We start from the raw sequence: 49,588 nt of genomic DNA on the forward strand, positions 1-49,588 counted from the left end.
GACCAGCGAGGCGATGAGCCCAGCATATCGCGCATGCGCTGGCGGTTTCCGACTCGGCAAGGTGAGGCCCAGCAGGATGGCAAGTAGCGCCAGCGCCGCGGCACTGATGCCGTAGAAGGCGCGCCAGCCGAAGGCGTCGGCGACGAGGCTGGCAATCGGACGCGACAACAGGATGCCGATCATCAGCCCGCTCATGACGTCGCCGATGACGCGCCCGTCCTGTCCCGCCGGCGCCATCGAGGCCGCCACCGGCACCAGCACCTGGATGCAGGAACAGGCGGCGCCGAGCACGAACAGCACGGCGAGCAGCGAGTTGGCGGACGGCGCGAACGAAGCGACCGCTGCAGCGAGCACGGCCGCAGCGAGCATGCGCAGCACCAGCGCGCGATTCTCGGTGAGATCCGACAACGGCACCAGGAAGAAAAGCCCGGCGGCGTAGCCGAGCAGGGTCGCCATCGAGACCAGGCCGCTCTCCGATGCTTTAGCGCCCAGCGACGGTCCGATCAGCCCGACCAGCGTCTGCGGCGCGAACAGATTGGTGACGATGATGCCGACCGAGGCGGCGAACAGCAGCGTCTGGGGCGGGGTGATGGTGCTGCCGCCGGTATGTGGCGGCCGTTCGATAAACTCGGCCGTAGCGATCCGCGCATTATCTGTGCCGTTCATGGGGGTGGCCTCGCTGTGCGCATGTTTCGCGGGGACTTTATTGGCAACGATCATAATGCTACAATTGAAACGATCTGATAATCATTATGCGGATTGCGCATGAACATCCATGACCTCGAGGCCTTCGTCGCCGTTGTCGAAACCGGCTCCATCGTCGGCGCCTCGGCGAGGCTCAACCTCACGCAGCCCGGCGTGACGCGCCGGGTTCAGAATCTGGAGGAGCGGCTGGCGACGCCTCTGCTCGACCGCCAGTCGAAGCCGCTCAAACCCACCGCGTCCGGCCGTGAGGCCTATGAACATGGCCGCCGCGTGCTGCGCTCGCTCGAAGACCTGAAGGCGGGCGTCTCGCCGGGCGGCGAGGTGAGGGGCGAGTTCCGCCTCGGCATCATGCCATATCTGTCGACCAGCGCGCTGTCCGAGCCGCTCGACAGTCTTCGCTCGGCCTTCCCGCAACTGACGCTGAAGATCACCTCAAGCCTGTCGCCGCGCCTTGTGGAGCAGGTGCTGCACAGCGAGATCGACGCTGTCGCCGTCTGCCTCGCAGAGGGCGTCGCGCCGCCGCCCGAACTTGTCGGGGAGGATCTCGGCGTCCAGGCGGTGCTGCTGGTGGCCTCGCCAAGCCTCGGCGTGCCGAGGCCCGCCGAGCTCAACGATCTAGCGCGCTACCCATGGGTGCTCAACGAAACCGGCTGCGGCTTCCGCGCCTTCATCCGCCATCGCTTCGAGGCGGCGCGGCTGCCCTTCCAGGTCGGCGTCGAGGCGCAGGGCGCCGACCTCAGGATGTCCTTGGTGGCGCGCGGCCACGGCATCGGCGTCGTCACGCCGGGCGCGCTGTCGGGCAGCCAATGGCGCGACGCAGTCGAGGTGGTCGACTGCCCCGGCTTCAAGCCGCAGGTCCGCTGCTGGCTGCTGCACCGCCCCCCGGCCGGCAGGCTGGCGCGTCCGATCGCGGTCTTCCGCGACGCGCTGGCTGAAGCGCTGAAGGGCCCGATGCCGCTGATGTCGTAGAAGCCAGGCGCCCCCCTTCCCCCCTGACCCTAGAAAAGCGATTTCAACATCTTGGCAAAACGAACTGTCAGAGACTGCAAGAGGGAGGGGGCTGCACCGTCCGTCGAGTTCGCGATCTCCGGGTCTTGCGCCCGGGGCAGGGAGGCGAGCCACGAATCCCAAAACTTCTGCTGCATGGAGACGAACACGGGCATCACATCATAACCTTCGTCAAATATATTGACTAAGTCGCTCTTCTTGGGGCGCTCCCCCGTTTTCACTTTGCAGACCACCAATCCACGACTCATCCCTGTCACGGTGCCTTCAGGGAAAACATTGGCGCTCGCGCCATAACAAAAGGGCAGTATTCCTTCCACTTCGAGCTGCTTGCGGATTTGGCACAGGGCTTCGAAATAGTCGTCTTCCTCGGCAGCGATGACTTTGTTGCGATAGCTGCAGGTGAGCTTGCACCGGGTCCCCACATTGTGCGGTGTGAACACCGCCTGCTCGTCACCTCCCGTGCCTCCTCCGATTAGGAACACGGTGTATTGTTCATCCATTGTCATTCCCCCGATCTCTTGACACCTTAGTTGTGATTGTTTCTGAATACAACCGAAAATTGCATATGATCGCCCGAGTTGCTGCTGCTGGCCCTGCTTCGTCCTTGACCCGCCCCCCGCCCACGCTATCTTCGCGCCATGCCGAACACCGCTCCCTCCGCCGCCGCGCCGCTCATCGTCATCGACCTGCAGACCGGCATGTTCGACGGCCGTTTCGACCCGCCGATCCATGACGCCGACGCCATCGCCGAGCGCACGCGCGTGCTGATCGGCTGGGCGCGCAGGTCCGGCCGCAAGGTGGCTTTCATCCGCCATGACGGGCCGGCAGGCGATCCGCTGGCGCCGGGCGCCTCTGGCTGGCCGGTCTGGCCGCTGCTCGGCCAGGCGGCCGACGAGCCGACCTTCGGCAAGAAAATCGGCAACGCCTTCTCCAATCCCGAACTCGCCGAATGGGTGGCGGGGCAGGGTGCGAAGGACGTCGTGCTCGTCGGAGCCCAGACCGATTTCTGCGTCGCCGCTACCGTCAAGGGCGCCTTGGCCGAGGGCCTGGGCGTCACAGTGGTCTCCGACGCGCATTCGACGCTGGATTCGATCGAGGAGAAGGCGCCCGACATCATCGCCCGCCACAATGACGCCTTTGCCGGCCAGGGCGCGCGCTTGACGACGACGGCGGAGCTGGTTGCGGGCAACAACTGAAGGCCGCATTCCTTCGCGCCCCGCTCTCACACATGTCAGTGAAGCCTCGACCTGAGGACCCCCAACCCAAGGAGGCTATCTTGCCCACCCTCGCTCTCCCCGCCGAAGGAGGCTGCCGCTGCGGCCGCGTGCGCCTGAAAATCTCGGCAAAGCCTCTGCTCACCATGGCCTGCCATTGCACCGGCTGCCAGCGCATGTCGTCCAGCGCCTATTCGCTGAGCGCGGCGATCCCGTCGGAAGGTTTCGAGGTGACGAAAGGCAAGCCGGTGATCGGCGGCCTGCATGGCGCGTCGAAACACTATTTCTGCGGCTGCTGCATGACCTGGATGTTCACCCGGCCGGAAGGGATGGACTGGTTCGTCAACCTGCGCCCGACCATGCTCGACGACCCTGCATGGTTCACGCCCTTCATCGAGACCTGGACGGCCGAGAAGCTGCCCTGGGCGGCGACGCCTGCCGTGCACAGCTACGAAGCGCTGCCCGCCTTCGAGGAATATGAGGGGCTGGTCGCCGAATACGCCGGAGCGCAGAAGTAAAACGGCGACCCTGGGCAAGGTCGCCGTCGGCATTCTGGTCATGGTCGACGCGTCCGTTGGGGGCGCATTGTTGGGGATGTGCTTGGGCGTCCGCGTCGACCACGGCGGCCTCATACCGCAGACCTCACCATGGCACATTTGCCGCCCGCTGAAACTTCCGCGAAAGCGGTATATAGCAGGCGTTGTATTTGCCATCTCCCACAACGGGAGAAGGCAAGGGCGAAACACTTTCTATGCCATGCCGCATTGACCTTGGCATGCCAAGCGACGACCACTGATGCGTTCACTTTCAATGGGATGCATCTTGAACCAGACTCATTTCCTCAACGCCAGGCTCGCCGACGGCACGGTCGCCGATCTCACCGTCGAGGGCGGCCGCTTCAGCGCTGTGGCGCCTGCAGCGAACACGACGCCGCCGACGGACGGCGCCGTCGACCTCGCCGGAAAGCTCGTCCTGCCGGCCTTCGTCGAGGGCCACATCCATCTCGACACCTCTTTCTACGGCGACGCCTGGCGCCCGCACATTCCCTGCACCGACGGTTTCGACGTGCGCGAGCGGGTGGCCTTCCAGATGCGCAACCTCGAGCAGGCAGCACCCATGGCGGAGCGCGCGAAGAACCAGCTCGAGCTCTGTATCGGCCATGGCAGCCTCGCCATGCGCAGCCACGTCATGGTCGATGCCGCGGTCGGGCTGAAGCATGTCGAGACGATCCTCGCCGTGCGGGAGAAATACCGCGACCTGATCGACATTCAGCTCGTTGCCTTCCCGCAGAGCGGCATCCTGTCCTCGCCAGGCACGGCCGGACTGCTCGACGAAGCGCTGAAGCTCGGCTGTGACCTGATCGGCGGGCTCGATCCGGCAAGCTTCGACCGCGATGTGAAGGCCCATCTCGACGTGGTCTTCGGGCTTGCCGAAAAGCGCGGCGCCGGCATCGATATCCACCTGCATGACCGCGGCACGCTCGGCCTGTTCGAGATCGAGGAGATCGTCGCCCGCACCACGGCATCGGGCATGCCGGGGAAAGTCGCCGTCAGCCATGCCTACGCGCTGGGCGACATCTCCGCGGAAGCGCTCGCCAGGGCCGGCGAGAGGATCGCCGCCGCTGGCGTCGCCATCATGACCAACGCCCCCGGCGACCATGCCTTTCCGCCGGTGGCGGCGCTGCGCAAGGCGGGCGTCACGGTCTTCGCCGGCTCAGACAACATCCGGGATTCCTGGTGGCCCTACGGCGATGGCGACATGCTGAACCGCGCCAACATGATCGGCTATCGCTCCGGCTTCTACGAGGATTGGGAGCTGGAAGCCGCCTATGACGTCGTGAGCCATGCCGGCGCCAAGGCGCTCGGGCTCGAAGGCTACGGCATCGCCGTCGGCGCCAAAGCCGACTTTGTCGCGCTCAGGGCCGAGCATATCCCCGAAGCAGTGGTGGCAGTGCCGAAGGACCGCAAAGTCTATCGCGCGGGCAGGGAAGTGGCGCGGGGCGGGAAGGTGTTGGCGTAGCGAAACTAGGCGCGCGCCTGTCCCTCTGGCCGTATGCCGATCCCGCAAATCAGTTTGCACGCATATGTTTCAGGCTGCTCCGGCTTCGTGAGGCAATTCACCGTTCGCGCGCAATCCACCGGTTACAGACGCATTGCAAAAGCGGCGCCGGGTGAAGAGGCGGCACCGGCTTTCCGCTGCTGATTTATGGGGGCTTCATGTTCAAGAACCTTAACCGGATCCGCGCCGCCTTCGCCGAGGCTGCCAAGCGCCGCCGCACGACGCGCGAGCTCAACGAGCTGCCGCCGGAGATTCGCAAGGATATCGGCTGGCCGCAGGCCACCCAGGACGCCGAGATTCGGTTGCCGTTCTGACGCGTGCCAAAGGCGCCGCACCGGGTCGACCGCTTCTCGAGAACTTCGCGCCCACGGCCCCGGCGGCCGCGCAAGGCGGTCCGTCCGGCGCCAGACGGCGGCGCCTTCAGCCTATATTTCCGCAACGACCGTGCCGGACACCGGATCCGTCACGCCGAGATCGCCGCCCAGGTCTTCGAGCATATCGCGGAACGTGTCGAGAACGCCAATCATCATCGGGCGCGCCGCGGCAAGGCTGTCCATGTCGTTCCATTCGCCGAGCATGCAGAATGTGCGCTCGCCGGTCTTGATCAGGGCGCCCTTGCGAAAGCCCTTGGCGTTCAAGTCGACCTTCTTGTGCGCGTCGATGAAGGCCTGCTCCTTGCCGGGCTTGGTGCGAAAGCGGACTACGTTGTAGGCGGTCATGGCATCCTCCGTTCGATGAGACATCAGCCGGCCGGCTTGTAGGCGCCGGCGGCCTTGTTGGCGGCCGCGATCACGGCCTTCATGTCGAGCTCCTCTAGGACGACGAGATCGCTCACCGAGCCGCTCGCGCGCACCGCGAGCGCCATCCCCATTCCGGCAATCTGGTCCGGCACCTCGCCATTGACGATGACGTCATAGAGGCCGCGCGTGAACATCAGGCTGTTCATCCTGCCGCCCACGCTTTCAAACAGCGCCGCGATTGCAGCTTCCCGGTTCGATCCTTGCATCAGCCCCTTGGCGGCATGGGGTTCGTAACTCGCCAGTATGGTAACCTTCATGGGATCCTCCTCCAGATGCCATGTCTCGGGCTGGCCGTTCCTTTGGCCAGCGCGGACTTCCTTCCCTGACATTTGACGTGGTCTGCGGACCGCCCCCGGGGCAACGCGCCAATCGGGCGGTTCGGCTGAAGCATGGCTTCAACTTCGATTAATATGCGCTTTTTCTAATATGACGGCAATCGTCGATGTTCCGGGCCTCGCCCCGGCCGGTTGTCAGCGCAGCCACCACAGGCCGCCGATCACCAACGCGATCGCCAGCGCCACGCCTGCCAGCATCACATAAGAGCCTATCATCATCTCGCGGATGATCTTCTTGATGCTGGCGCGGTCATTAAGGTTGGGGAAGGGCTCGTTCGGCAGCGGGACCCCGAGGAAATCGCAGAGCGGTCCCCAGCCGTCGGTGACCTTGAAGACCAGCAGCCTTTCCGGCGACACCGCCGCCTTAACCTCGTCGATGTAGGCGTTGTAGCGCGCTACTGCCTTGTCGCGGTCGTTCATCACGCCCTTCAGCGTGCGGCCCCAGACCAGCTTGCGCGACATGTCGCCGAACTTGCGTCCGAAGGGCGTCAGCCATTCCAGCACCTTGAACTGCCAGACATTTTCGGTGAAGTAGATCGTGTCGATGGTGCTGTCGTACCAGGCTTCGGCGCCGCGCGGATGCAGCGTCAGAAGCACCTTGGCGCGGGGGTAGGCGGCCATCAATTCCTTCCATACGCAACAGCCTGGATTGTCGACGGTCGCCCGGTAATTCGCGAAGACCTGGTTCCAGTCGTGCTGGCTGCCCGGCTGGCTGTTTGCCACCCTGCGCCAAAAATCCAGATGGCCCTTGTTTGCCTTGTTGATGATGACTTCCTGCATGTGGTAGCTCGCAAAACCGAGCCGGTTCAGTGCGGCGAAAGTCGACCACGTGCCAGTGCGGCCGAAGCCGGCCCCGATGACCTCAAGCGTCATTTGTGCTCCCCATTGGTCCGGATTGATTTTCTCGTGGTTTCCCGGATCCTTGGTTTGATCGTGCGCCCGTCCGCCCGGTCGCGCAATGTTTTTCCATTAGCTTTCGTTGAAATTTCTGGGCCAAATGCCACGTGGACGATGCGCCATGGCCGTTTTGTGTATTCACGCGGGCGATGCGGCCTGATAATAGGTCAACCAAGCTGACCTAAATAGAAGCACTTCGGGAGGTGCGCCTTGACCCTGATGAACCTTCTGGCCTCGCGTTCCTCGCGCATGAAGGCCTCCGAGATCCGCGAGCTGCTGAAGCTGCTCGACCAGCCCGACATCATCTCCTTCGCCGGCGGCATCCCGGATCCGTCGCTGTTTCCCGCGCAGGCCATCGGCGACGCCTACCAGGCGGTGCTGGGAGGCAAGGAGGCGGGGGTCGCGCTGCAATACCAGGTCAGCGAAGGCTACCTGCCGCTGCGCAAATGGCTGGCTGCCTATATGGGCAAGCTCGGCGTTCAATGCGACGAGGGCAATATCTTCATCACCTCCGGCTCGCAGCAGGCGCTCGACTATCTCGGCAAGCTGTTCCTGTCGCCGGGAGATACGGCTCTGGTCACCTGGCCGACCTATCTCGGCGCGTTGCAGGCCTTCAACGCCTACGAACCGCGCTACGACCGGCTGAACCCCGCCGGCGGCAACATGACGCCGGAGGCCTACCGCGCCGCCGCGGCGGCAAACGGCGGCAAGGTAAAGTTCGCCTATCTGGTGCCGGATTTCGCCAACCCGACGGGCAACACGCTGGACGTCAAGCAGCGCGAGGCGGTGCTCGACCTCGCGGGCGAGCTCGACATCGCCGTCATCGAGGACGCCGCCTATCGCGCGCTGCGCTATGACGGCGTGGGCGTGCCGCCGATCCTGGCGCTCGACTGCGCCCGCTCCGGCGGCATCGACAACGCTCGCACGCTCTATTGCGGTTCCTTCTCGAAGATACTGTCGCCCGGCATGCGCGTCGGCTGGGTCTGCGCGTCGCGCCATGTCGTGGAAAAGCTGGTGCTGATGAAGCAGGCCTCCGACCTGCACAGCCCCTCGATCAACCAGATGGTCATGCACCGCGTCGCCGACACCATCTTCGACGCCCAGGTGGAAAAGCTGATCGGCGCCTACCGCAAGCGGCGCGACGCGCTGCTCGGCGCGCTCGAGGCCAATATGCCCGACGACATTTCCTGGAGCCGTCCGGAAGGCGGCATGTTCGTCTGGCTGACGCTGCCGGAAAGCGTCGACGCCACCGAGCTTCTGGCGCGTTCGGTCAAGGAGGCGCGCGTCGCCTTCGTGCCCGGCAACGCCTTCTATGCCGACGGCACCGGCCGCAACACGCTGCGCATGTCGTTCACGCTTGCCGACGACCGCGCGGTGAACGAAGGCGTGCCGCGGCTGGCAAAGCTGCTGCGGGGTTAGGCCTTCAATCACCGCCGTCTCGCGCAGGCGTGATCGGTAGTGCGCAGGCGTGATTGTCCGCGCGGCCCATTCCTCGGCTAGGGTCGCGGCCGATCCAACACCCCCTGGATCGACCCGACCGTGGGGTCCCACCTCCATGGTTCCGAACGAAAGAGCCCCGACGGCCTCCCCCGGCGGGGCTTTTTCATTATCCTGACGCCTCAGTGCGCCGGCTTGCCCTTTTTCGGGCCGGTTTTGCGCTACGCTGCATCGTTCAGGGAGGATCAAATGACCTTGCGCTTCGGCTTCACCATGTTCGCTCTCGTGGCCTTCGCCGGCCATGCGGCCGCCTTCGAGATTTCCAGCCCGTCGGTTTCGAACGGCAAATGGGATGCGAAATATCTCGGCGACAAGGCCGGCTGCGGCGGACAGAACGTCTCGATCGCGCTCGACTGGAAGAACCCGCCGGCCGGCACCAAGAGCTACGCGCTGACCATGTTCGACACGGACGCCAATGGCGGCAAGGGTTTCTGGCACTGGCTGGCCTGGAACATCCCGGCCAGCGCCAAAGGGCTGCATGCAGGCGCAAGCTCCGGCAAAGGCCTGCCGAAGGGCACGGTGCAAGGCAAGGGGAGCGTCGGGCGCGCCGGCTATTTCGGCCCATGCCCGCCGCCCGGCAGCGGCCAGCATCACTATGTCTTCACGCTCTACGCGCTGGGCGAAAAGACCCTGCGCGCGCCGGCCAATCCTTTGCCCGATATGGTCTCGGTCGCCGCCAAAAGCTCCGCGCTGGGCGAGGCGAGCGTGACCTATACGTATGGGCGGTAGCGGAACGCTGGAGACAGCCAATCTCCCCGCAAGGAGGCTTGGAGATCACACATCTTCTGTGACTGATCGGCCGAAGGCTTGATTGCCACGTGGTTCCCCCAATCCGTCGCTGCTTCGCAGCGCCACCTTTCCCCCCGGAGGGAAAGGAAGGGAGCGTTGCCGGATGAGCGTTGACGGCGAAAGGCTTGGCGCCTTTCCTCTACCCCGTCGATCGGGGGAGAGGTGGCTCGGCGAAGCCGAGACGGAGTGGGGGTCGACCGGCACTACATTAGACAATGCATGCGCCAAGCTGCCATGCACGCTGTCGCCAAAACCTGTCGCTTGGAGATGTGTGCATCCCCTGGCGCAAGGAGGGAGATCGGCAGCGTCAACGCTTCACTCCGCCGCTTCGAGCTTATCCTGCGTCTTGGTCTCGAAGTCGCTGGCGTCGTGGCGCTCGCGAAGCTGGAAGGCCGGATCACCTGACACGCGGTTGACCATGCGGCCGCGGCTTACCGCCGGCCTGGCGTCGATTGCGTCGGCCCAGCGCTGCACGTTCTTGTATTCGTGCACCGACAGGAACTGCGCGGCGTCGTTATAGCTGCGGCCCTTGGCGAGGCCGCCATACCACGGCCACACCGCAATATCGGCGATCGTATAGTCGGGCCCAGCGAGATATTCGCTCTCCGCCAGCCTACGGTCGAGCACATCCATCTGCCGCTTGGTCTCCATGGCGAAACGGTCGATGGCGTATTCGATCTTGTGCGGCGCATAGGCATAGAAATGGCCGAAGCCGCCGCCGAGATAGGGCGCGGAACCCATCTGCCAGAACAGCCACGAGAAGGTTTCCGCGCGCGCCGCGCGCTCGGTCGGCAGGAACGCGCCGAATTTTTCGGCGAGATAGGTGAGGATCGAGCCGGACTCGAACACGCGCACCGGCTTCGGCTCGCTGTGGTCCATGAGCGCCGGGATCTTCGAGTTCGGGTTGACCTTGACGAATCCGCTTCCGAACTGGTCGCCGTCGCCGATCTTGATCAGCCAGGCATCGTATTCCGCGCCCTTGTGGCCTAGCGCCAGAAGCTCCTCCAGCATGATCGTAACCTTCTGGCCGTTGGGCGTGGCCAGCGAGTAGAGCTGCAGCGGATGCTTGCCGACCGGCAGTTCCTTGTCGTGGGTGGGGCCTGCGATCGGCCGGTTGATCGAAGCGAACTGGCCGCCATTGGGCTTGTTCCAGGTCCAGACTTTCGGCGGGATATATTGGTCCATCTTGGAAGCCTTGTGCATCGTGAAGGGGCGGCAATCTGCCACGGAATGCCGTTAGACTTAGGTGCCGTTTCGCGCGCGTCAAAGAAAAAAGTTCAATCTTCGTTGAACTAGCGCTTGTGCCAGCATCTTTCCCTTCTCGCCACAAGGGGAAGAAGGGGAAATCCGCCCTTGCGCCACGCTCCTTCGGCCATACTTATAGAAAAAGACCCGCAATGCAGGATGGATCGATGACTATCGAGAAAATTTCGCGCTCCGTCGTTGCCGTGCGCGCCACGGTTCCGGACGACGCTTTCACCGCCAACGCGCTGGGCACGCGCCGCGAGGGCAGCGGCGTGGTGATCCGCGACAACGGGCTGGTGCTCACGATAGGCTACCTCATCACCGAGGCCGAGGAAGTGTGGCTGACCGATCAGGACGGCCGCGTGGTGGCCGCGCACGCGCTGGCCTACGATCAGGAGACCGGCTTCGGCCTGGTGCAGGCGCTGTCGCCGCTCAATCTGCCGGCTGTTCAGTTCGGCGATGCCAGGAAGGCCAATATCGGCGACGCCGTGACGCTTGCCGACGGCATTGGCCAGCAGGTCGACGCCCACATCGTCACCAAGCAGGAATTCGCCGGCTATTGGGAATATCTGATCGACGAGGCGATCTTCATCGCGCCCGCGCATCCGTCCTGGGGCGGGGCCGCGCTGTTCGATCGCGACGGCAAGCTGCTCGGCATCGGCTCGCTGCGCCTGCAGATGAGCCGCGCCGGCGAGGTTGCCGACATCAACATGGTGGTGCCCATCGATCTTCTGACGCCGATCCTCGACGATCTGATCAAGCGCGGTCAGGCGGCGAAAGCGCCGCGCCCGTGGCTCGGCGCCTTCTCGGCCGAGTCGAACGGCATGGTGGTGGTGATGAGCGTCGCCGAAGGCGGCCCGGCAGCCAAAGCGGGGCTGCGCCAGGGCGACATCATCTCCGATGTGCGCGACGGCGAGGTCGACGGCCTGGCTGATTTCTACAGAAAACTCTGGCAGAATCCGGCCGGCGCGGAAATTCCGCTGCGCGTCGTGCGCGACGGCCGGGAGACCTGGCTGCGCGTTAAGTCGGCAGATCGCAATTCCTTCCTGAAGAAGCCGCAGCTGCAGTAACTCCGGATGCATTCAAGGCTGCTGAAGACCTTTCTCGCGGTCGCGCGGACGGGCAATGTCACGCGCGTCGCGCAGGAGGTCAATCTCGCGCAGTCGAGCGTCAGCGACCAGATCCAGGCGCTGGAAACCGAGCTTGGCGCCAGCCTCTTCATCCGCTCGCGGCAGGGGCTCACCCTGACGCCGGCGGGCGAGGCGCTGAAACCCTATGCCGAGAACCTGCTGGCCCTCGCCGATGAGGCGCGCTCCGCCGTCGATGCCACCAGGGCAGGGACGCCCGGCAGCCTGTCGATCGGCGCGCTGGAGACGATCGCCTCGGCAAGGCTGGCTCCATGGCTGGCCGGGTTCCGCGCGGATCACGCCGGCATCGAGATCAAGCTCCGGATCGCCGGCAGCGGCGACTTGCTGCGCCGGTTGGGTGAGGGCGAGATCGACGTCGCCTTCTGCTTCGAGCGGCCGCCTGCACTCGATACCGGCGCATCCGACCAGCGCCTTGCCAGGCGCGTGGTGGCGGTCGAGCCGCTGGCGCTGATCGCGCCGCCCGGCGACAACCATGTGGATGTCGATCTGGCGACGCTGGCCGAGAAGCATTTCGTCGCCACCGAGACCGGCTGCGTCTACCGCGCCATGGTCGACAAGGCGTTCGGCGAAGCGGGGCTTGGCAAGCCAAGGTTGGCCGCTGAAGCGGGCAGCATCGACGCGATTGCCGGACTGGTGGCAGCCGGCGCCGGCTTTGGCCTCGTGCCGCGGCTGGCGGTCGCCGCCGCGATCGAGCGCGGCGAGGTGGCCGAGCTTGCCTGGCCCGGCTCCGTCCGCTCGGCCGACATCGTGATGGTCTGGCGCCGCCGGCGCGTCCAGCCGCCGGCGCTGAAGGCTTTCCTCACCGCTCTAGCCGAGGGTTTTGCACCGGTCACACCAGCCGGTGCCCGCCCTCGACATGCAGCGTCTCTCCCGTCGTGAAGCGGTTGCCGATCAGGAACCGGATGGCATCGGCAATGTCTTCGGGCCGTCCGACCCGGCCCGCCGGCAGACGCCTCGCCATCGCGGCTAGCGTCTCGTTCTTCGCATCGCCCGCGACCAACTCCCAGATCGGCGTGTCCACCCAGCCCGGCGAGACGGCGTTGACGCGGATCGGCGCGAGTTCCACGGCCAATGCTCGCACCAGCCCCTCCAGCGCCGCGTTGACGGCGGCGACCACCGAGCCGCGCGCCGCCGGCCGATAGGCGGCAATGCCGGAAACGAAGGTGAGCGAGCCTGTCGGCGGCAGCTTCGGCGCCCCATGCTTTGCGAGCAGCAGCGGCCCGTAGAACTTGCTCTCCACCACTCGCTGCGCGGCTTTCAGCTCGATTTCCGGCAACAGCCGGTAGGCGCCTTCGATCGCGGCCGCGGTGCTGACGATATGATCGAGCCGCCCGATGCGCTCGAACAGCGCCGCGACCTCATCCTCGCGGCTGATGTCGACCACCGCCGTTTCGAGCGTTCCCGGCCGGCCGAGCCCATCCCGCGCCGCGCTCAACTTCGCTTCGCTGCGCCCGGCGATGATGACGTGCGCGCCTTCCTCGAGACAACGCCTGGCGAGCGCCAGCCCCATGCCCGAACTGCCGCCGACGATCAGGATCTTTTCCATGTCCATGCCTTTCCTGTGCATGGACGGTCATGTGGCAGGCCAACCCGCGAAGCGGAAACGGAAGAAACCGATAGCGGTATCGGAAGGCCCGATGATGGATCAGCCGCCCAGCCTTCGCCGGCAAAGTCAGGCGGCCTTGTGGAACTCCATGTCAAAGCGCAGCGGATGGCCGAGCGCCTTGAACGCCTCCTCGAGCGAGTCGAGCCGTGAATTGTGGTCGAGCCGGAACAGCCGATCGACATGCTCCCGTTGGCATTTCAGCTCGCGCATCAGATCGGCCCGACTCCAGCCCTTTTCCCTCAAGACCATATAGAGAGCCGATTTCAGGAAGACGAGCGCCGGGACTTCCACAAACCATCCCTTGCCCTTGGTTTCCTTGAGCGGGAAGGGGATATCATCCCCATGCGCAATTCGGGCGGCGATGGCTTCCTCGATGGCATTGCGTCCATTGCGGCAGGCTTCCTCTTTTGTGCCGCCATACGAGACCACCTCGTCGAATTGAGGCGCCGTAACCAGCCAGGTATCGTTGTCATCGGGCGTGAGAGCGACTTCATACCACATACACAGTCTCCTCTATTTCAGGCCCAGATCCTTCTTGATCTTCTCGACCAGACGCATTCCAAGCTCCTTGCCGCCGCCATGCATCGGCAGCTGCGAGACCTTGTCTTTAAAACGAACAGTCAGGTGACCGCTCCCACCGCGGTGGGTTTCAAAGGTACATCCCTGCTTGGCGAGCCAGCGCCGGAATTCGCTTGCGTTTATAAAAGATAGCGTCTGTGGAAGTCAACAGAAGTGTGGAGTTTTTCAAGCCATATCGGAAATCCCTCGGACCAGGCTATCTAAAGCTTTGCTGACAGAAACTGGCACCAGCTCTCGCCACAATCGCCGAGGAATCGTCCACACTGCTTGCGGGCGAGAAACGAGGTGATGATGGCCCCGATCAAGGTCGATCCGGACAAGGTTCGGGAATTCCCCGACGCCGACAGTTTCTATGCCTGGCTTACCGACAACCACGCCTCTGAAAGCGAGGTCTGGATCAAGATCCACAAGGTCGGCTCGGGGCTCGCCTCGATCACGCCGAAGGAAGCGATCGACGTCGTGCTCTGCTTCGGTTGGATCGACGCGGTGCGCAAGTCGCTCGATGGCAACAGCTATCTGCAGCGCTACACGCCGCGCGGCAGGAAGAGCATCTGGAGCAAGATCAACATCGACAATGTCGCGCGGCTGATCGAGGAGGGTCGCATGACAAGGCACGGCCTGCGCGAGGTCGAGGCCGCCAAGGCCGACGGGCGTTGGGACCGTGCCTATGCCGGCTCCAGGGAGATGACCATTCCGCCCGACCTGCAGGCCGCGATCGATGCCGAGCCGAAGGCGAAAGCGATGCTGGAGACGCTCTCGGCGCAGAACCGCTTCGCGCTCGCCTTCCGCACCCGCAACATGAAGACCGAGGCGGGGCGCAAGAAGAAGATCGCCGATCTGGTCACGATGCTGAAGCGCGGCGAGACCCCCCACCCGCAGAAGAAGAAATAACCAAAAACGCCGCCCTGGAGGGCGGCGTTTTCGGGAAGCGATGATCCGGAACCCTGCGGTCCGGGATCATCCGGTCATGAAGGCGTTCGCAATTCCAGGAAAAGTGTGAAGCGGTCTTCTGTCCGGAATTGCATGGAACCAGAGCAGCGCTTACGCGGCCTTCTTCGCGACGGGCTTCTTCGCCGCATGCTTCCTCACGTGATGCTTCTTGGCATGATGCCTGCGATGCTTCGCCACGTGATGCTTCTTGACGTGATGGCGACGATGCTTCCTGAGCTTCTTGTGCGGGCCGTTGGAGGTCGGCTTTGCGGCCGGAGCCGTGGTCGTGGTGGTCGTCGTGGTTGCAGCCGTCGTGGTCGCGGCGGCGTTGGCTTCGGTGGTGCCGAGCGCCGGCACCGCGAGGGCGAGCGCGGCGGTCAGGCCGAGTGCGGAAAGAAGGGACTTTTTCATGATCGGCATTCCTTTGTTCAAGGGTTCAAGATCGATGTCTTTTGTCGCGCGCCGCAATCGTCGGCTGCTCCGGTGCCTTTATGACAGCTGGTTTTTTCGCGAGTTTTTCCGGACTGTTGAATCTTGTTTCTGGATTGTGTCTCTCTGGATTTTGTCCGGCGACGCCTTTGCTGCCATGGGTCTACAGATGCGGCCGCATGGAAACCGGTGAGTTGCGGCCTTGCGGATGCTATTCATTCGTGCCCGGTGCACCCCGCTGGTTCAGGGCCACTCATGAGCCGTGAAGCATGACGATTGCGAAATTTCGCTCTAACCAAACGGCGCGCTCGATGCGATCTTGCAGGGGGTGACAGGAACCAAGGGATCTGCGCCAATGACCGACGGCAAGGAACACTCCGGCAGGCTGGCGCTCGTCACCGGCGCAAACCGTGGCATCGGCCTCGAAACGGCCCGGCAGCTGGCGCAACTCGGCTTTACCGTGCTGATGGGTGTGCGCGCCCTCGCCAAGGGCCAGGAGGCAGCCATGACGATCGGCGGCAAGGTCGAGGCAATCGCGCTCGATGTCGCAGTCTATGATGCCGCCGCGCACGCCGCGGCAGAGGTCGAGCGCCGCTTTGGCCGGCTCGATGTTCTGGTCAACAATGCCGCGATCCACTACGACCCGTCGGCGCGGGCGCTCAGGCCCGACTGGACAGTGATCCGCGAGGCTTTCGAGATCAATGTGTTCGGCGCCTGGCGCGTCGCTGCCGCCTTTGCGCCGCTGCTCACCGCTTCCGGCCATGGCCGGCTCGTCAACGTTTCGTCGGAAGGCGGTTCGCTTGCTTCGATGGGCGCCGGGGCGCCGGCCTATTCGACCAGCAAGGCGACGCTCAACGCGCTGACCCGCATCCTGGCGGCCGAGTTGCGCGGCTCGGGCGTCCTCGTCAACTCGATCTGTCCCGGCTGGGTCGCGACCGACATGGGCGGACCGGGCGGCCGTCCCGTGGCGCAAGGCGCTGCCGGCATTGTCTGGGCGGCGACCTTGCCCGACGACGGCCCGACCGGCGGCTTTTTTCGCGATGGCAAACGGCTGCCGTGGTGAAGCGGGAGCTCAAGCGGCTTCCGGCGGCACTGCGGATGCTTGCGCCGAGACGCTATCGCTGCCCGGATCGCAAGGCTTTCCGAAGAATCCGAAATCGAGCCCGACTGGCGGTGGCTCCGCAAGCGCCAGCAGGCCATGCTACGAAAATAGCATTCTCGGGCCGTGAAATGTGATGTTAGGGTCGCGCATCCGGGGAGGTGGCGTGCGCGGAGGAGGACAACCGGGGCGCGACCCCGCATTTCCCAACATAACGGACGCAAGCATTGAACCATCGCGAGGCCGCCGCGTTTCCTGTGGTTGGCCACCAGGGAGGAACCACCAGTGAAAGCATTCTGTCTCGTCTCGGCCGCGCTGCTCGCGGCATCCGCAATGCCGGCGGCGGCCGGCCAGATTTCCGACGGCAAGGTCAAGATCGGTATCTTGAACGACCAGTCGGGCGTCTATGCCGATTTCGGCGGCAAGTGGTCGGTCGAGGCCGCCAAGATGGCGGTCGAGGATTTCGGAGGCAAGGTGCAGGGCGCGCCGATCGAGGTCGTCAGCGCCGACCACCAGAACAAGCCCGACATAGCCTCCAACATCGCGCGCCAGTGGTACGACACCGAGCAGGTCGACGCGATCATGGAGCTCACGACATCCTCCGTGGCTTTGGCCGTGCAGGGGCTTTCCAAGGAAAAGAAGAAGATCGACATCGTCACGGGCGCTGCCGCCACCGACCTCACCGGCAAGCAGTGCTCGCCCTATGGCTTCCACTGGGCCTATGACACGCATTCGCAGGCCGTCGGCACGGGCGGCGAGCTGGTCAAGCAGGGCGGCGACAGCTGGTACTTCATTACCGTCGACTACGCCTTCGGTTATTCGCTGAAGGACCAGACTGCCAAGCTAGTCGAGGCGAGCGGCGGCAAGGTGCTGGGGGAGGTGCGCTATCCGCTGGGCTCAACCGATTATTCCTCCTTCCTTTTGCAGGCGCAGTCCTCCGGCGCCAAGATCGTCGGGCTCGCCAATGCCGGCCTCGACACGTCGAACTCGATCAAGCAGGCGGCCGAATTCGGCATCGTCGCTGGCGGCCAGCGGCTGGCGGCACTTCTCTTCACGCTCGCCGAAGTGCACGGCCTGGGCCTGCAGGCGGCGCAGGGCGTGGTGCTGACCGAAGGGTTCTACTGGGACCGCGACGACAAGAGCCGCGAGTTCGCACAGCGCTTCTTCAAGCGCACCGGTCGCATGCCGAACATGATCCAGGCCGGCACCTATTCGGCTGTGACGCAGTATCTGAAGGCCATCGACAAGGCCGGCACCGACGAGACCGAAGCGGTGGCCAAGCAACTGCACGAGATGCCGGTCAACGACGTCTTCACCGCCAACGGCAAGGTGCAGGCCGATGGCTCGATGGTGCACGACATGTACCTCTACCAGGTCAAGAAGCCGGAAGAGTCGAAAAAGGATTGGGACTACTACACCTACCTAGCGACCATCCCGGGCGACAAGGCGTTCATGAAGGCCGAGGACAGCGGCTGCCCGCTCGTCACCAAGTGACGCTAGATACCGCCACCGCTGTCCGGCCGGACAGCACGCATGAGACTCCGCGGGTGGTGCTGTCCGCCCGCGGCCTCAGGCGCGACTTCGCCGGTTTCGTCGCGGTCAAGGATGTTGACCTCGACGTCCATCACGCCAAGATACATGCCCTCATCGGCCCGAACGGTGCCGGCAAGACCACCATCTTCAACCTGCTGACCAAGTTCCTGCAACCGACCAGCGGCAGGATCGAACTGCTTGGCACCGATATCACCCGCACGCCGCCGGCAAAAGTGGCGCGCATGGGACTCGTCCGCTCGTTCCAGATATCGGCGATCTTTCCGCATCTTTCCGTGCTCGACAATGTGCGCGTGGCGCTGCAGCGTCCGGGCGGGCTGGGCTACCAGTTCTGGCGTCAGGTCTCGGCGCTGGACCAACTGACCCCCAGGGCGCGCGAGCTGCTCGCCATCGTCGGATTGGAAGATGCCGCGCATCGTCTGGCCGGCGATCTCTCCTATGGTCGCAAGCGCGTGCTGGAGATCGCCACCACGCTGGCGCTCGACCCCAAGGTGCTCCTGCTCGACGAGCCGATGGCCGGCATGGGGCATGAGGATGTCGGCATGATTTCCGGCATCATCCGCGCGCTGGCAAGGGACCGCGCCGTGCTGATGGTCGAGCACAACCTCACCGTCGTCGCCGACCTTTGCGATTGGATCACCGTCATGCAGCGCGGCCAGGTGCTGGCGGCCGGCGACTATGCCACAGTCAGCCAGGACGAGCGCGTGCGCGTCGCCTATATGGGAACCGAGCATGAAGAGGGCAGGGCATGAGCGAGCCGCTGCTTGCCGTGCGCGATCTTCACGCCTGGTACGGCGAGGGCCATGCGCTGCACGGCGTCAACCTCGATGTCATGCGCGGCGAGACGGTGACTCTGCTTGGCCGCAACGGCGTCGGCAAGACGACGACGTTGCGCGCCATCATGGGTCTGATCCGCAAACGCACCGGCTCCGTCACCTTCAACGGCAAGGAACTGATCGGCCTGCCGCTGCACCGCGTCGCCCATCAGGGCATCGGCTTCGTGCCGGAGGAACGCGGCATCTTCGCGACGCTCACAGTGGACGAGAACCTGATCCTGCCGCCGGTCGTGGCCAAGGGCGGCATGAGCGTGGAAGAGATCTTCGAGCTCTTCCCCAACCTCAAGGAACGGCGCAACAGCCAGGGCACGAAGCTTTCCGGCGGCGAACAGCAGATGCTGGCCATCGCCCGCATCCTGCGCACCGGGGTCGAAATGCTTCTGCTCGACGAGCCGACGGAAGGTCTGGCGCCGGTCATCGTCCAGCGCATCGGCGAGTTGCTGGCGACCTTGAAGATGCGCGGCATGACCATCCTCCTGGTCGAGCAGAATTTCCGCTTCGCCGCCCGCATCGCGGACCGTTTCTACCTGATGGACCACGGCAAGGTGGTGGACGGCTTCCCGGTCGCCGCGCTTTCCGCGCATAGCGACAGGCTGCACGAGGTGCTGGGGGTATGATCGCGTCATGACGATGATCTTCGGCATCCCGATCCAGGCCTTGCTCGGCCAACTGCTGGTAGGCCTGATCAACGGCTCCTTCTACGCCATGCTCAGCCTTGGGCTGGCCGTCATCTTCGGCCTGCTGCGCATCATCAATTTCGCCCACGGCGCGCTCTATATGCTTGGCGCCTTCATCGGCTATTTGCTGCTGGTGCATCTGGGCATCGGCTACTGGCCGGCCCTGGTCCTGGTACCGCTAGTCGTCGGCACGTTCGGCATAGCGGTCGAGCGCCTTGCCTTGTCGCGGCTCTATCGGCTCGACCCGCTTTATGGCCTGCTCTTCACCTTCGGCCTCGCCTTGGTGATCGAAGGCGTCTTCCGCTACTATTACGGCGTCTCCGGCAATCCCTATGCCGTGCCGGCGCTGCTTGCCGGCGGCACCAATCTCGGCTTCATGTTCCTGCCCAACTACCGCGGCTGGGTGGTTGTCGCCTCGCTCATTGTCTGCATCGGCACCTGGCTCCTGATCGAAAAGACCAGGCTGGGCTCCTATCTGCGCGCCGCGACCGAAAACCCGGAGCTGGTCCAGGCCTTCGGCGTCAACGTGCCGTTGCTGCTCACGCTCACCTATGGGCTCGGCGCAGCGCTTGCCGGCCTCGCCGGCATTCTTGCCGCGCCGGTCTACCAGGTCAGCCCGCTGATGGGGTCGGACCTGATCATCGTCGTCTTCGCCGTGGTGGTGGTCGGCGGCATGGGTTCGATCCTGGGCGCCATCGTCACCGGCTACATGCTCGGCGTCGCCGAAGGCCTGACCAAGGTTTTCTATCCCGAGGCATCGAACCTGGTCGTCTTCGTCATCATGGCGGTCGTGCTTTTGCTCAGGCCAGCCGGCCTGTTCGGAAGGGACGCCTGAGATGAGCGAGGCAGCCCTTCATCGGCAACGCGCCGCTGCATCGCTCAGGCTGGAGCGGGCGCTGATAGCACTGGCCATCATGGCGCTGATCGCCGCGCCTTTCGTCGTCTATCCGATCTTCGTCATGAAGATGCTGTGCTTCGCGCTCTTCGCCTGCGCCTTCAACCTTTTGCTCGGCTATACCGGCCTGCTTTCCTTCGGCCATGCCGCCTTCTTCGGCGGCGCGGCCTATTTCTGCGCCTACGCGGTGAAGGCCTGGGGCTGGCCGCCCGAAGCCGCCATCCTGCTTGGCACCGCGGGAGCGGCTTGCATGGGCCTCGTCATGGGCTTCCTCGCCATCCGTCGGCAGGGCATCTATTTCTCGATGATCACGCTGGCGCTGGCGCAGATGTTCTATTTCTTCTGCGTCCAGGCGCCCTTCACCGAGGGCGAGGACGGCATCCAGGGCGTTGCGCGCGGCCATCTCTTCGGCGTTGTCGATCTCGGCGTCACCATGAACATGTATTTCTTCGTGCTCGGCGTCTTCCTCATCGGCGTCTTCGCCGTCTGGCGCATCGTCAATTCGCCCTTCGGCATGATCCTGCGCTCCATTCGCGAGAACGAGAACCGCGCCATTTCGCTGGGCTATTCCGTCGGCCGCTACAAGCTCGCCGCCTTCGTCATGTCGGCCGCGCTCGCCGGTCTTGCCGGAGCCACCAAGGCGATCGTCTTCCAGTTCGCAACGCTGACCGATGTCACTTGGCAGATGTCGGGCGAGGTGATCCTGATGACGCTGCTCGGCGGCATCGGCACCATGGCCGGCCCAGCGGTCGGGGCGGGGCTTGTCGTCGCGCTCGAAAACACGCTGGCCACCTCCGGCTTCCCGGTGACCATCGCCACCGGCCTGATCTTCATGGTCTGCGTGCTGATTTTTAGACGCGGGATTGTCGGCGAAATCTACGCGAAATGGCTGAGGCGGGCGGAGGCCGGCAGCAACAATTGATGCCTTCGCCGCCGGCGCGACCTCTTGTCAGGCCGCGCGCTTTGGCACGACCGCAAAGGGGCTGAGCCCCAGCCAGGTCTGCATCTGCCTGCCGATGGCGAGGTCCCCGGTCAGGACGACCTTGGGGCCGGCCTTCTCCACAGTCAGCACCCCCATCCAGATCGCCGTCATCGTGTGAAGGTCGGTCGAGACGTAGAGGTCGACCTCGAAGCCCGGATCGTACCAGCAAAGGTCGACTTCTCCGTGCTTTTCGACGATCAGCCACCATGAGCGTTTCGAAGCCGGCAGGTCCTGGTATAGGAATTGGATCACGGTGCGTCCCTCGGGCAGCGGCGTGGGGTTCAGGTTGCGCCGCATGTCCCACATCAGGAGTGAGGGATCGAGATTCTTCAACGACAGTCTCGACTCCACCCATTTCTGTCCCCAGAAGCCCATCGCTTCCACCACCGGACGCAAGTCTCGCCCGGCTTCGGTCAGCCGGTAATCGAAGATGCCCTTCTCGCCTGGGGCCTCCTTGCGCTCCACGACCCCGGCCAGTTCGAGTTCCTTGAGCCGTTGCGACAGAAGGGTCGGCGACATCTTGGGCACGCCGCGGCGCAGGTCGTTGAAGCGGGTCGAGCCGGCAACCAGCTCGCGCATCAGCACCATCGTCCAGCGTGTGCACAGCACTTAGGCGGCCATCGATAGCGGGCAGAACTGCTTGTATCCGTGCTGGGCCATGATCCGTGTCCTCCCTCGAAATCGGGCGGAACATTAGACCTTCATGAATGAAGCGGCGAGTACAGAAACTGTACCGGGCCGGTACAGATCGCGGACTGGTTGGCGAGCGGCCTGCCATGCGAGCCCCTTGGCCGACGCACGGGATGCACCTGTGCGCTGCAACCAGGAGACCAACCATGACCGCTTATCTTATCGCAGACATCAAGGTGAAAGACCCGAAATGGATACCGGCCTATGCGGCTTCGGTACACGATCTCGTGCACAAGCATGGCGGCAAATATCTGGCGCGCAGCGGCAATGTGAAGACGCTCGAGGGCAAGCCGCTCGATACGACGCTGATCGCCCTGATGGCCTTCCCTTCGGAGGCGGCGGCTCGCGCCTTCACCGACGATCCGGCCTACGCGCCCTTCGCTTCGGCTCGCCAAGGCGGCAGCGAAAGTCGCTTCCAGCTGATCGACAACACCGATCTGGCCGGGACGATTTCGTATCTGGCCAAGGGATGATCGGCGGTCGTCGCTCCGAATCCGGGGCTACCAAGCACAAGCAGACCCCGCGCTTGCCTGTCGCGCCGCCGTATCGTCGGCGGCCGGTGAGCCGAGCTTTCTCAGGAAGAACGCAATGAACATGACACCAAGTATTTGCGCCAGGCTTCTCGTTACCGTGGCCGCGCTGTCGGCCTGCACAGCTCTTGCGCAAGCGCATCAGGGCGCGGCCGCATCCTCCGCCGATAGCCCGCTGGCCGACAAGGTACGGGCAGCCAACAGCCGGTTTCTCGACGTGAAGGCTGCGACGGCGGAAGGCTATGCGCCCATTCCATGCGCCAGCGGCATCACCGGCGGCGCGATGGGCATCCACTACGTCAACGGCGACTATCTGAAGGACGACAAGGTCGACATCGCGCGCCCCGAAGCGGTGATGTATGAGCCGATGGCCGACGGCACGCTGAAGCTGGTGGCGGTGGAATACATCACCTCGAAAGGGCCTACGGCGTTGGATGGCCAACTGTTCAACTTCAACAGCGCACCCAACCGCTACGGGCTAGGCCCCTTTTACGAACTGCATGTCTGGGCCTGGAAGGCCAACCCGACCGGCACCTTCGCCGACATGAACCCGAAAGTATCATGCGAGCACGCAACGACGGCGACCCGGTAGGTAATTGCGGCCGGGCGGCTCATGCCGCCTGGCCGCTCCAGCGGACATGCTCACCCCACCGGCACCTCCAGCCCCACCTTCACGCGGTCCATCGCCACGAAGGTCCGGAATCTCCTGACGTTGTTGTTCGCGAAGAACAGCCGCCTGGTCAGCGCCTCATAGTCGGCCATCGTCGCCACGGTGACGATAAGGATGAAGTCGGCCTCGCCCGTCACGTAGTAGCACTGCTGCACTTCCGGCACGGCAGCGAAGCCGCGCTTGGCCGCGTCGATCAGTTCGGCGCGCTCGCCCTCCACCTCGACCTCGACGAAGATGGTGATCGGGTGGCCGACCTTGGCCGGGTCGACCAGCGCGACATTGGCGCGGATGACGCCTTGCTCCTCCATGCGCTTGATGCGCCGCTGCACGGCCGGCGCCGAGAGGTTCACCTTCTCGCCGATGACGCGCTGCGGCGTGGTGTTGTCCTTCTGCAGGATGGCCAGGATGGCGCGGTCGAATGAGTCGAGGTCGGACGAAAGGGACATGCGGCGTTCCAAACGAAACAAACTTGCAATCCATGCGCCAAAACAGAGCGCCTTTCTCGCCTGGTCTGCAATAAATTTCAGTCGTGAAGACGGAGAAACCCATGTTCCTGCTCAACCGCCATCCCGACCATCGCCAGCCGCTGACCGGGGAAGACGCCGCGACGCTTGGGGTCTCCGGGGCCGCCGAAGCGGAACGCTTCCTCGCCGCGCGTGAAAACCATGCCGAGACGCCGCTGCATGCCTTGCCCGCGCTGGCGGGCGGGATCGGCATCGGTACTCTCCACGTCAAGGACGAGGGCAAGCGCCTCGGCCTCGGCAGCTTCAAGGCGCTGGGCGGCGCCTATGCCGTGATGCATCTCGTGCTGGAGGAGGCCGCCAGGCGGCTCGGCCGTGCCGTCACGGTCGAGGAACTGCACACGGCTGAGGTGAGGGCGATCGCCGCGCAAATGACCTTCGCCTGCGCCACCGACGGCAATCATGGACGCTCGGTGGCGCAGGGCGCCGGCCTTGTCGGGGCGCGCTCGGTCATCTTCGTCCATTCGGGCGTCAGCAACGAGCGCGTGGCGGCCATCGCCCGCTTCGGCGCCGAGATGGTGCGCATCGCCGGCGACTACGACCAGTCGGTCAGGGAAGCCGCCCGCGTCGCGGCCGAACGGGGCTGGACAGTCGTCTCCGACACGTCATGGCCGGGCTATGAACGCATCCCGGGGCTGGTCATGCAGGGCTACACTGTGATCGTGCGCGAGGCGCTGAAGCGTTTGCCTCAGCCGCCGACCCACGTCTTCCTGCAGGCCGGCGTCGGGGGTTTCGCGGCGGCGGTGGCCGGTCATCTCGCCATTGTGCTCGGCGAAGCGCGGCCGACGGTGACGGTGGTCGAGCCCGCGCGGGCGGCGTGCGTTTACGCCACCGCCAAGGCCGGCCGCCCGGTCATGATCGCGCACAGCCAGCCGACCGTCATGGCGATGCTCGAATGCTATGAGCCGTCGCTGGTCGCCTGGCGGGTTCTGTCGCGCATCGGCGATGCCTTCATGACCGTGGACGAGGAAGATGCCGTCGCGGTGATGAACCGCCTGGCGCGGCCTTCCGGCAATGATCCGGCGATCGTTTCCGGCGAAAGCGGCGGGGCAGGGCTCGCCGGGCTGATCCGCGCCGCCGGCGACAAGAAGATACGCTCGGCGCTTGGCCTCGATGCCCATTCACGCGTGCTGATCATCAACTCCGAAGGCGCGACGGACAAAGGCCGCTATGCCGAGCTGGTCGGCATGGCGCCCGATGAGGTTGCGCAAGCGATGCAGCCGGCATGAGCAATCTCACGATCAATGCCGACCGGCTTGATGGCGAAATACCCCCAAAAATAGTCAAGTAGGCCGTACCGGCTCTCTCCGAAACGAACATTCGGCGACATCCGATCGAAACAAACTTCAATCACTTAGCCAATGAAAGCGCCCGGAATCGCCCTTGAATCGCGCCCGCCGACAGAATTCAGTGCCTAGCAGGAAGACTAGCATGCTGCTTCTCAACCAACGTCCAGAACACAACCAGCCGTTGGTTGCCGCCGATGCCGAGGCGCTCGGTATGGCGGGAGGCGAGCGGGCCGAACGTTACCTCAAGGCGCGCCAGAACGATGCCGAAACACCGCTGCACGCCTTGCCGGCGCTGGCTGATGAACTCGGCATCGCGGCGCTTTATGTCAAGGATGAAGGCCAGCGTCTTGGCCTGGGCAGCTTCAAGGCCCTGGGCGGCGCCTACGCCGTCATGCGGCTGGTGCTGGAGGAGGCCGGCAAGTGGCTCGGCCGCGACGTCGATATCGGCGAGATAAACGACGCCAGAGTGCGCGAGATCGCCTCCGGCATGATCTTCGTCTGCGCCACCGACGGCAACCATGGTCGCTCCGTGGCGCAGGGCGCCAGCCTGGTCGGCGCGCGTTCGGTGGTCTTCGTCCATGCCGGCGTGAGCCGCGAGCGCGTCGCGGCCATCGCCCGTTTTGGCGCCGAGATCGTCGACGTCGAGGGCAGCTATGACCATGCGGTGCGCGAGGTCGCGCGTGTTGGCGCCGAGCGCGGCTGGAAGATCGTCTCCAATACGTCCTGGCTGGGCTACGAGCGCGTCCCCGGCCTGGTCATGCAAGGCTACACGGTGATCGTGCGCGAGACGCTGCGGCGCATGGCCGAGCCGCCAACGCATGTCTTCCTGCAGGCCGGCGTCGGCGGCTTCGCGGCGGCGATCGCCGGCCATATGGCGGTCATGCTCGGCCCAAGGCGCCCGAAGGCGATCGTGGTCGAGCCGCGGCGCTCGGCCTGCATCTACGCTTCGGTTGAGGCCGGACGTCCGGTGACGATCGTCCATCAGCAGCCGACCGTGATGACGATGCTCGAATGCGCTGAGCCGTCCCTCGTCGGCTGGCGCGTGCTGGCGCGTGTCGGCGATGCTTTCATGACGGTGGATGAGGAGGACGCGGTCGCGGTGATGAAGCGGCTGGCGCGCCCCTCGGGTAATGATCCGGCGATCGTCTCGGGCGAGAGCGGCGGGGCAGGCCTCGCCGGGCTCGTCCGCGCCGCGGGCGACAGTCATATGCGCACGGCGCTCGGCCTCGACAGGCATTCGCGCGTGCTCGTCATCAATTCGGAGGGCGCGACCGACCATGGCCGCTTTGCCGAGCTGGTCGGGATGGCGCCCGAAGAGGTGTTCCTGCAGACTGCTGAGAGCCGTTCCGGTTCTTTGTCTTAAGAAAGGGCTTTGGGCGACCGATGGCCAGACTCGACCTCGAAGCTCTTCACCGCGAGATGACGGCGTGGCGACATGATCTCCACGCCCATCCCGAGTTCGGCTTCGAGGAAAAGCGCACCGCCGCTTTCGTCGCCGCGAAGTTGCGTGAATTTGGGCTGGAGGTGGAGGAGGGCATCGGCGGCACCGGCGTCGTCGGCACACTGGCCCGGGGGAGCGGCAACCGGGCGATCGCCTTGCGCGCCGACATGGACGCGCTGCGCATCGCGGAGCAGGGCACGCAGGCCTGGCGCTCGCAAACGCCCGGCACCATGCATGCCTGCGGCCACGACGGCCACACCTCGATGCTGCTCGGCGCGGCCAAGCTGCTCGCCGGCGAGGGCGGCTTCGACGGAACGGTGCGCTTCATCTTCCAACCGGCCGAGGAATGGGGCAAGGGCGCGCTGGCCATGCTGGATGACGGCCTGCTCGAGCGCTTCCCTTTCGAGGAGATCTTTGGGCTGCACAACATGCCGGGCCTGCCCGTCGGCCATTTCGAGACCCGCGGCGGTCCGGTCATGTCGGCCGAGGACAATTTCGAAATCGTGCTGAAAGGCCTCGGCGGCCACGCGGCGCGGCCGCACGCCGGGCAGGAGGCGCTGGTCGCGGCCTGCGCGCTGGTCGTCAACCTGCAAACCATCGTCTCGCGGCGCCTGAGCCCCGCCGATATCGGCGTCGTCTCGGTGACGGAACTCATCACCGACGGCACCCGCAATGCGCTGCCAGGCCTGGCGCGCATCCTGGGCGACTGCCGCAGCTTCCGTCCCGAGGTGAGCGCGGCGATTGAAAAGGAGATGCGCCGCATCGCCGAGGGCACGGCGCAGGCCTATAACGTCGCCGCCGAAGTGGCTTACACGCGCGAGTTCGTGCCCTTGATCAACGACGCGGCGCTGGTCGACGAGGCACTTGCGGCGGCCCGCACGGCGCTGGCCGACGATGCTGTCCGCGTCGCGACCGACGACGGTGTCCGCATCGCGGCGGAGCCGATGACCGCCTCGGAGGATTTCGCGCGCTTCCTCGACCACGTGCCGGGATGCTTCGTCTTCATGGGCAATGGCGACACCGCGCCGCTGCACAACCCGGTGTATGACTTCAACGACGAAGCCCTGCTGCAAGGCACGCGATTTCATGCAGCGCTCGTGCGCCGGCGCTTGCCCGCCCTTTGAAGCCGAGCCGCAGTCAGCCGTGCGGGCTTTCTCCGCGTGCAATCATCAGATGGTGTTGCTGGTGGTGCATGCCGACTGTCAGGATGCCGAAGAAGCCAAGACCATGCAGCTTCGCGCGATCGGCTTCGGGGGTAAGAACGCTCAGCGTCGCGCCGTCATCGGTTTCGGCCGCCACATATCGCCAATTTCCCACGCCGTTCATCGCCGCGGCATGGGCGTTGACCATCCGGCGGATTGAATCCCGCGTCGGTCCAGACCCCGTCGCCGTGAACTTCATCCCCCCGTCGATAGGCTGTTCGGTCACAGTTGCGCCCATCATGACGGCGTTCATGTCGACAAGGTGGCTGCGCAGCGCATCGATGTCCACCTTCGACCAATCGGTCCTCGGATCCGCCGAGAGCATTGCGACGATTTCCTGAATTGCGGCAAAGGCTTCTTGCCCCGGCTGCGTCGGCACTGTCTGGCCTTTGGGCGGATGATGCATCATCTGATGATGCATCGTATGGGTGCTCTGCTGGGCTGAGGCCGCGGTGGGGACGAGGCTCGCGGCAAGGGCAAATGCGGCAAGGTCAAGCGCACGGAACATCGGGCATTCTCTCCTGTGATGCGACATGCTTGCCATGCCGGACCCGAAGGCGACATGATAGAGATCATGTCGCCTTCGCTGTTTACCTTGCTCGACGATCTTCCCGGCCGCCTGTGCGAGTTCGCCGCCGGCAGCTCGGTATTTCATTTCGGCGATCCGATCCGCAACATTCACGCGGTGCGATCAGGCATCATCCATCTGGTCCGCCATCAGGACGATGGCTCGATCTTGATTCTGCAGCGTGCCCGGCCCGCCTCGATCCTGGCCGAAGCCTCGCTCTATTCGGCGCAATATCATTGCGACGCCCGCGCTGAAACGGCGGCGGTGACATGGGCCATTCCACGCTCCACCCTGCGTGCGCGCCTTCAGCAGGATCCGGAACTGGCCGTGGTGTGGGCGCGTCATCTGGCGCGCGAGGTCCAGCAAGCGAGACTCCAGGCCGAGATTCTCTTCCTCAAGACCGTTGCGGCCCGGCTTAACGCATGGATCGCATGGCACGGCAGCCTGCCCGCAAAGGGTCAATGGTCCATCATTGCTCATGAGATCGGCGTGAGCCCCGAGGCGCTCTACCGCGAAATGGCCAGGCGGAGAGCGCCGAACGCGCCAGATTGATTGGTGCCCAGCTTCCAAGCCTTGCTTGCGGTGGGACGCTGGCGATCGCGGACAAGGCCGGTAACTCTTTCTTCTCTGCTCCCATGCAATACTTCCGGCACGGGACGACAAAGAACAAAGAATGGCGGACGACAATAAACGCAACGGCAAGTTCTGGGCGCTGGCGCTTGATCGCGCTTATCTGGGCCTTTGGGACTGGAATCTCTTGACCGGCGATTGCTACTATTCGCCGACCTGGTCGAAGATGCTGGGCTATGAGCCCGGCGAACTCGCCGACACGCCCGATCTGTGGCTGAAGCTTACCCATCCCGACGACCGCCAGCGCGCGCAGGAAAGCGGCGACCGGCATATTGCGGGCCTCGTCGATTCCATCGAGACGGAGCTGCGCCTGCGCCACAAGGACGGCCGCTGGGTCTGGGTGCTCGACCGTGGCGGCACTGTCGAGCGCGACGCCGACGGCAAGCCGCTTCGGCTGATGGGCGTGCAGACCGATATCACCCGCCAGAAAGAGGCCGAGGCTGCGCTCGAGCAGGTCAATGTCCGCTTTCGCCTCGCGCTTGCCGCTAGCGGCACCGGCATCTGGCATCACGATGTCGGCACCAGGAAAAGCTTCTGGGACGCGCGCACACGCGAAATATTCGGCCTCGTCGCCGACAGCGACGAGGTGTCGGCTGAGCTGTGGCACACTTATCTTCATCCGGACGATAAGGAAGCCACCGAGCGTGCCCACGAGATCGCGCTGGGCTCCAGCGATGTCGTGGCCTCGCAATACCGCATCATCCGGCGTGACGGCCAGGTCCGTCATCTCGAAACACTGGTGCGCTTCGTCGCCGATGCCGGCTCTGCCGGCCAGGTGCTTGGCACCGTGCGCGACATCACGGAGGAGAAGATGCGCGCCGAAGGCCTCGCCTTCGCCGCGCGTCACGACGCCCTGACCGGGCTGCTCAACCGTTCCGCCTTCGACCGGCTGCTCGCCGAGAACATCGCCATGGCCGAGCGCCTGCCGCTGGCGGTGTTTTATGTCGACCTCGACTACTTCAAGGCGCTCAACGACTATGCCGGTCATGCCGCCGGCGACCTGGCGCTGAAGAGCGTCGCGGCGGGCATCATCGCCAGCCTGCCCGCGTCGGCGCATGCGGCGCGTCTCGGCGGCGACGAATTCGCGCTGATGGTGCCGAACTGCAATGATGCTTGCGCCGAGCGCATCGCCCGCGCCGTGCTCGCTGCGGTGCGCGACGCCGATCTCGGCTCGGCGGTCACCTCGCGCAGGCTTGCCGCCAGCATCGGCATCGCCTTCGTGCGCGACCGCAACATGAGCGTGGCCGATGCGCTCGCCTGCGCCGACGACGCCTGCTACGCCGCCAAGGCCGGCGGCCGCGACCGCTTCGCCGTGTTCTCGCCCGACACGACGTCGGGCGCCGGCGGGCTCAACGCGGCGCGGCTTGCCGCCGACCTTGTCGACGCGATGGAGGATGGCCGGCTGAAGCTGTTCGGCCAGGAGATCCACCGGCTCGGCCTGCCATGGGAGCAAAGCCGCCATGTGGAGGTGCTGGCCAGGCTCGAGGCCCGCACCGGCAAGATGATCCCGCCCCGCGATTTCATGCCGGTCGCCGAACGTTTCGGCCTTGCCGCGCGGCTCGACCGCTGGATCATTCGCAATGCGCTGACGCGCCATGGCGAGGCGATGCGCGCGGGCGCCATCCTGCTCGACTTCAACCTGTCGGCGCAGACGCTTTCCGCCCCGCAGCTCTGGGATTTCGTCGACGAGGCCATCGCCGAGAGCGGTGCGCCGCCCTCGGCTGTCGGCTTCGAGATCACCGAAACCGCCGCCGTCACCAATTTCGACGCGGCGGCCGAGTTCGTGCGCAAGGCGAGGCTCCGCCATTGCCGCGTCAGCCTCGACGATTTCGGCGCTGGCATGAGCTCGTTCGAATACCTCAGGCGCTTCCCCATCGATGCCATCAAGATCGATGGTTCCTTCGTCGAGCACATCGCCGACAGCCCCTTCGATCGCGAGATCGTCTCGGCGATCACTGGCATCGCCCGCTCGATGGGCGCCGCCGTGGTGGCCGAGAAGGTCGAGGAGAAAAACGCGCTGGAGATCCTGATGGGCATGGGCGTCGCCTATGGTCAGGGCTATTTCCTGCACCGGCCCGAGCCGCTGGAGGCGATCGTAGCGCGGGCTACGGGCGGATTGACTGTGCTTGCAAGGCGGCAGATATAAATAAGCGATGGCTAAAATTCGAATCGCCTGTTTAAGCGGGCCGTAATCCGGCCCGGCTGATGATCAGCCAGACAATGGCGGCTTGCGGGCCGGAAGGAGACGATAATGAAGGCTTTTCCCCTGCTGCTGGCGGCTTCGGTCTCCTTGCTCGGCATTCTGGCGGCGCAACCGTCGCTCGCGGGCTCGGATCACGGCGCCTCCCCCGTGCCGAGCGATCAGGTGACGGCGCCGGTGCAGGACGATCAAGAGCACAGTGCCACCGGCAGCCAGGAAGATGATCAGGCCACCGCTGAGAATCAACAGGGCGACGATGCTGGCGTCGACGCCGGCTCGCACCAGGGCGACCAGGGTGACGACGCGGGCGACGATCAGGGCGATCACAACCAGGGTGGGGGCAGCGGCGAAAGTGGCGGCGATAGCGGCAGCCATGACGGCGGCGGCGACAGCGGCGGGCATGGTGGCGGCGGTGGCGGCGGTGGCGGTGGCGGGGACGACTGAGCTTCCGGGTTGCGCCAAACAAAGGGACGGCGCGGTTCATCGTTAAAAGGTGAACCGTCGTTCTATCGAACTCTTAGGACAACCGGGTTATTGCCGGTGAAACGCTCGGGACATGACGTCTTGGCTTGACTGTCCGGCGCCCGGTCCATGACGGACGGGCGCGTGCGAGACCCGGCAATGTCTTCGACGCTCAACACCGCGCTTGTGATCCTTCAGCAACGTCTGCCGCCAGCGGCCAGACCGGCCGCGAGCACCGACATCGCCTCCGGCCCGGCCGCGTTGCCGCTCACCCAGGCGGAGCCCGCGGTCGCCATGTTCAGCCTCGACAGCCTCAACATCACGGCGACGAAGGTCCGGCTGATGCAGCGCGCCGGCAAGGAATTCGGCGTCGACCAGACCGACTACGATTCCGTGTCTTCCTACGGTTCGGCGGTCAAGAACGCCGTCGAGGCGTTCAAACGGCAATCGCCGTCGGCGGTCCCCAAGATCGAAAGGCAGCTTGGCCTGGACCAGCTCGGCGTTTCGCTGGATACGCTCGTCAACGCGATCGTCCGTCCGCAAGGCGGCGACAACGACAGGCTGGACACCGCGTTGAAGCAGCATGCGGGCGGGGAGGGCGGCCAGCCGGACGAGCTTGGGCTGTACGGCCTCTGAGGCCGGTTATCCTATAAGCCACCGCAACAGGCCCGCAGAAGCCACTCCGATCACCACTGTCGGCATCATCGACAGCCGCGTCGCGGCAAGCAGGGTGATGACTAGAGCCGCGAGGTCGGCGGGATTCCTCGAGACGAAGTCCGGCGCGATCACCGAGATCAGCACGCAGCCGGGGGCGGCTTCCATCACCGCCGTGGCGCGCCGGCTGAGCGCGCGGTTCTTGAGCATCACATAGCCGCCGATACGGGTGAGATACGTCACGCCGGCCATCGCGAGGATGGCAAGAAATGTCATCGGGTCGATCATGTCTCATCTGCCAGGAACCATGCGGCCACCAGGCCGGACAGCGCACCGACCGCCACATACCAGGCGCCCGGGACGAGGAGATAGGTGAGCGCCGCTGCCGCCAGGCTGACCAGCCAGGGCCGCGCCGCGGCGAAGCCCTTCCACATGCCCCGAAGCAGCACCAGGAAGACGGCCGGGAAGGCCATCGCGAAGCCATACTTCTCGACGTCGCCAAGCACTGGCCCGAGCGCCGCGCCACAGGTCGTGAACGCGACCCAGGCGAGGTAGAAGGGCAGGGCGGCGCCCAGATAGAAGGGCAGGCTGAAGGCCGGCCGCGTGCCGGCCGCGGCGCGGCGTTGCGCATCGGCCAGGCCAACTGCCCAGCTCTCGTCGCACATCAGGAACAGCGCTGGAAAGACCCGTCGCTTCGGCAGCTGCTTGATGAACGGCGCAAGGGCCGCGCCCATCAGGAAATGCCGGCTGTTCACCAGCAAGGTGATGCCGGCGATCAACAGGATGTGCGGCGGCGAGCTCCACAGCTGGATCGCCGCGAATTCGGAACCGCCGGCGAAATTGAGGCCGGTCATCAGCGGCACCTCAAGCAGGCCTAGGCCCTTCTGCGCGGCTTGCGCGCCGAGCACCAGCGCATAGGGAATGATGCCGAGCAGAACCGGCACCGAGGCGGCAAGCCCACGTCGGAGCTCGGCGCCGCGCATGTTGGTGGCCTGACCCTCGGCGACGGCGATCTCGGAAACGCTCATGGCTATGCCTTCGGCCGGCCTGGCAGCCAACCGCCTTTCGCTCGGTTGTGGGTTGTCGGTCCCGGACCGTAGCCGAAACGCCAGGCAATCGGGTTGCGAAAATGCGCCATTTCTGCAAGAATTTGGCATTGGATAGCACGTTAGGATGAAGAATTGGAATCTTTCACCATGAAGCTCGATGAGATCGACAGACGCATCCTGCGCGCCCTGCAGCGCGATGGGCGCATGGCCAACAACGATCTGGCGAAAGAGGTCGGCCTGTCGCCTTCACCCTGCCTGAGGCGCGTGAAACTGCTGGAGGAGGCGGGCGTGATCGCCCGCTATGTCGCGGTCCTCAACCCGGCCAAGATCGGCCGCGGCCAGACCTTCTTCACCCGCATCTGGCTGAAGCAGCAGGACGAGGATACGATCGAGCATTTCGCCGCCGAGGTGGCGAAATTTCCCGAAGTGATGGAGTGCTATCTGATGCTCGGCGATTGCGACGCGCTGGTGCGCATCGTAGCGGCCGGCATCGACGACTACCGCCGCTTCCAGTCAGAGCATCTGAGCCGCATCAAGGGCGTGCAGAACGTCAAGACGGACGTGCCCAGCCAGATCATCAAGCAGACCTCGGAAATGCCGCTGTAGGATTGGCCCTTCTCCCCTTGCGGGAGAAGGGAAGTCCTCAATGATGCGCGTGGTGCTCCGCATTCCGCTTGCGCGTCGCCGCGGCCTTCTTGGCCGAAGCCGATCTGTCCGCCGCGGAGCGCCCGCCCGAGGCCTTGCCGCCCATCTTGCCGCCCTTGTGCGCCGCGGGATGGCCGGTGTGCTTGCCGCGTCCCGATCCGCCTTCCTTCTTGCCGCCGCCGTCATCCTTGTTGACGGTCGCCCAGGCGCGCCGCTCGGCTTCCTTTTCGGAAACGCCGCGCTTCTCATAACCTTCGGCGATATGGTCGGCCTTGCGTTCCTGCTTGTCGGTGTATTTCGATTTGTCGCCACGTGGCATCGTCTTGCTCCTTGTTGCGCTGAGTGAATCGGGAAGGGATTCAATCGCCCTTCTTCTTGGCGACGTCGCCAAGGTCGGACCGCTCCGGGTCCTTGTTGTTCTCGCCGGCGGCATCGCGGTTCTCGTCGGGATCGTCCTTCGGCGGCAGGTAGCCGCGCGGCTTGTTGGCCTTGGGGCCTTCCCAGCGCGGCCATTGATCGGAGGTGCCGGGGCGTCCCGGACGTGGTGTGTTGCTCATGTCTTCCTCGCTTGCGATTTTGAAATAGTGGTCAGCTCTCCGCTTTCATGGTTCGTGCGATCTCCAGCAGCTTGTCGCGGTTGTGTCCGTGCGTGCGGATCAGCTCGCGCGCCTGCTTCGGCGAGAGGTCGGTGTTCTCGGCCAGGAACCGCACGTCGGGATCGTCGCCGCCCTTGACCGGCAGCTTGCCGCCCTGTGGCGCGTTCGCCGCGCCCGGGCGGCGGGGTATGTTGTCGTCTGCCTGCGTCATTGCATGTCTCCTTCGCTTCGGCGCCGTGTCAGCCCGCGGTCTCCGACTGCCTGCGGCGTGCTTCCTTCATGCGGCGCAGCACCTCGTCGGTCCCGACGATGTCCTTGGAGCCGCCGGTGATCGCGGTGGAAACCACGGCCGGCGGATCGCTGGCCGGAAAACTGTCCTCGAGACCGGACTGCAACTGCTCTTCCAGCGTGTCCGGATCCTCCGACCGGCCTTGCGTGCGGCGCTCGTCAATCTGTTCCAGGTCCTGCTTGGCGTCGGGATGCTCGCGCGCGTTGCGCAGTGTCGAGACGACGAGCTCGACCGCGAACTCCTTCATGGCCTCGGCATCCGTAGAGGTCACGTCGGTCTCCTCGACCAGGCGCACCAGCGACTGTTCGATCTTGTCCAGCTCGCGCACGCCCTGGCAGCGGGCCAGCTTTTGCGCCAAGGCGTGGATCAGCAGGGGACCGAAGGTCGAATAGGCCTGCATGCGGGTCTCATCGACGCGTTCGGGATGAAGTGTGTGCAAGGACATTGATGCCTCCGTTGAACATCCTGCGGCGGCGGCAGCCTGTTTCGGCGGCCGCTCCAAGGTCAACTGGAGGACGGCGAAGATGTTCCATCCCGGGATCGATCTCGCGGACAATGAAATGGCGCCCGCGAACGCGGACGCCATCTTTGTTTTGAACTCAGCGCTGGCCGCCTTTCCGGCCTGCCTCCGAGGCGCGCTGACGGTCTTCGGCGAAGTTGCCGCTGCCGCCTCTGTGCTGGCCCTCGCTCCGCTGACCCATGTTGCGGTCCTCGGCCTGCTGCTGTCCGCCGCCGCGATGCTGGTCGTCGCGGTTCTTGTGGCTCTGCTGGCCGGCCTTGACGTGCTGTTCGTGGGTTCCGCCTTGATTGGGCATATCGAACTCTCCGTTGGTTCGGATTCTTCTTCGGGGTGAAATTCAAGGACGCGTTCGACATCCTTGAGTAGGGTGAACATGTGCCGGCAACCGATGTTCCGCCCGAAATATTTCGTGAATTCGCCAGACTGAAGTCCGACGAATTCGACGCAATGGGCTGGCTCGTGGAACCAGCGGGGTTTCTGGGAATTTGGTGAGCGGCCGACGAGAAAGCCCCCTCCATCGGCGGCCATGCTGGTGCCCGCCGATCGTACCCGCGTAAATTCGGCGGGCACCAAAATTCACCAACAAGAAGCCGCGCAGCCGGCCTCGGAGCGAGACGACGTTTTGACCTATATCTCTGCAAAGCCCACCCGGCAGACTGTCGAAACCCTGCCTGCCAACGACAACCTACCTGCCGCCCCTCTCGATCTCTCATTCCTCGACGTCATCAATGATGAGGCTGAGATAGCCGACATCGCCAGGCGCGCGGAGCGTCTGGGCCATGCCGCGCTCGTCGCAATGGCGATCGGTCTTGCTGCGGTGCCGTTGCTATACCTGATTCTTGCGTGAGCCGTCCCGGCAGGCGCTTGGCCGGCTCGCGCCAACGCCTGTCGGGCGCCTGCTATCTTCCGGAGAAGAATGCGTCCAGCGTGGCTGCAGTTTCGATCGGCGACTCCTCCGGAAAGAAATGACCGCCGGGCAACGCGCCGCCGCTGACGTCGTCGGCCCAGTGCCGCCACAACGCCTCAGGGCCGCCTTCCTCGACGTACCATTCAGCCAGCGCCCCATGCTCGCTCCATAGCGCCAGCAGCGGGCAGGCGATGTGCCGGCCGGTCTTCCTGTCAGCATGGTCATGCTCGCGGTCGAGGGACGCCGCCGCGCGATATTCCTCGCAAATGGCATGGATGTGCGCCGGGTCGCGCAGCGCGTCGACATAGAGTTGCCGCACCCCGGGCGGGAACGCGTCGGGCGACGATCCCCAGCCGGAAAGCGCATTGTCGACGATTGCATCGGCTGCGGCCGCGAGCATTGTCTCCGGCAGCGGCTCGGGTTGCGCCAGCAACGACCACGGCCAGTAGCCGAGCGCCAGTCTTGCGTCGGCGCGGTCCCACGCATCGGCGGTGGGAATGATGTCGAGCACAGCGAGCTTCTCGACGCGATCCGGATGATCGATCGCCAGCCGGTAGGCGACCCGTCCGCCGCGATCGTGACCGGCGACCATGAAGCGCCGGAAACCCAGCTTCTCCATCAGCGCCACCATGTCGGCGGCCATGGCGCGCTTGGCATAGGGCGCATGATCGGCGGCCGATGGCGGGCAGGAGCTTCGCCCATAGCCGCGCAAATCGGCGCAGACGACCGTGAAATCCCGCGCCAGGATTGGCGCGACCTCGCGCCACATCGCATGCGTCTGCGGAAAGCCGTGCAGCAGAAGCAGGCCGGGGCCGGTGCCGGCGCGGCGGGCGAATATCCTGGCCTCACCGGTGTCGATCTCGCGGCTGTCGAAATCGTCGAACATTGCTTGCCTCCGGGAACGGGACCGGCGCCGGCTGCCTCAGGTCCAGGCCGAATCCAGCGTCAGCGACGCTTCGAAAATCTGGTCACGCTTTTCGTCGAGCACCTTGACCGTGATCGTCAGAAGCTTGCCGCCCGTCATCTCGTCGCGGGCGACGTCATGCAGGATGCGCAATGCCTCCATGCCGGCGCGCTCACGGCTGGCGAAGAGCTGTCCCTCAGTGTCTTCCTGGCTGTGCTCGGCGTTGTAAAGGTCGAAATAGAAGCGTTGCATCGGCACGTTGATCCCAATCCGACGGTCAATTCGCGGACGCGATCATGGTTCCAAACATCTGATCCAGAGGGAGAATCGGCCATGCGCCGGCGTTGCGGCGCGGCATCGCTCGCAACCAGCATCGGCCTGCGGCGTTAGGAGAGGGGCGAATGGAGGCAGCCGGATGCTGGAATCACTCTTTCTCAATCTGGGCCAGCATGACGCCCTCTCGGACGAAGAAAAAGCTCTGCTCACATCGACCTTGTCGATCGAGAAATATGTCGGCGTGGGGGAGGATATCGTTGTCGAAGGAACCAGGCCGACCTACAGCACCCTGATCATTGACGGGCTGGCCGCCCGCTACAAGGTTCTGGAGGACGGGGGCCGCCAGTTCACCTCGCTCCAGGTCGCGGGCGATTTCGTGGACCTGCATGCGTTCCTGCTGAAAACGATGGATCACGGCATCGTCGCGCTGTCGCCATGTCATGTGGCGGCGGCCGAGCACAGCAAGCTCAAGACGATCACCGAGCAGGCGCCGCATCTTACCCGATTGCTCTGGCTGGACACGCTGGTCGACGGAGCCATCCATCGCGAATGGATCGTGGCCATGGGCCGCCGCTCCAAGCTGTCCCATCTCGCGCATCTGATATGCGAGCTGTTCGTCAGGCTTCAGGTGGTGAAGAAGACTCGCGACATGAGCTTCCATCTGCCGCTGTCGCAGGCCCAGCTCGCCGACGTGCTGGGCCTTTCCGTCGTCCACATGAACAGGGTGATCGGAACGCTGCGCCGCATGAACGTCATCAGCTGGACCAACCATATGATCACGATCCTCGACTGGGAGCGGCTGGTCACGGTCGCCGAATTCGATCCGACCTATCTCAGCATGTCGCGCGAGCCGAGATAGGCCGGCCGCTATGGAGCGGCCTCCTAGCTTCGCGGAACCTTGGAGCGCGACCACAGCTCGTCCAGCATGGTGAGCGCGGCGCTCGGCGCGGCCTCCTTCAGCAGCCCCTGCTGCGCGGCGGCCTTCTTGAAGGCGGCAAAGGCGACGGCCGGCCGGCAAATGCCCGCGATCGCGTCATCCACCAGCCGGGCTGCTTCGAGATAGGCCGGCGCTTCCTTGTTCTTCCATGTCCCGGCGAGCGCCTTCTTGGCCTCGGCCACCGTGGTGACCACCATCGTGCCGCCGCTGATGAAGCGGATGGTGAGCGGGAGGAAACGGCTCATCGGTCCTCACCATCCGAGCCATTCGCGCGTGCGCCAGGCAAGGCCGGCAAAGGGCGCCAGGGTGACCACGGCGGCGGCAAGGACGAGAACTGGGCTGTTGATAGGCAAGGTCTTCATGATGCACCACAAGATTGGGGATTGGCCTAAACGATGACGTCGCCGGTCGGTTGCATCCGGCCGGCCAGTCGGCACGACAAGCTCGAGATCACATGTTGCTCGCGGGCCGGATCGGCGGCGCCGGCCGGTGCGGCGGCCGCGGGCGGGGCCTCAGCGGCACATCGGCGAGCGAAGGGCGGATCACCCTCACGGGTGTTGGCGGCGTGGCGCCGCGCCGACGCCGCAGAGCGGCCGACAGGCTGCCGATGAAAGTTCGAACGTCCATGGGACTCCTCCTCGAGAGTCCCCCCAATGACCAAGAGTTAGCACCCTGGACCGGTCGTCCGCATTTAACTTTGATGTATGCGCGGCATCTCGGCGGGGGCGACGAACCGGGCCAACCTTTTGCGACGACATGCGTTGTCCCCCGAAAGGAGACCATCATGCCGACCAGCAGCCGAACGAAATCAGACGCCCCCCAGAAATCAGCCGCCAGGGAGAAATCAGTCACGGGGGAGAAACCGGACAGTGCAAAGACCGCGCGCAGGCAGCGCAGTGTCCAGCGCCAGGTCGATGCCACCGATCGCAGCAAGCCGAAGCCGAAAGCCTCGGGCGCCATGCAGGCCGGCGCCCGCCGCTACCCCACGCCACCTTTCCCGAAGCAGCATCATCCCAAGCCCGGCGAGGAATGGGCGATCGAGCCGGCGCCGCTCTATGACGCGCCGTTCTGGCAAGGATCAGGCAAGCTCAAGGACAAGGTCGCGCTGGTCACCGGCGGCGACTCCGGAATCGGCCGCGCGGTCGCCGTGCTGTTCGCGCGCGAAGGCGCCGATGTCGCCATCGTCTATCTCAGCGAGGACCGCGACGCCAAGGCGACGAAGCAGGCGGTCGAGGCCGAGGGCAGGCGTTGCGTCACCCTGCGCGGCGACGTCGCCAAGCGCGCCTTCTGCCGCAAGGCGGTGGCCGAGACGGTCAAAGCCTTCGGCAGGCTCGACGTGCTCGTCAACAACGCGGCCTTCCAGGTTCACTCGGCCGACTTCGCCGATCTCACCGAAAAGCATTTCGACACCACGCTGAAGACCAATCTCTACGGCTATTTCCACATGGCGCAGGAAGCCGTGCCGCACATGAAGTCGGGCTCGGCGATCATCAACACCGGTTCCGTCACCGGTATCGAAGGCTCGAAGGAACTGGTCGATTACTCGATGACCAAGGGCGGCATCCACGCCTTCACGCGCGCGCTCTCCGGCAACCTCATCGCGAAGGGCATCCGCGTCAACGCGGTGGCGCCCGGTCCGGTCTGGACCCCGCTCAACCCGTCGGAAAAGCAAGCGGAGGACGTTTCGCAGTTCGGCGCCAAGACCCCGATGAAGCGTCCCGCCCAGCCGGAGGAGATCGCGCCGGCCTATGTGTTCCTGGCCTCGCCGCAATGCTCCAGCTACATCACCGGCGAGATCCTGCCGATCATCGGGGGCTACTGATCCCATGAGCACCATGAGGAGGATCCCATGAAGAAAGCGCTTCTCATCGCGGCCATCGCGCTGGTGCCGGCGCCGCCGGCTGCGGCGCAGACGGCCAAGCCGGACCAGCAGACGCAGAACTGCCAAGCCAAGCCGAACGCCAACGACCAGCTGCAGAAACAGAAGCAAGTGGCTGATACGGATGAACTGTCGAAACAGCTCGGCAATTGCGGCGGCGTGCTGAAGCCGCCGCCGACAGGCGATCAGAACGCGACGACCCCGCCGCCGACCGGCAGCGAGATGCCGGTGATCAAACCGGGCGAGGTGCCGCCGCAGACGGGCCAGTGACCAAGGCCGATCGGACGCCGCTGCCTCGAACAGCTGCAAGGGACGCCGCTGCCTCGAACAGCTGCAAGACCTTGCATGGGAGAACGGTCATGGCAGTCGACAAGGGCAAACGTGATCTCCGCGACCGCGACCGCGAGTCCGCTGAAGACGTCTACAAGGTCGACTGTTTTGCCAACAAGATGCGGATCAGCGTGCCGCAGCTTCATGAACTGATCAGGAAGCACGGAGGCGACCGCAAGACGTTGGAACGGGAGTCGAGAAAATTTCGGGCATGATCCGGATTCGTTGCCGCGCAGGCCCAGTCGGGTTGGCACGCTTCATTCCAGGCTGGCAGATTTCGGATGAAGCTCTAGTTTCTGGCGCATGGACAAAGACCGGAATCTGGCGAAGCCGCCCTCGGCGGCCACGCGGGCCAAGCGTTACGACAAGCACGAGGCCACCACCGAATCCGCACGGTCGATAATCGAAGGCGAGGCGGCGGACAGGGCGGCAAAGACGGCTCGGCTGAGAGCGGCAAGGCTTTCGCAAACGCCGGCGGGAAGGCCTCGGGAAGCCGCGGCGGAGAAGCCCAGGGCCGCGGCGAAGACGAGCGGCAAGGACAGAAGCAGAGCGAGCGCGGCAAACCGGTGATCAAGCCTTCCGCCGCGATCGACGGACGCCTCGATAAGGATCAGTGCTTGCGCTTTTCGCTCTCGGCCGGCTTGAGGACCGGCGAGGCGTGCGCCTCGCGGATCATCTGCAGGGCCTCGTCGCGGGTGAGGCCGCATTTGCGGGCAAAATAAGCCGCCTCATGGATTTCGGCGCGGGAGGCGTCCGCGATGCCCGAACTGGCTTGTCTGTCTTTCTTCTTGGCCATCGGTTCACCGTGCCATGAATCACTTAGTCAGCTAATTATAGGCCTGTTCGTTGCTGTTTCAATTCCACTGCATTCGGGATGGGACGACATTTCGCGCCCAGGTCCTGAAGACCTTGTTGCCATGCAAAGGCGGCGATGAAGTGGAGGGGCGCGGGGTCAGGGCGGCGAGAGCTTCGCCAGAACCTCCAGCAGGCTCCACTCCGAGGTCGGTTTGCCTGCATTGGGTACGCCCGCCAGGACGGCCCCGCCGATGAGTTCCGGCTTGTCATAAGCGCTCGCCACCGCAAAAGGCACACCGCGGCTGCGCAAGGCCTCGGCTACGGGCGTGACAAGTTGGTCGCCTAAATTCACGTCGAGCAAGGCTAATGTCGGCAGTTCGTCTTCCAGCAGGCGGAGCGCGTTTGCGACTTTGGGGACTGGGCCTAAGACCCGCCATCCCAGGCGTTCGAGCATGACTTTAAGATCCATCGCGATGATGAATTCATCTTCGACGATTAGGATGGTCTTTTGCACCGGCCATCAATCTGGGCGAGCGGCCCTTTCGAGGGGGACGACTATCTCGGCTTCGAAACCCTCGGTTCGAAAATTCTGTTCCACCTTGCCACCGAGATTGTATGCGATGGCGAATTGAATGAGCTGGGTGCCGTACCCTGTCGAGGCGGGCTTGCGTACAGGCGGGCCGCCGCTCTCGCGCCAGGACAGGCGCAGCAATGGATGATCGCCTTGCTCGACCTCCCATCGAATTCGAACCGTCCCGGCCGGAGCTGACAAAGCGCCATACTTGACCGCGTTGGTTGCCAGTTCGTGCAGCAGGAGACTCAGCGACATTATCTCCTTCGAGGCCAACGTCAGGGGCGGGCTGGGCTCGACGATGATCGTCTCCGGAGCGGTTTGGAAGGGCTTCGTTGCGCGCGCCACCAGGGCATCGAGACTATCGTCACCATGATCGCTCAAGGCCAGATCATTGGCATCCGCAACGGCTTGCAGCCGGCCGAGGAACGCCGTGCGATACTCCTCTCCCGAAACGCCTTCCGCCTTGGTTTGATTGGCTAGGGCCCGCACCAGCCCGAGCACGTTCTTCAGCCGGTGCCGCAATTCTCCAAAGACCGCTTCGAATTCCGCCTCTTTTCGGCTTCTGTCCGTAATGTCGACGATCGACAGCAACATCAGGTGGCTGACGTTGTCCGGATTGAACACGGTGCGCGCTGTCAGAAGCATGATCTTCTTCCCGATGTGCGGGAAATCATGCTCCACTTTGTAATCGATCACCGCCGAGCTTTTCGGGATCACCTCTGCAAGGAGACGACGCAGCTCGGGAATGTCCCATTGACCGTTGCCCAGGTCGTACGGGTGTTGTCCGATCGTGTCGTAACGCTCGACCGCGAACGTTCTGAAGAAGGCGCGGTTGGCGCTCTGGACGGTCAGGGCCGAATCCAGCACGAGCATGGGATCGGGAACAGTGTCGACAATGCCTTGGGCCTGCACGTGACCGGTCCGCAGAATCCGGTAGAGGTCTTCCAAATCCATTGCCGAAATACCCATTAGCCCGACAAGGCTATAAGCCTGCCGCCGATCATACAACCGCGCTTCTCCAAAGCGAAGATCGCCGACGCGGGATAATGTCTCAGTTTTCCGCGCTTCGAGCCAAGCTCTTTGGCGGCGGCGCTCTTGCCGTCGTCCTGCACGTCGTCGGCGGGGCGCTTCTGGCCTTTAGGTCCAGTGGGCATTATCCAAATAGCTTCGCATATTCATCGATAGCGAGGAACGCTTTGTGCACCGCTTCCGGGTCCAAGCGTTCATCCACCACCAGATAGTGGAAATCCTTCACTACACCAATCAGGCTTTGTGCGCCGCGCATCTTGCGACGTGCCTCAAGGGCAGCGCCGCCTGTGTTGGAATATCCGTCTGTCCAAGAGATTTGGCCTTCGCCGACAATACGACCAACCGCCACCTTGCCACGCATAGGGGATTCGTCGTCCCATCCGCTCCAAGCGATCAATGCCTCATGCGCCTTCATGAAATTCCCTGCTTTGCGGTATGCATAGGGTGTCAACGCTCGGGGTTCAAACTCGATCCTGTATCGGCGAAATTGGAGTACTGGCTGCCGGGCGGGCCTCTTGTCGCGGCAACCGTCTCGGTTCGCGGAACCAGAGCGCCCGCGCCGGGTTGTGATTGGCGGGCCGCGTCAGCCGGACCTGGTGGCAAAGAGAACAGGGCTGGTTTCTCCGGCTTCTCGCCCTGGCCAACGAAAAGGCAGTCGAGCTCTTGTCCCACCCGGCCCGCTCAACAGAGGGCTTGGCAGCGATGGCAGGAAATATGCAGCCCGACAAAGCCGACACCGAACCGCGCTCGGTCCGTGTCCGAATCAGGTGAGGGAGATGCTGCGCTGGGTCGACGAAGGCTGGGTACTGCTGAAGGAAAGCGTCACCGGCTACATAGATGACAATGCGCTGAGCCATGGCGCGGCGATGGCCTTCTACGCCACCACGTCGCTGGCGCCGATCCTGTTGATCGTCGTCGCGATCGCCGGTTTCGTCATCGGCAACGATGCCGCCCAGCTGGCGCTGTCGGCTCAGATATCGGGCGTGATGGGGCCACAGAGCGCCGACCTGCTGAAGGCCACGATAGAGACCGCTTCGCATGGCTGGTCGAGCGCGCTTGCCACGCTGATCGGAGTGGTGACGCTTTTGGTGACGGCGTCGGGCGTCTTCGGCGAGATGCAGCAGTCGCTCAACGAAATCTGGAAGGTGAAGCCCAACGGGGTGTCGCTGTCGCGCCTTGTAAGGGCGAGGGCGGCCAGCCTCGGCCTCGTGGCGGCGCTCGGTTTCCTGCTGCTGGTATCGCTCGCCGCCAGCACGGCTATCGCGGCGCTGGGCGAGATCATCAACCGGAGCCTGCCGTTCGGGGAACTGATCCTCAGCGCCATCAACACGATCGTCTCCTTCGCGCTGATCGCCTTCCTCTTCGCCGCGATCTACAAGGTCCTGCCGGACCGCACGCTCAAATGGCGCGATGTCGGCGTCGGCGCGCTGGTCACCGCGCTGCTCTTCACCGTCGGCAAGTCGCTCATCGGCTGGTACATCGGCACCAGCGCCATCGCCACCTCCTACGGCGCGGCCGGAGCCCTGATGGTGGTGCTGGTCTGGGTCTACTATTCGGCGCAGATATTCCTCTTCGGCGCCGAGATCACGCGCGCCTATTCGGTGCGCCGCGGCAGCCGGCCGGACCTTGCGCCAGTCGTGGCCGCCGAGCCGGTGGCGCCCGCCACCGCCCCGCCGCCGGCGCGCGGCGCCTCGGGCATTGAAGTCGCCGCATGGATTGTCATCGCCTGCCTTGTCACTGTGCTGATGTCGCAAACCGACGCCAACAGGCCGGACCGCCCGCGGTAGAACTGACGTGCTTAGCAGGAGGTCGCCGTTCTGGAAGAAGGGGCGTACCCTTACCGGTCGTCCCAGCGCTTCTCGATTTCGTAGGAAAGCCAGCGGCAGAACATGCCGGCGATCGAGGTCGCGGCGCCGCCGAGCAGGCAGGCAATCAGCAACGGACTTTGCGATGCTCTCGACCAGCTTACGATGACGAGCAATATCACGCTGACCGTCGAGATCAGATAACCTAGGCCCTTCAGCCGGTGGAGCGACGCTTTTGTCATCGCGAGTGTTTCCGCGCTACGGCAACTCCCTGCCGGGGCTGAAGTTCCATGGTCGATGGCGAGCTCGGGAAGACAGGCCCGCAGGCTTGCCTCCCCGAATGGCGATCCAGCCTGCTCTAAACTCAGGCTGCCTCAGCAGCGACGTTGACCGCGGACTCGGCGAGCTTGGTTAGCGCGACGTCCGTTTCCTTCTCTTCGTTCAGCGTCTTGTCGAGCAAGGTGACGGCCTCGGTCAGGCCAAGTTCCTGCGCCCAGGTCCTGAGCGTGCCGTAGCGCGAAATCTCATAGTGCTCGACGGCCTGCGCCGCGGCCAGCAGTCCCGCGTCGAGCGAGGGCGAGCCCTTGTACTCGTCCATGATCTCGGCGCCTTCCTCGGTGATGCCCATGATCGCCTGGCAGGTCTTGCCCACCGGCTTCTTGTCGATCACCTCGAACACTTCCTCCAGGCGCGCGACATGTTCTTCGGTCTGCTCGCGGTGCTTTTCGAAGGCGGCCTTCAGCGCGTCGTCCTGCGCTGCCTTGGCCATCTTGGGCAGCGTTGCGAGAATCTTCTTCTCGGCGAAATAGATGTCCTTCAGCGTGTCGTGGAAAAGTTCGTTAAGCCCCTTGTTCGAGGCCGCCTTCGTTGTCGGCATATCCGCATCTCCTGGGTGGGTGGATAACCAATCCAACACAGTTTTTTCGAACTTGTTCCCGACAGAAATTTTCCGGTGAAAGCGGTCGGGGGCCTCATTTGTTGTTGACCGCCGCCCGAAGAGATCGAGAGCCGATCGAAGGCGAGCTCGATCGAAGGGGGCTGCAGACGACCCTCGCGCGGCAATCGCGACCGGCATTTCTTTGATTTCGCGCGGAACTTTTTACCCGGACACGCGCTGTTGAAAAGCAGTTGATCCCAACCCAGGCAGGGAGCATGAAAATGAATACCAAGATCCTTTGCATGAGCGCACTCGCTTTTTCACTCGCTACGGGCGCGGCGATGGCCAGCAGCGCCAAAGGAACATCGGCCTTGGACGATCCGCAGAAGATGTCGCCCTTCTTTACCGATGCGGGGATGAAGACGATGAGATCCGGCGATGAGTTCAAGAAGGCATGGCTTGCCATGAGCGAGGAAGACCGCACCTCGATCAAGAAGGACTGCGGCGACGAGGCCATCGCCAAGCAGCATGACAATTTCTGCAAGATGACCAAGGAACTCGGCGGCGCAAACTGAGCCCAGCCGGCATCGACAAAGAAACGGCGGCTGCTTCAGCCGCCGTTTTCACGTTTGGCGCATCGAATGGGTCATTGCCGCCACTTCCCCTTCATACAAACCACTGCGCCACAAGGCCCGCCGATGAAGCGGCCATTATTATCGTCGACAACCAGCCCAAGGCCCGCAGCCAGCCCTGGACCGGGAACTCCCCCATAATGTCCTTTCGGCCGGACATCAGCATCATGACGACCATCACCGGGACGGCGCATAGGCCGTTGATCACAGCGCTCCAGTAGAGCGCCTTGATCGGGTCGATCGGCGTGAACATGATGACGGTGCCAAGCGCCGTCGCGGCGGCGAGCGTGGCGTAGAACGCCACCGCCTCCTTCGGTCGGCGCCGCAGCCCAACCTTCCAGCGCAGCGCCTCGCCCACGGCGAAAGCCGCTGAGCCCGCCAGCACCGGAACCGCCAGAAGTCCGGTGCCGATGATGCCGGCCGAGAAGATGATGAAGGCGAATTTGCCGGCAGCCGGCTCGAGCGCCTTTGCCGCGTCCGTGGACGAGGCAATGTCGGTCACCCCCGCCTTGTGTAGGGTGGCGGCCGTGGTGAATACGATTGCGAGGGCGATCAAATTCGAGAAGGCCATTCCTACCAGCGTGTCGGCGCGTATCCGCTGGAACGCCCTTGACGCCTGCCACGGCGCCCACCTCAGCGGCTTGGCGGTAGGCTTCAGTTCCTCCTCCTCCACCTCCTGCGAGGCTTGCCAGAAGAACAGATAGGGCGAGATGGTCGTGCCCAGGATCGCGAGCAGCGTGGTGGCGAACGCGCCGCTCCATTCAACATGCGGAATGAACAGCCCCTTGGCCGCGTCGGCCCAGGGCACATTCGCGGCGAACATCGCAACGACATAGGCAAACAGGCTCAGTGTCGTCCATTTGAGGACCTTCACATAACGCGTGTAGTCGAGGAACACGATCGCGCAGACGCAGACCACCGCGAAGGTGATGACGTAGACCGGGCTGGGCCCGCCGACCAGCAGTTTCAACGCATCCGCCATAGCGCTGAGATCGGCGCCGATGTTGATGACGTTGGCGACGAACAGCAGCATCACGACCACGTAAAGCAGCGAGGCCGGATAATGCCGGCTGAGGTTGCCGGAGATGCCCTTGCCGGTGGTGCGTCCGATGCGAGCGGCGATCTCCTGGATCGCCGCCATCAGCGGGAAGGTGAACAGCATGGCCCAGCCGATGTTGAAGCCGAGCTGGGCGCCGGCCTGGCTGTAGGTTCCGATGCCGGACGGATCATCATCGGACGCGCCGGTGATAAAGCCCGGCCCGACCGTGCGAACGAGCCGCTGGAACGGGCCTTTTGCCAGAATGTTGCTTTGTTCTTTCTCGACCCGGGCACCGACCTCGGTCATCGCCTGCCGTTCCTTTTCAGTTTGAGGGCGCTGCCATTTCTGTCGAAGCCGCGTCGGTCGGCGCGATGTGCACGATCGTATCGAGAAGGCTGTTCATGAAATGAGCAACGACTAAAGAAGACACGGGATAATGGAGCGACGGGGAATCGGTTCCACGGCCGCCGTCACCCTGGCATCAGGCGACGCCGCCTTCATCCACATTTGTTTAGACGTGCGTATTCGACCGGCTGCCGATTATAGGCTGGACCTATCCATCATGGTGACCACGAGCTGCCGGCTCGCGACAAAGAGTCTGTGTAATTCCTCGAGGTTTTCGAGGTGACGGTGGGCCAATGCCGCGCCGTCGCCATCAGGGCGCATGTCATTGACCTTTGCGCGCTGCAGCACTGCAAGATCGGCGATCCGGAGGATGTTCTGGTCCACCATATCCAGCCGTTCGGACAATTTCGCGAATTTGTCCTCTTCAGCAATCAGCAACCTTTGAACCGTCGCTCTGGTGGCGTCGTCCGTCTCCGTCTGAAGGCGGTCCACGAAGTGCTTGATGTTCTCTCTGGCGATAAAGCGGTCCATCAGCCTTGCCCTAACTCCGAGCTTTGAAATCATATCGCCGTGGCAGAGAGGAGTCGAGGCGCGCCATGACGACCAAGCCCCTGGGGTAATTGATGAAAATCAAAGCCGGCGCACGATCGCAGGCGCACGTTGCGAGACGATCCTCACCGCGCCACCCACGTTGCGACCAGATGGTTAGCTCCGAAACCGAGCTTGAAATGCTCAATCGTCATATCCGAATGGGAGCGCGTCATATCTCCCGCCAGCGTGAGATTATCGATCGACTCACCGAGCTAGGCGCACCGGCCGAGCAGGCAATAGAACTGCTTGAACTGTTCGAAGTCACGCAGGCGCTGCACATTGCGCACCGGGAGCGGCTTCTCAATTAAGCGCCGTCCGTTTTGCGCCGGACCAGAATTTCAAACGGACCGACTATCTCGAGCTTGGCCTCTCAGCGCTTGTCATCCCCTTTGTGATAACCGTTTCGACCGCTCCTTCGCCCGAGCCTTTCAAGCAGGGCCCGAAGGCGCTCGGGAAGCTGACGGTCAACTCGGAAAAGTGGCCACGCGCGCAGGTGCCGTCTTAAGAACTCGCTGGAAAACTGCTGTCTCAGCAGCTTCGCGAGAGCTTCGTTATGACGTCGATCCTGGGCCATTTCACGCAGTCCTGATCAATGCGAAACCGGAAGCGCCCGGACTTGTTCCGATGCGCAATCGTGATTTGAGGGGCTGTAGCGCGCTGAGCTCAGTTGAATTCAGGCAGCATCGCTTCATGCCGGAACATAAGCGCCGCTCGGATCTGATCGATCCCGACGACAGGCAGATGCTGCGCGACGAGAATCAGGAGTCTCCGCACCGGAAACGACGCGGTGACTGACGGGGGGGGCGGCCGGAAAAGCGCAACGGGGTCGGGCAGAGCGCGTTAACGCGGCTCGCGGGTCATCGAGAGATAGGTCGGGTCGAATTCGGCGATCTGCTGCAGCTTCCGCCAGTCGAGGATCGTCACCGTATGGTTCGCCCAGGCGATCACGCCGCTGTTGCGCAGCGCGCTGATGACTCGGTTCATATGCACCACCGACAGGCCGAGCACATCGGCGAGCTCGGCTTGCGAAACGGGCAAATGGAAGCTCATGCCGTTGGTCCGCTTCACCACCTGCAGCCTGACGAACAGCTCACAGAACAGATGCGCCAGATGCGAGACCTTCGAGCGGCGTCCCATGGCCACGATCCATTCGCGGTGGATGGCGCCGTCGATCAGCGTGTCGAGCCACAGAAGCCGCGTCAGGTGCGGCGCCCGCTCGGTGATGCTGCGCAGCTTGGAGTGGTCGGCCAGGATGACGCGGCAGGGCGACAGCGCGATGACGCCGTGGTCCATGGTCTTCAGCAGGAAGGCGTAGAGGTCGACGAAATCGCCTGGAACCTGCAGCGAGGTGAACTGCCGGCCGCCATCGGCAAGCACCTTGTAGCGGGCCGCGAGGCCGTCCAGGATAAGTGTGCTGTACACCGGTCGCGAT

Annotated in this window: 69 protein-coding genes (2 of these 69 only partly in view); 35 read left to right on the top strand and 34 right to left on the bottom strand. The window is 64.3% G+C overall.

Features of this window, described 5'->3' with window-relative positions; all coding sequences use genetic code 11:
- On the bottom strand, window positions 1-666 hold the 5' portion of the coding sequence (locus P9272_RS16250; RefSeq protein ID WP_278161285.1) for an MFS transporter. It extends 573 nt beyond the left edge of the window; only the first 666 of its 1,239 coding nucleotides appear in the window; the start codon lies at window positions 664-666; the stop codon falls past the left edge of the window.
- Window positions 667-765: 99 nt separating this feature from the next.
- Between P9272_RS16250 and P9272_RS16255 the strand changes: the two genes are divergently transcribed.
- On the top strand, window positions 766-1,674 hold the full coding sequence (locus P9272_RS16255; RefSeq protein ID WP_128260473.1) for a LysR family transcriptional regulator: 909 nt from the start codon (window positions 766-768) through the stop codon (window positions 1,672-1,674).
- 29 nt (window positions 1,675-1,703) lie between these two features.
- Here P9272_RS16255 and P9272_RS16260 read toward each other — a convergent pair whose 3' ends face one another.
- Window positions 1,704-2,213, bottom strand: coding sequence for a hypothetical protein (locus tag P9272_RS16260; protein WP_278161286.1), 510 nt, complete (start codon window positions 2,211-2,213; stop codon window positions 1,704-1,706).
- A gap of 138 nt (window positions 2,214-2,351) precedes the next feature.
- Here P9272_RS16260 and P9272_RS16265 point away from each other — a divergent pair, with 138 nt between their 5' ends.
- The 4 genes from P9272_RS16265 to P9272_RS16280 all read left to right on the top strand — a co-directional run bounded on the left by P9272_RS16265 (window position 2,352) and on the right by P9272_RS16280 (window position 5,299).
- On the top strand, window positions 2,352-2,909 hold the full coding sequence (locus tag P9272_RS16265) for an isochorismatase family protein (RefSeq protein WP_128260472.1): 558 nt from the start codon (window positions 2,352-2,354) through the stop codon (window positions 2,907-2,909).
- An 80-nt stretch (window positions 2,910-2,989) separates the two neighbouring features.
- Window positions 2,990-3,445 (top strand): GFA family protein, encoded by a 456-nt coding sequence (locus tag P9272_RS16270; protein ID WP_278161287.1) that lies wholly within the window; start codon window positions 2,990-2,992, stop codon window positions 3,443-3,445.
- A gap of 292 nt (window positions 3,446-3,737) precedes the next feature.
- Complete coding sequence (locus P9272_RS16275; protein ID WP_278161398.1) at window positions 3,738-4,946, top strand: amidohydrolase family protein; 1,209 nt, start codon at window positions 3,738-3,740, stop codon at window positions 4,944-4,946.
- Window positions 4,947-5,143: 197 nt separating this feature from the next.
- On the top strand, window positions 5,144-5,299 hold the full coding sequence (locus P9272_RS16280) for a DUF1127 domain-containing protein (protein WP_128260470.1): 156 nt from the start codon (window positions 5,144-5,146) through the stop codon (window positions 5,297-5,299).
- A 111-nt stretch (window positions 5,300-5,410) separates the two neighbouring features.
- On the opposite strand, the gene P9272_RS16285 is transcribed toward P9272_RS16280, so the two are convergent.
- The 3 genes from P9272_RS16285 to P9272_RS16295 all read right to left on the bottom strand — a co-directional run bounded on the left by P9272_RS16285 (window position 5,411) and on the right by P9272_RS16295 (window position 6,993).
- Window positions 5,411-5,704 carry an antibiotic biosynthesis monooxygenase gene (locus tag P9272_RS16285; RefSeq protein WP_128260469.1) on the bottom strand — a complete coding sequence of 98 codons (294 nt, stop codon included), beginning with the start codon at window positions 5,702-5,704 and terminating at the stop codon, window positions 5,411-5,413.
- Between the two features lie 23 nt (window positions 5,705-5,727).
- Window positions 5,728-6,042 (bottom strand): GYD domain-containing protein, encoded by a 315-nt coding sequence (locus tag P9272_RS16290; protein WP_128260468.1) that lies wholly within the window; start codon window positions 6,040-6,042, stop codon window positions 5,728-5,730.
- 213 nt (window positions 6,043-6,255) lie between these two features.
- Window positions 6,256-6,993 (bottom strand): sulfotransferase family protein, encoded by a 738-nt coding sequence (locus P9272_RS16295; protein WP_128260467.1) that lies wholly within the window; start codon window positions 6,991-6,993, stop codon window positions 6,256-6,258.
- Window positions 6,994-7,236: 243 nt separating this feature from the next.
- Here P9272_RS16295 and P9272_RS16300 point away from each other — a divergent pair, with 243 nt between their 5' ends.
- Together P9272_RS16300 and P9272_RS16305 are read left to right on the top strand one after the other, a co-directional pair.
- The gene (locus tag P9272_RS16300; RefSeq protein ID WP_278161399.1) at window positions 7,237-8,436 is read left to right on the top strand and encodes a PLP-dependent aminotransferase family protein; all 1,200 of its coding nucleotides are present in this window, start codon (window positions 7,237-7,239) and stop codon (window positions 8,434-8,436) included.
- A 267-nt stretch (window positions 8,437-8,703) separates the two neighbouring features.
- Window positions 8,704-9,243 (top strand): YbhB/YbcL family Raf kinase inhibitor-like protein, encoded by a 540-nt coding sequence (locus P9272_RS16305; protein WP_278161288.1) that lies wholly within the window; start codon window positions 8,704-8,706, stop codon window positions 9,241-9,243.
- Between the two features lie 375 nt (window positions 9,244-9,618).
- On the opposite strand, the gene yghU is transcribed toward P9272_RS16305, so the two are convergent.
- Window positions 9,619-10,488 carry a glutathione-dependent disulfide-bond oxidoreductase gene (yghU, locus tag P9272_RS16310; protein WP_128260464.1) on the bottom strand — a complete coding sequence of 290 codons (870 nt, stop codon included), beginning with the start codon at window positions 10,486-10,488 and terminating at the stop codon, window positions 9,619-9,621.
- A 227-nt stretch (window positions 10,489-10,715) separates the two neighbouring features.
- Between yghU and P9272_RS16315 the strand changes: the two genes are divergently transcribed.
- Together P9272_RS16315 and P9272_RS16320 are read left to right on the top strand one after the other, a co-directional pair.
- Window positions 10,716-11,618 carry a S1C family serine protease gene (locus P9272_RS16315; protein WP_112130429.1) on the top strand — a complete coding sequence of 301 codons (903 nt, stop codon included), beginning with the start codon at window positions 10,716-10,718 and terminating at the stop codon, window positions 11,616-11,618.
- 6 nt (window positions 11,619-11,624) lie between these two features.
- Window positions 11,625-12,575 carry a LysR family transcriptional regulator gene (locus P9272_RS16320; protein WP_278161289.1) on the top strand — a complete coding sequence of 317 codons (951 nt, stop codon included), beginning with the start codon at window positions 11,625-11,627 and terminating at the stop codon, window positions 12,573-12,575.
- Here the strand turns inward: P9272_RS16320 and P9272_RS16325 are convergent.
- From P9272_RS16325 to P9272_RS16335, 3 genes are all read right to left on the bottom strand, one after another.
- Entirely contained in the window at window positions 12,526-13,263 is a 738-nt protein-coding gene (locus tag P9272_RS16325) for an SDR family oxidoreductase (protein WP_278161290.1), read from the bottom strand. The genes P9272_RS16320 and P9272_RS16325 overlap by 50 nt on opposite strands.
- Window positions 13,264-13,368: 105 nt before the next feature.
- On the bottom strand, window positions 13,369-13,803 hold the full coding sequence (locus P9272_RS16330) for a type II toxin-antitoxin system HicB family antitoxin (RefSeq protein WP_278161291.1): 435 nt from the start codon (window positions 13,801-13,803) through the stop codon (window positions 13,369-13,371).
- 12 nt (window positions 13,804-13,815) lie between these two features.
- Entirely contained in the window at window positions 13,816-14,004 is a 189-nt protein-coding gene (locus P9272_RS16335) for a type II toxin-antitoxin system HicA family toxin (protein ID WP_278161401.1), read from the bottom strand.
- A 168-nt stretch (window positions 14,005-14,172) separates the two neighbouring features.
- Here P9272_RS16335 and P9272_RS16340 point away from each other — a divergent pair, with 168 nt between their 5' ends.
- On the top strand, window positions 14,173-14,772 hold the full coding sequence (locus P9272_RS16340; protein WP_128261391.1) for a YdeI/OmpD-associated family protein: 600 nt from the start codon (window positions 14,173-14,175) through the stop codon (window positions 14,770-14,772).
- Between the two features lie 150 nt (window positions 14,773-14,922).
- Here the strand turns inward: P9272_RS16340 and P9272_RS16345 are convergent, their stop codons facing one another.
- Entirely contained in the window at window positions 14,923-15,222 is a 300-nt protein-coding gene (locus tag P9272_RS16345; protein ID WP_128261374.1) for a hypothetical protein, read from the bottom strand.
- Window positions 15,223-15,595: 373 nt separating this feature from the next.
- On the opposite strand from P9272_RS16345, the gene P9272_RS16350 reads away from it, so the two are divergent.
- The 6 genes from P9272_RS16350 (at window position 15,596) to P9272_RS16375 (ending at window position 21,220) form a co-directional block, all read left to right on the top strand.
- Window positions 15,596-16,303, top strand: a complete 708-nt coding sequence (locus tag P9272_RS16350; protein WP_278161292.1) for an SDR family NAD(P)-dependent oxidoreductase — start codon at window positions 15,596-15,598, stop codon at window positions 16,301-16,303.
- A 321-nt stretch (window positions 16,304-16,624) separates the two neighbouring features.
- Window positions 16,625-17,833, top strand: a complete 1,209-nt coding sequence (locus P9272_RS16355; protein WP_278161293.1) for an ABC transporter substrate-binding protein — start codon at window positions 16,625-16,627, stop codon at window positions 17,831-17,833.
- Window positions 17,830-18,642 (top strand): ABC transporter ATP-binding protein, encoded by an 813-nt coding sequence (locus P9272_RS16360; protein ID WP_278161294.1) that lies wholly within the window; start codon window positions 17,830-17,832, stop codon window positions 18,640-18,642. The genes P9272_RS16355 and P9272_RS16360 overlap by 4 nt, the downstream gene beginning before the upstream one ends.
- Entirely contained in the window at window positions 18,639-19,343 is a 705-nt protein-coding gene (locus P9272_RS16365) for an ABC transporter ATP-binding protein (protein ID WP_278161295.1), read from the top strand. The genes P9272_RS16360 and P9272_RS16365 overlap by 4 nt, the downstream gene beginning before the upstream one ends.
- A gap of 7 nt (window positions 19,344-19,350) precedes the next feature.
- On the top strand, window positions 19,351-20,238 hold the full coding sequence (locus P9272_RS16370) for a branched-chain amino acid ABC transporter permease (RefSeq protein ID WP_128261379.1): 888 nt from the start codon (window positions 19,351-19,353) through the stop codon (window positions 20,236-20,238).
- Window position 20,239: 1 nt separating this feature from the next.
- Complete coding sequence (locus tag P9272_RS16375) at window positions 20,240-21,220, top strand: branched-chain amino acid ABC transporter permease (RefSeq protein ID WP_278161296.1); 981 nt, start codon at window positions 20,240-20,242, stop codon at window positions 21,218-21,220.
- A 27-nt stretch (window positions 21,221-21,247) separates the two neighbouring features.
- Here P9272_RS16375 and P9272_RS16380 read toward each other — a convergent pair whose 3' ends face one another.
- A complete protein-coding gene (locus tag P9272_RS16380; protein ID WP_278161297.1) occupies window positions 21,248-21,889 on the bottom strand; it encodes a helix-turn-helix domain-containing protein in 642 nt (213 codons plus the stop codon).
- 227 nt (window positions 21,890-22,116) lie between these two features.
- Here P9272_RS16380 and P9272_RS16385 point away from each other — a divergent pair, with 227 nt between their 5' ends.
- Both P9272_RS16385 and P9272_RS16390 read left to right on the top strand, forming a co-directional pair.
- A complete protein-coding gene (locus P9272_RS16385; protein ID WP_128261382.1) occupies window positions 22,117-22,443 on the top strand; it encodes a DUF1330 domain-containing protein in 327 nt (108 codons plus the stop codon).
- A gap of 115 nt (window positions 22,444-22,558) precedes the next feature.
- Window positions 22,559-23,092, top strand: a complete 534-nt coding sequence (locus P9272_RS16390; RefSeq protein WP_278161298.1) for a hypothetical protein — start codon at window positions 22,559-22,561, stop codon at window positions 23,090-23,092.
- Window positions 23,093-23,142: 50 nt separating this feature from the next.
- On the opposite strand, the gene P9272_RS16395 is transcribed toward P9272_RS16390, so the two are convergent.
- Window positions 23,143-23,616: an Lrp/AsnC family transcriptional regulator gene (locus tag P9272_RS16395; protein WP_278161299.1), complete on the bottom strand. Its 474-nt coding sequence runs from the start codon at window positions 23,614-23,616 to the stop codon at window positions 23,143-23,145.
- A gap of 101 nt (window positions 23,617-23,717) precedes the next feature.
- Between P9272_RS16395 and P9272_RS16400 the strand changes: the two genes are divergently transcribed.
- The 3 genes from P9272_RS16400 (at window position 23,718) to P9272_RS16410 (ending at window position 27,545) form a co-directional block, all read left to right on the top strand.
- On the top strand, window positions 23,718-24,920 hold the full coding sequence (locus P9272_RS16400) for a diaminopropionate ammonia-lyase (RefSeq protein WP_278161300.1): 1,203 nt from the start codon (window positions 23,718-23,720) through the stop codon (window positions 24,918-24,920).
- 202 nt (window positions 24,921-25,122) lie between these two features.
- Window positions 25,123-26,343, top strand: a complete 1,221-nt coding sequence (locus P9272_RS16405) for a diaminopropionate ammonia-lyase (protein WP_278161301.1) — start codon at window positions 25,123-25,125, stop codon at window positions 26,341-26,343.
- Window positions 26,344-26,363: 20 nt separating this feature from the next.
- Complete coding sequence (locus P9272_RS16410; RefSeq protein ID WP_278161302.1) at window positions 26,364-27,545, top strand: M20 aminoacylase family protein; 1,182 nt, start codon at window positions 26,364-26,366, stop codon at window positions 27,543-27,545.
- A gap of 13 nt (window positions 27,546-27,558) precedes the next feature.
- Here the strand turns inward: P9272_RS16410 and P9272_RS16415 are convergent, their stop codons facing one another.
- Window positions 27,559-28,167: a hypothetical protein gene (locus P9272_RS16415; protein ID WP_278161303.1), complete on the bottom strand. Its 609-nt coding sequence runs from the start codon at window positions 28,165-28,167 to the stop codon at window positions 27,559-27,561.
- 51 nt (window positions 28,168-28,218) lie between these two features.
- Here P9272_RS16415 and P9272_RS16420 point away from each other — a divergent pair, with 51 nt between their 5' ends.
- The 4 genes from P9272_RS16420 (at window position 28,219) to P9272_RS16435 (ending at window position 32,119) form a co-directional block, all read left to right on the top strand.
- Window positions 28,219-28,743: a Crp/Fnr family transcriptional regulator gene (locus P9272_RS16420; protein WP_278161304.1), complete on the top strand. Its 525-nt coding sequence runs from the start codon at window positions 28,219-28,221 to the stop codon at window positions 28,741-28,743.
- 121 nt (window positions 28,744-28,864) lie between these two features.
- The gene (locus tag P9272_RS16425) at window positions 28,865-30,967 is read left to right on the top strand and encodes an EAL domain-containing protein (RefSeq protein WP_278161305.1); all 2,103 of its coding nucleotides are present in this window, start codon (window positions 28,865-28,867) and stop codon (window positions 30,965-30,967) included.
- 105 nt (window positions 30,968-31,072) lie between these two features.
- Window positions 31,073-31,465, top strand: a complete 393-nt coding sequence (locus tag P9272_RS16430; protein WP_278161306.1) for a hypothetical protein — start codon at window positions 31,073-31,075, stop codon at window positions 31,463-31,465.
- Window positions 31,466-31,642: 177 nt separating this feature from the next.
- Window positions 31,643-32,119, top strand: a complete 477-nt coding sequence (locus tag P9272_RS16435; RefSeq protein WP_128259964.1) for a hypothetical protein — start codon at window positions 31,643-31,645, stop codon at window positions 32,117-32,119.
- 6 nt (window positions 32,120-32,125) lie between these two features.
- On the opposite strand, the gene P9272_RS16440 is transcribed toward P9272_RS16435, so the two are convergent.
- Both P9272_RS16440 and P9272_RS16445 read right to left on the bottom strand, forming a co-directional pair.
- Entirely contained in the window at window positions 32,126-32,425 is a 300-nt protein-coding gene (locus P9272_RS16440; RefSeq protein WP_278161307.1) for an AzlD family protein, read from the bottom strand.
- Entirely contained in the window at window positions 32,422-33,165 is a 744-nt protein-coding gene (locus tag P9272_RS16445; protein ID WP_128259966.1) for an AzlC family ABC transporter permease, read from the bottom strand. The genes P9272_RS16440 and P9272_RS16445 overlap by 4 nt, the downstream gene beginning before the upstream one ends.
- Window positions 33,166-33,333: 168 nt before the next feature.
- Here P9272_RS16445 and P9272_RS16450 point away from each other — a divergent pair, with 168 nt between their 5' ends.
- Complete coding sequence (locus tag P9272_RS16450; RefSeq protein ID WP_278161402.1) at window positions 33,334-33,792, top strand: Lrp/AsnC family transcriptional regulator; 459 nt, start codon at window positions 33,334-33,336, stop codon at window positions 33,790-33,792.
- A 37-nt stretch (window positions 33,793-33,829) separates the two neighbouring features.
- On the opposite strand, the gene P9272_RS16455 is transcribed toward P9272_RS16450, so the two are convergent.
- The 5 genes from P9272_RS16455 to P9272_RS16475 all read right to left on the bottom strand — a co-directional run bounded on the left by P9272_RS16455 (window position 33,830) and on the right by P9272_RS16475 (window position 35,417).
- The gene (locus P9272_RS16455; protein ID WP_128259968.1) at window positions 33,830-34,150 is read right to left on the bottom strand and encodes a plasmid stabilization protein; all 321 of its coding nucleotides are present in this window, start codon (window positions 34,148-34,150) and stop codon (window positions 33,830-33,832) included.
- Window positions 34,151-34,190: 40 nt separating this feature from the next.
- The gene (locus P9272_RS16460) at window positions 34,191-34,388 is read right to left on the bottom strand and encodes a hypothetical protein (protein WP_128259969.1); all 198 of its coding nucleotides are present in this window, start codon (window positions 34,386-34,388) and stop codon (window positions 34,191-34,193) included.
- 31 nt (window positions 34,389-34,419) lie between these two features.
- On the bottom strand, window positions 34,420-34,638 hold the full coding sequence (locus P9272_RS16465; protein WP_278161308.1) for a hypothetical protein: 219 nt from the start codon (window positions 34,636-34,638) through the stop codon (window positions 34,420-34,422).
- 28 nt (window positions 34,639-34,666) lie between these two features.
- A complete protein-coding gene (locus P9272_RS16470) occupies window positions 34,667-35,161 on the bottom strand; it encodes a hypothetical protein (protein WP_278161309.1) in 495 nt (164 codons plus the stop codon).
- 154 nt (window positions 35,162-35,315) lie between these two features.
- Window positions 35,316-35,417 (bottom strand): KGG domain-containing protein, encoded by a 102-nt coding sequence (locus tag P9272_RS16475; RefSeq protein ID WP_128260090.1) that lies wholly within the window; start codon window positions 35,415-35,417, stop codon window positions 35,316-35,318.
- Window positions 35,418-35,762: 345 nt separating this feature from the next.
- Between P9272_RS16475 and P9272_RS16480 the strand changes: the two genes are divergently transcribed.
- Window positions 35,763-36,083: a hypothetical protein gene (locus P9272_RS16480; protein ID WP_278161310.1), complete on the top strand. Its 321-nt coding sequence runs from the start codon at window positions 35,763-35,765 to the stop codon at window positions 36,081-36,083.
- 52 nt (window positions 36,084-36,135) lie between these two features.
- Here the strand turns inward: P9272_RS16480 and P9272_RS16485 are convergent, their stop codons facing one another.
- Both P9272_RS16485 and P9272_RS16490 read right to left on the bottom strand, forming a co-directional pair.
- Window positions 36,136-37,029: an alpha/beta hydrolase gene (locus P9272_RS16485; RefSeq protein WP_278161311.1), complete on the bottom strand. Its 894-nt coding sequence runs from the start codon at window positions 37,027-37,029 to the stop codon at window positions 36,136-36,138.
- A 36-nt stretch (window positions 37,030-37,065) separates the two neighbouring features.
- Window positions 37,066-37,299: a hypothetical protein gene (locus P9272_RS16490; RefSeq protein ID WP_278161312.1), complete on the bottom strand. Its 234-nt coding sequence runs from the start codon at window positions 37,297-37,299 to the stop codon at window positions 37,066-37,068.
- A 163-nt stretch (window positions 37,300-37,462) separates the two neighbouring features.
- Here P9272_RS16490 and P9272_RS16495 point away from each other — a divergent pair, with 163 nt between their 5' ends.
- Complete coding sequence (locus P9272_RS16495; RefSeq protein WP_128259975.1) at window positions 37,463-38,182, top strand: Crp/Fnr family transcriptional regulator; 720 nt, start codon at window positions 37,463-37,465, stop codon at window positions 38,180-38,182.
- A 23-nt stretch (window positions 38,183-38,205) separates the two neighbouring features.
- Here the strand turns inward: P9272_RS16495 and P9272_RS16500 are convergent, their stop codons facing one another.
- Window positions 38,206-38,505, bottom strand: a complete 300-nt coding sequence (locus P9272_RS16500; RefSeq protein WP_128259976.1) for a DUF982 domain-containing protein — start codon at window positions 38,503-38,505, stop codon at window positions 38,206-38,208.
- Between the two features lie 205 nt (window positions 38,506-38,710).
- Window positions 38,711-38,887 (bottom strand): hypothetical protein, encoded by a 177-nt coding sequence (locus tag P9272_RS16505; RefSeq protein WP_278161313.1) that lies wholly within the window; start codon window positions 38,885-38,887, stop codon window positions 38,711-38,713.
- Window positions 38,888-39,044: 157 nt separating this feature from the next.
- Between P9272_RS16505 and P9272_RS16510 the strand changes: the two genes are divergently transcribed.
- From P9272_RS16510 to P9272_RS16520, 3 genes are all read left to right on the top strand, one after another.
- Complete coding sequence (locus P9272_RS16510) at window positions 39,045-40,082, top strand: SDR family oxidoreductase (protein WP_278161314.1); 1,038 nt, start codon at window positions 39,045-39,047, stop codon at window positions 40,080-40,082.
- Window positions 40,083-40,109: 27 nt separating this feature from the next.
- Entirely contained in the window at window positions 40,110-40,409 is a 300-nt protein-coding gene (locus P9272_RS16515; protein WP_278161315.1) for a hypothetical protein, read from the top strand.
- An 89-nt stretch (window positions 40,410-40,498) separates the two neighbouring features.
- Entirely contained in the window at window positions 40,499-40,684 is a 186-nt protein-coding gene (locus tag P9272_RS16520; RefSeq protein WP_278161317.1) for a DUF3606 domain-containing protein, read from the top strand.
- A gap of 395 nt (window positions 40,685-41,079) precedes the next feature.
- On the opposite strand, the gene P9272_RS16525 is transcribed toward P9272_RS16520, so the two are convergent.
- The 5 genes from P9272_RS16525 to P9272_RS16545 all read right to left on the bottom strand — a co-directional run bounded on the left by P9272_RS16525 (window position 41,080) and on the right by P9272_RS16545 (window position 43,282).
- Window positions 41,080-41,265 (bottom strand): hypothetical protein, encoded by a 186-nt coding sequence (locus P9272_RS16525; protein WP_278161319.1) that lies wholly within the window; start codon window positions 41,263-41,265, stop codon window positions 41,080-41,082.
- Between the two features lie 156 nt (window positions 41,266-41,421).
- Entirely contained in the window at window positions 41,422-41,778 is a 357-nt protein-coding gene (locus P9272_RS16530) for a response regulator (RefSeq protein ID WP_278161321.1), read from the bottom strand.
- Window positions 41,779-41,784: 6 nt separating this feature from the next.
- Window positions 41,785-42,792 carry an HWE histidine kinase domain-containing protein gene (locus P9272_RS16535; protein ID WP_278161322.1) on the bottom strand — a complete coding sequence of 336 codons (1,008 nt, stop codon included), beginning with the start codon at window positions 42,790-42,792 and terminating at the stop codon, window positions 41,785-41,787.
- Between the two features lie 14 nt (window positions 42,793-42,806).
- Entirely contained in the window at window positions 42,807-42,992 is a 186-nt protein-coding gene (locus tag P9272_RS16540; protein WP_278161323.1) for a hypothetical protein, read from the bottom strand.
- A complete protein-coding gene (locus tag P9272_RS16545) occupies window positions 42,992-43,282 on the bottom strand; it encodes a hypothetical protein (RefSeq protein ID WP_278161324.1) in 291 nt (96 codons plus the stop codon). Before P9272_RS16545 ends, P9272_RS16540 begins: the two co-directional genes overlap by 1 nt.
- A 361-nt stretch (window positions 43,283-43,643) precedes the next feature.
- On the opposite strand from P9272_RS16545, the gene P9272_RS16550 reads away from it, so the two are divergent.
- Window positions 43,644-44,654: a YihY/virulence factor BrkB family protein gene (locus tag P9272_RS16550; RefSeq protein WP_278161325.1), complete on the top strand. Its 1,011-nt coding sequence runs from the start codon at window positions 43,644-43,646 to the stop codon at window positions 44,652-44,654.
- 50 nt (window positions 44,655-44,704) lie between these two features.
- Here the strand turns inward: P9272_RS16550 and P9272_RS16555 are convergent, their stop codons facing one another.
- Window positions 44,705-44,914 (bottom strand): hypothetical protein, encoded by a 210-nt coding sequence (locus P9272_RS16555; RefSeq protein ID WP_128259985.1) that lies wholly within the window; start codon window positions 44,912-44,914, stop codon window positions 44,705-44,707.
- A gap of 122 nt (window positions 44,915-45,036) precedes the next feature.
- Entirely contained in the window at window positions 45,037-45,549 is a 513-nt protein-coding gene (locus tag P9272_RS16560; RefSeq protein WP_278161326.1) for a ferritin-like domain-containing protein, read from the bottom strand.
- A 281-nt stretch (window positions 45,550-45,830) separates the two neighbouring features.
- Between P9272_RS16560 and P9272_RS16565 the strand changes: the two genes are divergently transcribed.
- Window positions 45,831-46,124, top strand: a complete 294-nt coding sequence (locus P9272_RS16565; RefSeq protein ID WP_128259987.1) for a hypothetical protein — start codon at window positions 45,831-45,833, stop codon at window positions 46,122-46,124.
- A gap of 91 nt (window positions 46,125-46,215) precedes the next feature.
- Here P9272_RS16565 and P9272_RS16570 read toward each other — a convergent pair whose 3' ends face one another.
- Both P9272_RS16570 and P9272_RS16575 read right to left on the bottom strand, forming a co-directional pair.
- Window positions 46,216-47,526 carry an Nramp family divalent metal transporter gene (locus P9272_RS16570; protein WP_128259988.1) on the bottom strand — a complete coding sequence of 437 codons (1,311 nt, stop codon included), beginning with the start codon at window positions 47,524-47,526 and terminating at the stop codon, window positions 46,216-46,218.
- 234 nt (window positions 47,527-47,760) lie between these two features.
- Complete coding sequence (locus P9272_RS16575) at window positions 47,761-48,096, bottom strand: hypothetical protein (RefSeq protein ID WP_128259989.1); 336 nt, start codon at window positions 48,094-48,096, stop codon at window positions 47,761-47,763.
- Window positions 48,097-48,188: 92 nt separating this feature from the next.
- On the opposite strand from P9272_RS16575, the gene P9272_RS16580 reads away from it, so the two are divergent.
- Entirely contained in the window at window positions 48,189-48,464 is a 276-nt protein-coding gene (locus P9272_RS16580) for a hypothetical protein (RefSeq protein WP_278161327.1), read from the top strand.
- Between the two features lie 316 nt (window positions 48,465-48,780).
- Window positions 48,781-48,951 (top strand): hypothetical protein, encoded by a 171-nt coding sequence (locus P9272_RS16585; protein WP_278161328.1) that lies wholly within the window; start codon window positions 48,781-48,783, stop codon window positions 48,949-48,951.
- Window positions 48,952-48,996: 45 nt separating this feature from the next.
- On the opposite strand, the gene P9272_RS16590 is transcribed toward P9272_RS16585, so the two are convergent.
- Window positions 48,997-49,588 carry the 3' portion of a Crp/Fnr family transcriptional regulator gene (locus P9272_RS16590; protein WP_278161329.1) on the bottom strand. The gene runs 128 nt beyond the window's last position, so the window shows 592 of its 720 coding nt (coding positions 129-720); its start codon lies off the right edge, out of view; the stop codon is at window positions 48,997-48,999.

It is taken from the genome of Mesorhizobium sp. WSM4976, from assembly GCF_029625685.1.
GTDB lineage: Bacteria > Pseudomonadota > Alphaproteobacteria > Rhizobiales > Rhizobiaceae > Mesorhizobium.

What these genes read in the sequence shown, in the direction of transcription:
- P9272_RS16490 (WP_278161312.1), bottom strand. Translation starts at nt 37,299, where the DNA reads ATGCAACGCTTCTATTTCGACCTTTACAACGCCGAGCACAGCCAGGAA.
- P9272_RS16555 (WP_128259985.1), bottom strand. Translation starts at nt 44,914, where the DNA reads ATGACAAAAGCGTCGCTCCACCGGCTGAAGGGCCTAGGTTATCTGATC.
- P9272_RS16455 (WP_128259968.1), bottom strand. Translation starts at nt 34,150, where the DNA reads ATGCCACGTGGCGACAAATCGAAATACACCGACAAGCAGGAACGCAAG.
- P9272_RS16500 (WP_128259976.1), bottom strand. Translation starts at nt 38,505, where the DNA reads ATGAGCCGTTTCCTCCCGCTCACCATCCGCTTCATCAGCGGCGGCACG.
- P9272_RS16395 (WP_278161299.1), bottom strand. Translation starts at nt 23,616, where the DNA reads ATGTCCCTTTCGTCCGACCTCGACTCATTCGACCGCGCCATCCTGGCC.
- P9272_RS16540 (WP_278161323.1), bottom strand. Translation starts at nt 42,992, where the DNA reads ATGCCCACTGGACCTAAAGGCCAGAAGCGCCCCGCCGACGACGTGCAG.
- P9272_RS16435 (WP_128259964.1), top strand. Translation starts at nt 31,643, where the DNA reads ATGTCTTCGACGCTCAACACCGCGCTTGTGATCCTTCAGCAACGTCTG.
- P9272_RS16560 (WP_278161326.1), bottom strand. Translation starts at nt 45,549, where the DNA reads ATGCCGACAACGAAGGCGGCCTCGAACAAGGGGCTTAACGAACTTTTC.
- P9272_RS16330 (WP_278161291.1), bottom strand. Translation starts at nt 13,803, where the DNA reads ATGTGGTATGAAGTCGCTCTCACGCCCGATGACAACGATACCTGGCTG.
- P9272_RS16405 (WP_278161301.1), top strand. Translation starts at nt 25,123, where the DNA reads ATGCTGCTTCTCAACCAACGTCCAGAACACAACCAGCCGTTGGTTGCC.
- P9272_RS16425 (WP_278161305.1), top strand. Translation starts at nt 28,865, where the DNA reads ATGGCGGACGACAATAAACGCAACGGCAAGTTCTGGGCGCTGGCGCTT.
- P9272_RS16480 (WP_278161310.1), top strand. Translation starts at nt 35,763, where the DNA reads ATGCTGGTGCCCGCCGATCGTACCCGCGTAAATTCGGCGGGCACCAAA.
- P9272_RS16450 (WP_278161402.1), top strand. Translation starts at nt 33,334, where the DNA reads ATGAAGCTCGATGAGATCGACAGACGCATCCTGCGCGCCCTGCAGCGC.
- P9272_RS16445 (WP_128259966.1), bottom strand. Translation starts at nt 33,165, where the DNA reads ATGAGCGTTTCCGAGATCGCCGTCGCCGAGGGTCAGGCCACCAACATG.
- P9272_RS16495 (WP_128259975.1), top strand. Translation starts at nt 37,463, where the DNA reads ATGCTGGAATCACTCTTTCTCAATCTGGGCCAGCATGACGCCCTCTCG.
- P9272_RS16525 (WP_278161319.1), bottom strand. Translation starts at nt 41,265, where the DNA reads ATGGCCAAGAAGAAAGACAGACAAGCCAGTTCGGGCATCGCGGACGCC.
- P9272_RS16350 (WP_278161292.1), top strand. Translation starts at nt 15,596, where the DNA reads ATGACCGACGGCAAGGAACACTCCGGCAGGCTGGCGCTCGTCACCGGC.
- P9272_RS16460 (WP_128259969.1), bottom strand. Translation starts at nt 34,388, where the DNA reads ATGAGCAACACACCACGTCCGGGACGCCCCGGCACCTCCGATCAATGG.
- P9272_RS16485 (WP_278161311.1), bottom strand. Translation starts at nt 37,029, where the DNA reads ATGTTCGACGATTTCGACAGCCGCGAGATCGACACCGGTGAGGCCAGG.
- P9272_RS16365 (WP_278161295.1), top strand. Translation starts at nt 18,639, where the DNA reads ATGAGCGAGCCGCTGCTTGCCGTGCGCGATCTTCACGCCTGGTACGGC.
- P9272_RS16340 (WP_128261391.1), top strand. Translation starts at nt 14,173, where the DNA reads ATGGCCCCGATCAAGGTCGATCCGGACAAGGTTCGGGAATTCCCCGAC.
- P9272_RS16300 (WP_278161399.1), top strand. Translation starts at nt 7,237, where the DNA reads ATGAACCTTCTGGCCTCGCGTTCCTCGCGCATGAAGGCCTCCGAGATC.
- P9272_RS16550 (WP_278161325.1), top strand. Translation starts at nt 43,644, where the DNA reads ATGCTGCGCTGGGTCGACGAAGGCTGGGTACTGCTGAAGGAAAGCGTC.
- P9272_RS16385 (WP_128261382.1), top strand. Translation starts at nt 22,117, where the DNA reads ATGACCGCTTATCTTATCGCAGACATCAAGGTGAAAGACCCGAAATGG.
- P9272_RS16535 (WP_278161322.1), bottom strand. Translation starts at nt 42,792, where the DNA reads ATGGATTTGGAAGACCTCTACCGGATTCTGCGGACCGGTCACGTGCAG.
- P9272_RS16565 (WP_128259987.1), top strand. Translation starts at nt 45,831, where the DNA reads ATGAATACCAAGATCCTTTGCATGAGCGCACTCGCTTTTTCACTCGCT.
- P9272_RS16290 (WP_128260468.1), bottom strand. Translation starts at nt 6,042, where the DNA reads ATGAAGGTTACCATACTGGCGAGTTACGAACCCCATGCCGCCAAGGGG.
- P9272_RS16515 (WP_278161315.1), top strand. Translation starts at nt 40,110, where the DNA reads ATGAAGAAAGCGCTTCTCATCGCGGCCATCGCGCTGGTGCCGGCGCCG.
- P9272_RS16415 (WP_278161303.1), bottom strand. Translation starts at nt 28,167, where the DNA reads ATGGCAAGCATGTCGCATCACAGGAGAGAATGCCCGATGTTCCGTGCG.
- P9272_RS16315 (WP_112130429.1), top strand. Translation starts at nt 10,716, where the DNA reads ATGACTATCGAGAAAATTTCGCGCTCCGTCGTTGCCGTGCGCGCCACG.
- P9272_RS16520 (WP_278161317.1), top strand. Translation starts at nt 40,499, where the DNA reads ATGGCAGTCGACAAGGGCAAACGTGATCTCCGCGACCGCGACCGCGAG.
- P9272_RS16390 (WP_278161298.1), top strand. Translation starts at nt 22,559, where the DNA reads ATGAACATGACACCAAGTATTTGCGCCAGGCTTCTCGTTACCGTGGCC.
- P9272_RS16545 (WP_278161324.1), bottom strand. Translation starts at nt 43,282, where the DNA reads ATGAAGGCGCATGAGGCATTGATCGCTTGGAGCGGATGGGACGACGAA.
- P9272_RS16325 (WP_278161290.1), bottom strand. Translation starts at nt 13,263, where the DNA reads ATGCACAGGAAAGGCATGGACATGGAAAAGATCCTGATCGTCGGCGGC.
- P9272_RS16345 (WP_128261374.1), bottom strand. Translation starts at nt 15,222, where the DNA reads ATGAAAAAGTCCCTTCTTTCCGCACTCGGCCTGACCGCCGCGCTCGCC.
- P9272_RS16305 (WP_278161288.1), top strand. Translation starts at nt 8,704, where the DNA reads ATGACCTTGCGCTTCGGCTTCACCATGTTCGCTCTCGTGGCCTTCGCC.
- P9272_RS16255 (WP_128260473.1), top strand. Translation starts at nt 766, where the DNA reads ATGAACATCCATGACCTCGAGGCCTTCGTCGCCGTTGTCGAAACCGGC.
- P9272_RS16410 (WP_278161302.1), top strand. Translation starts at nt 26,364, where the DNA reads ATGGCCAGACTCGACCTCGAAGCTCTTCACCGCGAGATGACGGCGTGG.
- P9272_RS16505 (WP_278161313.1), bottom strand. Translation starts at nt 38,887, where the DNA reads ATGGACGTTCGAACTTTCATCGGCAGCCTGTCGGCCGCTCTGCGGCGT.
- P9272_RS16370 (WP_128261379.1), top strand. Translation starts at nt 19,351, where the DNA reads ATGACGATGATCTTCGGCATCCCGATCCAGGCCTTGCTCGGCCAACTG.
- P9272_RS16320 (WP_278161289.1), top strand. Translation starts at nt 11,625, where the DNA reads ATGCATTCAAGGCTGCTGAAGACCTTTCTCGCGGTCGCGCGGACGGGC.
- P9272_RS16475 (WP_128260090.1), bottom strand. Translation starts at nt 35,417, where the DNA reads ATGGGTCAGCGGAGCGAGGGCCAGCACAGAGGCGGCAGCGGCAACTTC.
- P9272_RS16400 (WP_278161300.1), top strand. Translation starts at nt 23,718, where the DNA reads ATGTTCCTGCTCAACCGCCATCCCGACCATCGCCAGCCGCTGACCGGG.
- P9272_RS16465 (WP_278161308.1), bottom strand. Translation starts at nt 34,638, where the DNA reads ATGACGCAGGCAGACGACAACATACCCCGCCGCCCGGGCGCGGCGAAC.
- P9272_RS16260 (WP_278161286.1), bottom strand. Translation starts at nt 2,213, where the DNA reads ATGGATGAACAATACACCGTGTTCCTAATCGGAGGAGGCACGGGAGGT.
- P9272_RS16575 (WP_128259989.1), bottom strand. Translation starts at nt 48,096, where the DNA reads ATGGACCGCTTTATCGCCAGAGAGAACATCAAGCACTTCGTGGACCGC.
- P9272_RS16280 (WP_128260470.1), top strand. Translation starts at nt 5,144, where the DNA reads ATGTTCAAGAACCTTAACCGGATCCGCGCCGCCTTCGCCGAGGCTGCC.
- yghU (WP_128260464.1), bottom strand. Translation starts at nt 10,488, where the DNA reads ATGGACCAATATATCCCGCCGAAAGTCTGGACCTGGAACAAGCCCAAT.
- P9272_RS16580 (WP_278161327.1), top strand. Translation starts at nt 48,189, where the DNA reads ATGAAAATCAAAGCCGGCGCACGATCGCAGGCGCACGTTGCGAGACGA.
- P9272_RS16285 (WP_128260469.1), bottom strand. Translation starts at nt 5,704, where the DNA reads ATGACCGCCTACAACGTAGTCCGCTTTCGCACCAAGCCCGGCAAGGAG.
- P9272_RS16510 (WP_278161314.1), top strand. Translation starts at nt 39,045, where the DNA reads ATGCCGACCAGCAGCCGAACGAAATCAGACGCCCCCCAGAAATCAGCC.
- P9272_RS16440 (WP_278161307.1), bottom strand. Translation starts at nt 32,425, where the DNA reads ATGATCGACCCGATGACATTTCTTGCCATCCTCGCGATGGCCGGCGTG.
- P9272_RS16275 (WP_278161398.1), top strand. Translation starts at nt 3,738, where the DNA reads ATGGGATGCATCTTGAACCAGACTCATTTCCTCAACGCCAGGCTCGCC.
- P9272_RS16470 (WP_278161309.1), bottom strand. Translation starts at nt 35,161, where the DNA reads ATGTCCTTGCACACACTTCATCCCGAACGCGTCGATGAGACCCGCATG.
- P9272_RS16295 (WP_128260467.1), bottom strand. Translation starts at nt 6,993, where the DNA reads ATGACGCTTGAGGTCATCGGGGCCGGCTTCGGCCGCACTGGCACGTGG.
- P9272_RS16375 (WP_278161296.1), top strand. Translation starts at nt 20,240, where the DNA reads ATGAGCGAGGCAGCCCTTCATCGGCAACGCGCCGCTGCATCGCTCAGG.
- P9272_RS16265 (WP_128260472.1), top strand. Translation starts at nt 2,352, where the DNA reads ATGCCGAACACCGCTCCCTCCGCCGCCGCGCCGCTCATCGTCATCGAC.
- P9272_RS16570 (WP_128259988.1), bottom strand. Translation starts at nt 47,526, where the DNA reads ATGACCGAGGTCGGTGCCCGGGTCGAGAAAGAACAAAGCAACATTCTG.
- P9272_RS16585 (WP_278161328.1), top strand. Translation starts at nt 48,781, where the DNA reads ATGCGCAATCGTGATTTGAGGGGCTGTAGCGCGCTGAGCTCAGTTGAA.
- P9272_RS16430 (WP_278161306.1), top strand. Translation starts at nt 31,073, where the DNA reads ATGAAGGCTTTTCCCCTGCTGCTGGCGGCTTCGGTCTCCTTGCTCGGC.